This window comes from Kitasatospora sp. NPDC001527 (assembly GCF_040298605.1).
Lineage (GTDB): Bacteria > Actinomycetota > Actinomycetes > Streptomycetales > Streptomycetaceae > Kitasatospora.
In genome coordinates this window covers 1-55,225 of record NZ_JBEPAM010000051.1, presented here as the reverse complement: position 1 = coordinate 55,225, position 55,225 = coordinate 1, and the positions used below count along the sequence as shown (strand labels likewise).

Here is a 55,225-nt window from a genome sequence, read left to right as displayed (position 1 = left end):
ACTGGGCCATGGTCAACTCCATGACCACCCGCCTGACCGCCAGCCCCGACAAAGTCGGGCAATACCTCCGCCCGAAACCGCCTGCGGCGGCCTAAATCAGTATCGAACGCCCTCTGACGGACGGGCCGGCGGCCGACCGGGCCGCCGGCCGCACCGCACCGCACGGCACGACCGGGTGCCCCGGAGGGGCCGTCGGCCCGCCCCGGGGCCGTGCCGGGGCCGGGCGTGCACGGTCGGGTGGAGTTCCGTGATATCCCTGCGGCGCTCTCGGCGTGTCCGCTACCACTGGCCGCATGGACGATGACGCCGTGCAGCTACCCGAGCACCTCACGATCCGGGTCACCCACACCGACGACCCGGTCGCCGCGGTGGCCGGCCTGGAGGCCTGGGCATCCCGCGAGAAGTACCCGAACCTCATGATGATGCCGCCCGTCTTCGGCAGCCTGCAGCGGACCGGGGCGGGCGCCTGGAAGATCCTCGGGTTCCACGCCACCACCCCGCAGGCGGCCCGTGACGAGCTGGGCCACCTCTTCCGGTCCTGGGCCCTGGCCGAACCCGGCACGCCCCTGGCCGCCCCGTGGGACCTCACCGACGAGGAGCGCACCGCCTACTCCGAGGCCTACGAGCGCCTGGAGTGGGAGGCGCTGGACGCGATCACGGTGGCCGGCCGGGACTACCGGGTCTTCCGCGCCGAACAGGTGCTGCGCTCGGGCCCGGACGGCATCGAGCCGCCCCGGCCCACCGACCCCGACCCGGCCGCCGTCGGCGAGGGGCACCGGCTGCCCTCCCGGGTGGAGGGCTTCGTGATCGACCCGGCGGCGGGCGTGACGCTGGTCGACGGGATCCTGCGGCTGGACATGATGGCGCTGGTGCCGACCGGCCGGTTCATCCCGGAGGACGTCCGGGCCGAGGCGCGGCTGGCCTCGCACCTCCACCCCAAGGTGATGGTCCTGCCCGCCCAGTGCGCCGTCGCGGAGCACCGGGAGGGCCGCTGGGGGCCGATGACCGGCGCCTGCGAGACCCCGCAGGGCGCCCGGGACAGCCTGGCCGCCTATCTGCGCGAGTTCGCGCCCCGTCTGGACCCGCACCTCGGGCAGGAGGAGCTGGCCCGGTACGCGGAGGCCGCCGACCGGCTGGACGCCGAGCGGGCCGACGAGGTGCGGGCCGCCGGCCGGCTGTTCCGGCTGGTCCGGGTCGAACCGGTGGTCCGCCTCGGGCCGGACGGGCCGGAGCAGCCCCGCGCCTCGGACTGGGACCCGGACGTGCCGCTGCGGGTGCAGGAGCAGCGCGACCGCGCGGCCGGCATCGTCCACGGCGAGGGCGAGGAGGACGAGGCGTCGGAGGACGAGGGCGGCTGACGGACGGTCGTCCTCGTGCGTCGGCCCGCCTCCCGGACGAACGGGAGACGGGCCGATGTGGTGTCGCGGGCCGGCGGGCCGGGTCGGTCAGTGCGCCGAGGGGGCGGCCGAGGGGGAGAGCGAGGCGCTCGGGGTGGCGGTCTCGGACGGGGTCGTCGTCGGGGTCGTCGTCGGGGCGGTCGGCGTCGGGCAGCCGGGGCCGGTCGGGGTGGCCGTGGCGCTCGGCGTGGCGGTCGGGGTCGCGCTCGCGGACGGGCTCGCGCTCGCGGTCGGCGTGCCGGTGGGGGTACCGGTCGGCGTGGCGCAGCCGGTCGGCGTGTCCGTGGGCGTCGCCGTCGGGGTGGCCGTCGGGGTTCCGCTCGGGGTGCCGGTGGGCGTGGTGGACGGGGTCCCGGTCGGCGTCGCGCTGGGCGTGCCGGTCGGGGTGGCGCTCGGGCTGGGGCTCGCGCTGCCGGTCGGCGTGGTGCCGGGAGTGGTCGGCGTGGTGCTCGGCTGCTCCGAGGGCGAGGCGCTCGCGGAGGGCGAGGGGGAGGGAGCGCCGGACGGCGTCGCGCCCGGCGACGGGGCGCCGGACGGGGTACCGGTCGGGGTGCCGTCGGTGGGCGTCGTGGACGGGGTGCCGGACGGGGTGGTGCCCGGCTGCGGGGCGACCGGGGTGACCGGCGGGACCGGTGCGAGCGGGCTCGGCAGGGTGACCGGGAGGAGCGGGGCGAGCGGGCTCGCCGTGCCCGGGCGGTCCGGGGTGGTGACCGGGCTGCCGCTGCCGAAGTGCGCCATCCAGTTCCGCACCGTGCGCAGGTACTCGGAGGAGTGGTTGTAGCCGAGTACCGCCCGGTCCAGCTGCGCCTGGTCGGACAGGTCGCGGCCGCCCGCGCACAGGTAGCCGCCGGCGGCCTCGGCGGCGTCGAAGATGTTGTTCGGGTCGGCCTTGCCGTCCCCGTTGGCGTCCACGCCCCAGGAGGCCCAGGTGGAGGGGATGAACTGCATCGGCCCGACGGCGCGGTCCCAGCGCGCGTCGCCGTCGTAGCGGCCGCCGTCGGTGTCGGCGATCGCCGCGAAGCCGGCCCCGTTGAGCACCGGGCCGAGGATCGGGCGGAACGTCGTCCCGGCGGCGTCGACCGCGCCCCGGCCGGCCTGGCCGGACTCGACCTCGCCGATCGCGGCGAGCAGTTGCCAGGGCAGGTGGCAGCCGGGCTTGCGCTGCGCGAGCGCGGCCTCGGCCTTGCGGTAGGCGGCGAAGACCGTCTCCGGCAGGGCCGGCCCGGTGCGCTGCGGGTCGGCGAAGGGCGAGGTGGGCGGGGCGAGCGGCGGCTGGAACAGCGGCAGGGTGCCGCCGCCGTCGACCGGCGCGGTGCCGGGGACGCCGGGGATCCCGGTGGTGCCGGGGGCGAACGGCGAGGCGGTGGTGCCGCCGGCCGCGCCGCCCGGGACCGCCGCGGCCGGGTCGGGCAGGTTCGCCGCGGGGCCCGCCGCGGCGACCGGGGTGAAGCCGAGGCCGGTCTGCGAACCGGTCAGCGCCGCGAGGGCGGTGAACACCGCAAGCATCCCGGTCACCCGCTTGCCGAGCCGCAGCCGGCGCCCGGCCGTCCGGCCCTCCCGCCGCCCCCCGGCTCCGGCGGCTTTGCCGCCGTCCCGCGTGGCCTCGCCGTTCCTGCTCACCATGCCGTGCCCCTCCCGTCACCGTCCGGTCCCCCGAGGAACGGACGGGCTGTCACCTTCGTGCCTGCCGGTGCATGACAGTGCTGTTTTCCGGAACGATTAGTATCACGACGATCCGACAGGCCCACGGTGGCGAGGGAGGATACCGGGCGCCACCGTTCGGTGAACGGACGGTGGGCCGCTTCGGCCGGACGCGGTCAGGAGGGCGCTCTCCCGGCACGGGAGGCGGTGCCCGGCACGGGAGGCGGTGCCCGGGAGGGGACGGCGGTCACCCGGGAGGCGACGGCGTCACAGGTCGAGCAGCGTGCCGTCCTCCGCGACGGCCGCGCCCGCCGCCGCCAGCGCCGGGGCCAGGGCGGTGGCCTCCGGTGAACCCCGGTGGGCGAGCGGGTTGGTGTTGTTGAGGTGGGTGTAGAGGTAGCGCGGGCCGGGCCGGCGGGCCAGGTGCGGGAGCGAGTCGGCGACCGCCAGGTGGCCCATGCCGCGCGAGGTGCGGGCGCCGCCGGTGCGTTCGGCGAGTTCGTCGTCGGTGGCGAAGGTGCCGTCCAGGATCACCACGTCGGCGTCGGCCACCGCCCGGTCCAGGGCGGGCGTCCAGGCGGCGAGGCCGGGCGCGTAGACCGCGCGGGCCCGGCCGCCGGCCTCGGTGAACCGGTAGCCGACCACCCAGTCCGCCCGTTCGCCGGACGGATCGCCCGCCGGGCGGCCGGGCAGGTCGGCGGCGTACCGGGGGCGCTTGCCGCCGAGTGCCAGCGGCTCGGCGACCAGCCCCCCGGCCAGCTCGACGGGCTGCCCGGCGGTGACGGTGTGCCAGTGCGCCTTGGTGTAGGGGGCGAGCAGCGGGCCGACCGGGAACGCCTCGTGGAGCGCGGCGCGGACCGGCGCGGTGGCGTGCACCGACAGCTCGGCGGCCTCCCGCAGGGTCACCAGGCCCAGGGTGTGGTCGAGTTCGCCGCTGGTGAGCAGCACCCCGCGCAGCGGGGTGGCCCGGCTGCCCGGCGGGGGCGCGAGCTCGGGCGCGGCGAGCAGCTGGGAGCGCAGGTCGGGGGAGGCGTTGACCAGGTACCAGGCGGCGCCGTCGGCGCTGATCGCCAGGCAGTCCTGGCCGCGGACGGCGCCGGTGCGGCGGGCGGTGGCGCAGCCCGCGCAGCCGCAGTTCCACTGGGGCAGGCCGCCGCCGGCGGCGGTGCCGAGGATCCGGATCTTCAGCGGGTGCTCCTCAGGCCGGGCCGGGGACGGGCGGCACGGCCGCGGTGAACCGGCGCGGCACCGGTCGCGGTGCGGCCTGCGGTGTCTGCGCCCGCACCAGGTGGTGATGGGGGGAGAACCGGCAGGCCGGGTCGGTGACGCCCGGGTCGCCGGTGAACTGGTAGGCCTGGCAGCGGCAGCCGCCGTGGTCCTGCTCGCGCAGCTCGCAGCTGCGGCACGGCTCGGGCATCCAGGCGGTGCCGCGGTACCGGTTGAAGGCGGGCGAGTCGTGCCAGCTCGCCGCCAGCCCGTCGGTGACCGCGTTCGGCAGTTCCATACCCGGCAGCTGGGCGGCGGCCAGACAGGGCAGCACGGCGCCGTCCGGTGCGACGACCAGCTGTTCGCTGCCCCAGCCGTTCATACAGGGCTTCGCGGTGCCACCGTGATGGTCGGCGACCACATGGGTGATCTCGATTCGCCCGCCGTGCCGCGCCCTGGCCTCGGCGACGTCCTGCTCGGCCCGGCGGACCTGCTCGTCGCCGGGGGCGAGGTGGGCCCGGTTGACCCAGGCCCAGCCGTAGAACTGGGTGTGCGCGAGCTCGACCCGGTCGGCGCCCAGCTCGACGGCGAGGTCGGCGATGGCGCCGAGGCGGGCGACGTTGCCGCGGTGCAGCACCGCGTTGACGGTGAGCGGCAGGCCGGCGCCGGTGAGCAGGGCGGCCGAGGCGAGCTTGCGCTCGTGGCCGGTGGGGCCGGTCAGCCGGGTCAGCCCGGCGACGGCGTCGGCCCGCTGAGGATCGGCGTCCTGGACGGAGAGCTGGACGTGGTCCAGGCCCGCCGCGGCGAGTTCGGCGGCGCGCGTGGCGTCCAGCGGCAGTCCGCTGGTGATCAGGTTGGTGTAGAGGCCCAGCTCCCGGGCGTGCGCGACGATGGTGACGAGGTCGCGGCGCAGCAGCGGTTCGCCGCCGGTGAGGTGGACCTGCAGCACGCCCAGGCCGCGCGCCTGGTCGAGCACGCGCAGCCACTGCTCGGTGTCCAACTCGTCGCGCTGCCTGGTCAGTTCGACCGGGTTCGCGCAGTAGGCGCACTGCAGCGGGCAGCGGTGGGTGAGTTCGGCGACCAGGCCGAGCGGGGCGGGCGCGTGTTTCCCGGCGGCGGCGCCGGGCAGTCCGGCGGCCGGACGCGGGTCGGCCGGCGCGCCGGTGCCGTCGAGGGTGAGCAGCCGGCGGTCGGCCAGGTCGGCGAGCAGCGCCAGCACCTGGCCGGCGTCCACGCCCTCGTACTCCTCGGCGAGCCGGGCGGTGATCCCGGTGACGTCGCGCCGCCCGTCGCAGTGCCGCAGCACCGCGGCGGCGGTCGCGTTGAGCAGCAGCACGCCCTCCGGGTAGAGCAGGGCGGCCTGCCGGCGCACCGGGTCGTCGACCAGCCGCACCCCGCGCCGCAGCCCGGGGGCCGCGGCGGCGGGCGCGGCGTTCACCGGGCGGTCCCGGCGGGCACCGCGAGGCCCGCCGGTGCGGCGGTGCCGGCCGTGGCGGCGGTCTCCGGCCCGTAGTCGACGGCGTCGAGCATCGCGCGCAGGACCTCGCACTTGAACGCGAGCGCCTCCACCGCGGCCCGCTGCTGCTCGGCCGTCGCGCAGTGGTCCAGCACCAGGTCGAGGGTCTGCGCGCTGTCCCGGCGGGCGTCGGGGATCCGGTGCTCGAAGTAGGCGTAGCCGGCCGGGTCGATCCAGTCGTAGTGCTTGCGCCAGGCGGTCACCCGCTCGGCCATGTGGTCGGGCGAGAACATCTCGGTCAGCGCCGCGGCCACGCCCTCGGTCCACGGCCGGGTCTGGCAGAAGTGCAGGTAGGCGTCGACGGCGAAGCGCACGCCGCGCGCCACGTGCCGCTCGTCCAGCACCTCGACCCGGTCCAGGCCGACGGCCTCGGCGAGCACCAGCCAGTCGGCCAGCCCGCCCTCGCCCTCGTGCGGGCCGTCCTGGTAGCCGAGCCGCCGGGTCCACTCCCGGCGGACCTCCGGCAGCGGGCAGTTGGCGATGATCGCGGCGTTCTTCCGGGTCAGGACCAGCTGGTAGTACCAGCGGTTGGCGACCCAGCGCCGCAGCTCCGGCGGCGTGCAGCCGCCGGAGTGCAGGCGCAGATGGAACGGGTGGGTGTCCCAGTACCGTCCCCGCAGGCCGTACAGCCTGGCCGCGAACTCCTCGCGGGTCGACGCGGTGGTGGGAGCCTGGGTCACCGAGTGGTCCGCGCGGCGTACGCGGTGACCTCGGCGCCGGTGCGGTGGCATTCCACCGCGGGAGCGGACCAGGCGGGCTTGGCGGGGGCCGCCGGAGCGGCCGGCGCGGCGCCGGCGGTGGTGGCGGGGAGCTGGGGAGTGAGCGTGGACTTCATGGGAGTTGCCCTCCTCGGTGAAGTGGGGTTCGGGGGTTCGGGGCCCGGCGGGCCCCTGGAGCAGGACGCTACGAGCCGCCGGGCCCGCCCGTCGGTCCAACCCGCGCGATCACCGGACAATCGCGCTCGAACGGGTGACGCGACGGGCTTCGCGGCGGGACGGGCCCGCCGCGGGAAACCGGTGTCGAGTGTGCCGGTCGGGCAGTGCCGTGTCGAGTGGGCCCGCCCGGATGTGTCAGGTGGGGCCCGGGTGGGCCCCGGGGGGCGGGGAGGCGTCAGGCCGGGCGGCCGAACGCCAGCAGGTGACCGTCCTTGGTGCCGACGTACACCCGACCGCCGTCCGTCGCGGGCACCGAGAACCTGGTCACCGTGCCGAGCGGGAAGCTGCGCCGCAGCTTGAGCGCGCCGTTGACCGGAAGCGCGTCGTAGACCCGCAGTTCGCCGTTCTGGCCGCCCGCTCCGGTGCCCGAGTAGATCGTCCAGACCAGGGCCGAGCCGCTCGCCGTCCCGTTGGAGGTGACGACGGGGGAGCCGGAGGCGTAGCCGAAGCCCTCGGTGCTGGTCGCGGCGCTGGTCAACTGCGGGTTGCCGGCGCCGTTCACGGAGTACTTGAGGGCGCGCAGCGAGCCGTAGTTCTCGACCAGGTAGACGTAGCCGCCGTCGCCGCCCCAGACGCCCGGGTGGCCCCAGACGCCCTTGAACGGGCCGGTGGTGCCGACCACGCCGTCGGTGCCGTTCGGGCCCTGGCCCGTGCCGCCGAGGCGGTCCCGGTCGAGCAGGAAGATCCGGCCGTCCTTGCCGACCTGCACCATCAGGTGCGGGTGCGCGGCGGTGCCGAAGCCGGACGGCAGGGCGGCCGGGCCGCCGGAGCCGAGGTCCACGTCGCCGTGGTCCATCTCCCGGTTGTTGGTGGGGCTGAAGAAGTCCCGCGCGGCGAGGCTGCCGTCGGCGGTGACGCCCAGCCGGACGACGGACTCGGCGAAGTGGCCGCCGGGCCTGTCGCCGGGGCCCTTCAGCGGGGAGGAGCCCTCGCCGGCGCCGTTGCCGGTCGCCACGAAGATCCGCCCGGAGCCGTCCGAGACCAGACCGCCGCCGCTCATCCAGACGCCCGCGTTCTGCGAGGCGGAGCCGGATTCGGTGGACCAGAGGGTGAGTTTGCGGGTGCTGGTGTTGACGCCCGCGACCGTGCCGACGTAGGTGCCGACCCCGCAGTCCGAGGCGAACCCGAAGTAGACCGCGCCGTCCAGCAGCAGCAGCCCGGCCCGCTGGGCGGAGGTGTTGGGGTTGAACGCCACACCGGGGCTGTTCACCGGCGAGCCCTGGACGGTGACCGGCCAGCCGCTGCGCTCGGCGCCCGAGGTGGCGTCCAGGGCGTGCACCGAGAAGTGCGCGCCCCCCTCGCTGGACTTGGAGACCAGGTAGACCGTCCGGCTCGCCTTGTCGTAGACCGGCGTGGAGACGATGCCGGTGCCGGGGGAGAGGCAGGCGGAGGAGGAGGCCACCGGGGTGCCGAGCGCGCGCTGCCACAGGATCCGCCCGTCGGCCGCGTTGACGCCGTAGACGTGGTTGGTGGCGGTGGCGACGATCACCGTGGAACCGGCCACCAGCGGCTGGGCGTACACCGCGCCGTCCACGGCGGCGGACCAGCGGCGGCCGAAGTCGGAGGCGGAGACCTTGGCCGGGGCCAGATTCGGCTCGGCGGCGTCCCAGGCGGTGCGCAGGCCGTTGCCGGAGACGGTCGGATTGTCGGCCCGGGCGGGTGTCGCCTCGCCGAGGGTGCCGGCGGCGAGGGCCGGCGCGAGCAGCGCGACCCCGGAGAGCAGGGCCGCCGCCGACCGTGAGGGCCGGGCGCGCCGGGCGCGCCGATCGGTGCGGGGGAGCGGGCCGGGGGCGTCCGGGGGTGGTGGGGATATCGGCGCCGGGGCCGGTCCGGTGGGGCGCGCGGGTGGGTGAGATCGGCTCATGCGATCCGCCTTGGCTGTCGGGGGGAGTACGGAGTACGGCGCCGTGGCGTCATTGTGCGAACGCCCGTGCCGCACCCGCATCCGCCCGGAGCCCCCGGGCCCTCCCGTTCACGCCCCGGGGGGAACCGGCTGCGCCGGGCGGCGGCGCGGCCCGTTGGGCGGTCAGGGTGCCTACGGCACCACGGTGGACAGCGGCAGGCCCTCGAAGAACGCCACCGCCTCCGCGCGCCAGTACGGGCGCCAGCCCTCGGCCTCGGCGCGGGCCGCGTCGGCGCAGCGGCGCATGTCGCCGCGGAGCCTGCCGTCCACGCCCAGCCGCCGGGCCAGCTCGCGGACCCGCTCGACCGTCCCGGCGGGGCAGTGCGGGTCGCCGAGCGCGGACTCCACCACGGCCCGCTGCGCCTCGTCCGCGGCGGCGAGCAGGGCGGTCACGGCGTAGCTGCGGCGGCCCGCGCGCAGGTCGGCGCCGGTGGACTTGCCGGTGGCGCCGTCGTCGCCGAACAGGTCGAGGTAGTCGTCGCGCAGCTGGCCGCCGATGCCGACCAGGGTCGCGTACCGGCGCAGCCGCGCGTCGTGGGCGGCGACGTCCTCGCCGGCGGCCAGCAGGCCCAGCCGCAGCGGGGCGAGCACGGAGTACCGGGTGGACTTGTACTCGCAGACGGTGTGCAGGAACTCCTCGTCCGGGAGCGGGCGGAAGTCGCGTTCGAGGTCGACGATCTGGCCGGCGACCGTCTCGGCGCCGGCGTTCAGCTGCACCTCCAGCATCGCCTGGCGCAGTTCGGCCGGGACGTCGGCCTCCAGCAGGACCCGCATCGCGAGGAAGGCGGCGAGGTCCCCGGCCAGGACGGCCAGCCCGAGCGCGGTGCGGTCGGCTCCCGGGAACTCCCGGCGGTAGGCGTAGTAGGTGGAGGGGCCGCCGCGGCGGACGGGCGCGTCGTCGATGATGTCGTCGTGGACGAGCCCGTGCGTCTGGAGCAGTTCGATGCTCAGCGCGGCCTCCGCCAGGCCGGGCACCGGGTCGGTGGTCACCAGCCGGGCGGCCTCGTACAGCAGGGCGACCCGCAGCCGCTTGCCCCCGCGCAGCGAGAGGTCCCGCAGCAGCTCCAGGCAGCGCGGGGTGAAGCGGCTGAGCGGCGGCGTGTCGAGGCGCTCCGGCAGGGCGTCGAAGTAGGCCTCGAAGCGGAGGTCGAACCGGCGCCGGTGGCCGGCGGCCCGTTCGCGGGCGGCTGCCATGATCGTCTCGTTCACGGGGCCACCCTCGCATCCGCGCGGGCACGCCCGCGCGGCGGGGGCGGGGCGGTCCCCGGTGGCCGTCCGCCACCGGGGGCCGCCCCGGATGCTCCCGTTCCGCGATCAGGCGTGCTGCGCCCCGTTGAAGACGGTGTAGGCCTCGTCGCGGTAGTACGAGGTCACCGCCCACCACTTGCCCTGCCAGCTGTACCCCGTGACGAAGTCACCGGTCTGCACGGCCGAACCGTCGTTCTGGTCGTAGTTCACGAAGAACGGTCCGCCGCTGGCGCCGCCGCTCAGGCCGACGCAGTTGTCGATCAGCGCGGTGGACGGCTGCTCGGGGCCGGCCACCGGCCGGCCGCCGCACCAGAGCATGTGCTCGTCCGCGGCGGAACCCCTTCCGGGGATGCCGATGATGTGCGCGTAGTTGTCGAGGGGCTGGTTGAAGCCGATCCCGGTGGCCCCGACGACGTCCGCGACGTGCCGGCCGTTCAGCGTGTCCAGCACGATGAACGCGATGTCGTTCTGGGTGCCGGGGGTGTCCACCCAGCCGGCCGACCGCCAGCTCCACCAGCCGTAGGGGGCGTTGCCCGCGTCGTAGCTGGGCGCGAACTTGAAGTCGTGCCCGCCCTCCACGCAGTGCCGGGCGGTGGCGATGACGTCGTGGTTGGCGCTGGAGACGACGTTGGCGGTGCAGACGCCGCCGCCGGTGAGCAGCCGTCCCGTGGTGCCCCAGACGCTCGCCTTGGCGGCGGCCGGGGCGGCGTCGGCCTTCGCGCCGGCCTTCGGGTCGGCGGCCGGTTCGGTCGCTTGGATGGTCAGCGGCCGGCCGCCGAGGGAACTCTCCTGCCCGGGCTTCCAGTGCGTCCGGCCGGCCTGGGCCGGGTTGATCAGGACGTGGCTCGTGCCGCTGACCAGCTCGATCGGCTTGCCGTTCGTGGCCGGTGCGGCCGACGAGGCCGGCACGGCCACGCCGAGGGCCGCGACCGAGACCACGACGGCCGTGAGGAGATTGCGGATGCGCATGGGTGTCCTTCCTTGCTGCGCTGGGGTGTGCTGTCCCCGTCAGCTTGGAAGCCGTCTGTCGACAACGTGTCGACACCGTGCCTACGGCCGGTTGCCGTGCCGGTGGTCAGACGCTCCTGGAGAGCAGCAGCGCCAGCCCGGTGGCGGCGGCGGCCTCGGCCTCGGCGTTGACGTCGTCGCCCGGGCTGCGGTCCTTCACGACCTCGACCGTGTAGGCGCGGCCGTCGGCGGCGAGGAACTTCACCTCGGGACGCCTGCCGTCCTTGTTCCGGATCAGATAGGCGTCCTGGCCCGCGCCGGGGACCGGGGTGACCTGGTACTGCGGATTGGTCTTCAGCGTGGTGAAGACGGCGGGGTCCATCTCCTGGATGTGGGCGTAGGACTGCCGGGAGCCCCAGGTGCAGCCCCAGACCGGCTTGCTGTCCTTCGGGTCGGGGTGGGTGCCGCTGAACGGGCCGGCGGTGCCGACGGCGGCGATGACCTGGGGGGAGGTCAGCAGACTGCAGGCGTCGGCGGGCCGCTTGCCGGTGCCGGCCGGCGTACCGGCGGGCGTCCCGGCCGTGGTGGCGCTCGGGGCCGCGGTCGGCGCGGTGGTGGCCGGCGGCGTGCCGGTGGGGGCGGCGGGGCTGCCCGTGGTGCCCGTGGTGCCCGCGGGGCTCGTCGGTGCGGTGTCGGCCGCCGTGGAGCCGCCGCCCGAGGAGGAGCAGCCGGCCACCGCGACGGCCGCGAGGGCCAGCGCGGGCAGCCAGGTGTACCGGCGGGCGGACGTGATCGGTGACCTGCGGTCCATGGGATCCCCCTTCGATGGCGTCCACCGGTGCGGCGGACGGCGGCGTGGCACGAGCCTACGGGCCGTCGGGCTTCGTTATTTCCCGTTTGTGATACGAGAGTTGGGCAGTCCGGTCACGGCCGGGAGCAGGGCGCGGGGGGCCGCGGCCGGGTCGTGGACCGGGCGCGCCCGGGGGTCCGGGACGGCGGTCCGGAGCACGGGGGTGGTACGCGCACGTGCGGCCGGGCTCCCGGCGGCGCCGGGGGCGGGCCGAGCTGACCTGGCCGGATGCGGAGGACCCTCATTACCAGCGCGGCCGGGCCGGTGTCGAGCAGCGGATGGCGTCTTCCCCGGACGGGTGACGTTCTGGTGAAAGTGGTCATGCCAGGAACGGCGGCCCGGCATCCTGAGCCCGTGATCATGCGGATCCCGGACGGGGCGGGGCGCGCGACCAAGGGGATGCCAGAGGGACGGAGGCCCTGAGAATGAGCACCAACCTGCCGGAGACCGTGGTGGAGGCCCCGGCCGTCCTGCCCGCGCCGCCCCGGGTGGTCGACGACCTCGCCCGCGACCTGACCAGAGCCGCCGCCGCCGTCCGGTCCGCCTCCCGGGACGGCCGCAGCGGCGGCGACCTCGCGGTGGCCGCGTACACCGCCGTGGTCTGCACCGGGCGGTCGGCGGCCCGCGCCCTGGAGGAGGCCGCCGCCTGGTGCCGGCAGGCCCCCGAGGCGGAGGTGCACTCACTGGCCTGGGCCCGGGTGCCCGGCCACCGCGAGGACGTCGACGAGTACCGGGTCACCCTCGCCGTCAGCTTCCCCGACCGGGAGACCGGCGAGCACGTCGGCGACACCCACCACGCCCGGCGCTGACCCCCGGCACCGGCCCCGCCGATCGGCGGGGCCGCCCCGTCGGGGCCACTGGTTAGACTCCCCGTCATGGACACTCGGGGGACGAACGATCCGGGCGCGACGGAGCGCGAACTGCCCACCGGCGCGGCCGTGGTGGTCACGGTGCTGGCCGGACTCTGCGGCGCCGCCGTGCTGCTGGCCCTGCTCCACGGGCTGGGCTGGACGGTCCCCGGCCTCGGCTGGCTGGTCGCCAAGGGCGCCGTGAAGCTCGGGGCCGGCGGCGCGGTCGGCCTGCTGGCCGCCGTCGCCTGGATCCGTTCCCGCCGCGCGGGCCGGGGACCGGGCGCCTCCTGAGGGAGCGGTGGGCCGGGCTCAGGAGTGCGCGGCCGCGCACTCCACGTGGCCCCAGCTGCCGCCGACCTTGGTGATCTTCTCGCCCTTGGCGTACGGGCGGGAGCACGGGCAGGTGCCGGGGAAGCGCGCCGAGAGCGTCGGCGCTCCGCCGGAGCCGCCGGAGCCGCCGGAGGTCCGGCGCTTGGCGGTGGCCGCGGCGGGGGCGCGGCGGGTCTTCGCCGGGGCGCTCGTGACCGGGTCCGGGACGGGCAGGTCGGCGGCGGTCCCGCCGGCCGCCTCCTGGGTGCGGGCGGCGTCACTGGCGGCCTTGTCGGCGATCGCGTTCAGCGGATCGCCGTCCACCTGGTGGGCGGGCACGTAGACGAACCCGACCTCCCGGCCCTCCAGCAGCCCGTCGATCCGCTGGATCAGCTCCTGGTTGGCCACCGGCTTGCCCGCGGCGGTCTTCCAGCCGTTGCGCTTCCAGCCCTTCAGCCACTTCGTCACCGCGTCACGGGTGTACGTGCTGTCCAGCCGGACCTCCAGCGGCACGGCGGGATCCGTGGCGGCCAGCAGCTGCTCCAGGGCCGTGAGCTCGCCCACGTTGTTGGTGCTGTGCCCGAGCGGGCCGGACTGCCAGCGCTGCGGCGCCCCCGTGCCGTCGGCCACCACGTACGCCCAGGCCGCCGGGCCCGGGTTCCCCTTGGCCGCCCCGTCACAGGCGGCGATGATTCGGTCGTTCATCCTGCGATCATGCCAGGATCCGGGGACGCCCCTCGAACCGCCGGTTCAGGGCAGCAGCACGAGCCGCCCGCGCAGACCGCCCCGGGCCAGCCGGTGGTGCGCGGCCCGCGCCTCCTCCAGCGGCAGGGTGTCCGCCACCGGGAGGGCCAGCTCCCGGCGCGCGGCCAGCTCCGCGAGCCGGGCCAGCGCGCCGCCGTCCGCCGTCACCCAGACGTTGGCGACCCGGATCCCCCGCAGCCCCGGCGGCGCCGCGCCCGCCGACACCGCGACGAACGAACCCCGGTTGCGCACCGCGCCGAGCGCCGTCACCCCGAGCAGCGCCGCGTCCAGCGCGCCGTCCACCCCGCCGGGCACCAGCGCCCGCACCTCGGCGGCCGGATCCGCCGCCCCGCGCGGCACGTGCCACGCCGCGCCCAGCTCCCGCAGCGGCGCGGCGTCCCGCTCGCCCGCCAGCGCGACCACCCGCAGTCCGCGCCGCGCCGCCAGCTGCACGGCGAGGCCGCCGACCCCGCCCGCCGCGCCGGTGACCAGCAGCGTCGCCCCGGCCGGCAGATCCAGCAGGTCCAGGGCCTGGAGGGCGGTGAGGCCGTTCAGCGGCAGCGTCGCCGCCGCGGCGGCCGGCACGCCCGGCGGCGCGGGGGCGAGCGCCGCGGCGTCCAGCACCAGGGCGTCGGCGTAGGCGCCGAGCGGCACGTCCAGCCGGTCGCGCAGCCCGATCACCGCGTCCCCGACCGCGAACCCGGACACGCCCGGCCCGAGCCGCTCCACCGTGCCGGCCACGTCCCAGCCGATCCCGACCGTCTCCCGCGGCGCCATCAGCCCGGCCTCCGCGAGCACCCCGGCGCGGGTCACCGCGTCCACCGGGTTGACCGCGGCGGCCTCGACCCGCACCCGCACCTGGCCGGGGCCGGGCTCGGGGACGGGCACCTCGACCAGCTCCAGGACCTCCGGACCGCCGAACCGGCGGACGACCACGGCACGCATCTCGCTCTCCTTCCGAAAGGGGCTCCGCCGCCGCCCGCTGCAGGACGGGGCTTGCCAACGGCACCCAACCTAGGGAGAGTTGCTCTCCGGCAGGAAGAACGCACTCGCACGTGCGTACCGCACCGGGAGGAGAGCCGATGGCGACCACGACCGCCGCCCAGCGCCGCGCGGCCGAACGGGCCGGCTACGACGCGTACCTCGCCGAGTGCCCCGCCCGGCAACTGCTGGACCGGATCGGCGACAAGTGGGTCAGCCTGATCGTCAACGCCCTCGCCGACGGCCCGCAGCGCTACAGCGACCTGCGCCGCCGCCTCGCCGGGGTCAGCGAGAAGATGCTCACCCAGACCCTGCGCGGCCTGGAGCGCGACGGCCTGCTGACCCGGACGGTCACCGCCTCCGTCCCGGCCCGGGTGGACTACGCGCTCACCCCGCTCGGCACCGGACTGCTCCCGCTGCTGCGCGCGATCAAGGACTGGGCCGAGGAGAACATGCCCGAGGTGCTGGCCCGCCGCGAGGCCTACGACGGGACGGCCGGCGGGCGGTGAGGGGCTGACGCCGTGGACACCGAACAGCTGGGACGCGCGGCTCTCCAGTCTCGCGGCCTGCGCTTCGAGGCCCGGCAGCGTGCCGAGAAAGCCGTCCCGCACGTCACGCGACCATCCGCGAGCCGTGCCGAACGGCGGCATCGGCACATGCTCCGTCCTGGAGCCACGAGCGGGGAGCCGCACCGGACGCCTTCGCACCGCGCACGGCACCCCGGCCCGAACCCGGCCGCGGCGGCCGCCCACCTGCGCTCGGCGGGGTTGGGCGGGGAGTTCCGGGGGGCTCTGACCGGGGCGCCACCAGGAACGCCGAGGCCCGTGGGGCCGCCGCCGTCGGGACGGGGCGGCGGCCGCACGGGCCGGGTGTCAGGGGTGGTCCGGCAGCGCTAGAGGGCGCTGCACTGGCCGCCCTTCGGGCCGTTCACGGTGTTGCCCTGGCCGCCGTTGCCGGGGGCCGGGGTGTTGCCCGCGCAGTCCAGCGGACCGCGCACCGTGGTGCCGGCGACGACGGTGCCGCCGGTGTTGAGCGCCAGGTGGGCCGGGCCTTCGACGGTCGACCCGAGCAGGGCGACCTGCCCGGTGGAGCCGCTCACCGAGACCGGGCCGGACACCCGGGTGTCGGCCAGCACGAAGGCCGCCGCGCCGCGGGCCGAGACCGGGCCCTTGATGGTCGCGCCGTTGGCGACCAGCGCCGCGCCCGGCTGGACCAGCACCGGTCCGGTGACCGTCGCGCCGTCCAGGCAGGTGACGCCGGAGGTGACCGCGAGCTTCTTCTGGGTGCCGCGCAGCGTGGTGGTGCAGGCCGGGACGGAGCCCACGGTGAGCTTGCGCTCCGCCGTCACGCCGCCGACCGTGACGGTCAGCGTGGCACTGCCCGGCCGCAGGCCGGTGAGCGTGCGGGTGGCCGGGTCGTACGCGGCGACGCTGCCGCGCGGGGCCTCGGCGGCCGGTCCGACGTGCACGCCCTGGCCGCCCCACCGGGCGGTGACCGGCCAGGCGACCGGCACCGTCCGCTCGCCGTCCTGGGTGAAGGTCGCGCTGACCGGCGCGGAGTCCAGCAGGCCGAGCGACTCGGGGGCGGTCAGCTGCACCGCGTCGGCGCGGGCCCGCACCTCGGCGCGCAGCCAGGCGGAGGCGTCGTCCGGCACCGCGTAGGGGTCGGTGACCTTGCCGGCGGCCGGGTTGATGCCGAGCATCGTCCAGCCGGTGAAGCCACCGCGGTCCGGCTCGGCGGCCGGGCCCTTGCCGGAGTTGCCGTTGATCAGGTACGGGACGCCGTCGACGCTGCTCGCGTGGAAGGCGCCGACGTGGCCGCTGATCATCGCGGCGGACTTGCCGTTCGCGCGGAAGCCGGCCAGCCACTGCTCGACCAGGGCGGCCTCCTTGCGGTCGCCCAGCTGGCTGCCCTGGTCGGGCAGCGGGTCGCGGGTCGGGTGGTGGTCGAACAGCAGCAGGCCGGTGACCGACGGGTCCTTGGCGGCGTCGTCCAGGGTGGTGCGCAGCTTGGCGATCTGGTCGAAGCCGCCGGCCCGGAAGGAGCCGAGCGCGCTGTTCAGGGTGAGGAAGCGGGTGCCCTTGACGTCGAACACCTCGCTGGTCTCGCCGAAGGCGGCCTTGAAGTTGTCGATGGTGCCGGGGCCCATCACCTCGTGGTTGCCGGGCACGTAGTGCCAGGGGATGCTGCGGCCGGTGAGCTGGTCGAACTCGTCCAGGACCTTCCGGGCGAGGGCGAAGTCGGCCGGGCTCGCCTCGTCGACCAGGTCGCCGGCGATGACCAGCAGGTCGGGCTCGGCGGCGGCGATGTCGCGCAGCGTGCGGCGGGCGGCCTGCACCAGGTCGCTCTCCGGGGCGCGGGCGATGAACTGGGCGTCCGACATCACCGCGACCCGCAGCGGCCTGCCGTCCACGGTGCCGTCGGTGAGCACCACCGGGTCGGTGACCCGGGGGCGCACCGGCAGTTCGACGTCCGGCGCGACCTTGACCCGCAGGTCGGCCAGGGTGAGCGCGCCGGTGTAGGAGCGGGCCGCGCCGGTCTCCATCAGCCGGAACCGCTGGAAGGTCAGCGGGTACTGCACGCCGGCCGGGATCGGGAACTCCACCTTGCGCCAGCCGGTCCAGGTGACCATCGGCGCGTCCAGGTTGGCGGTGACGCCGGCGGCGGTGCGGTACTGGATGCGCGGCCAGGCGCCGTTGCCGTCGCCCTCGATCCACAGCGAGACGGAGCGCGGCTGGCCGGGCAGCACGATGCCCTCGGGGGCGATCGCGTACTGGCCGCGGGTGCCGGTCGACTGGGTGAAGTCGTAGGTCAGCCGCAGGCCCTTGCCGCCGTCGTGGCCGGCGGCCGGGGCGACACCGCCGCCGGGCGCGCGGTCGTTGCCGGACTTCCAGGCGGCCGCGTCGGAGAAGTCGGCGAACGGCTTCTCGGTCATGCCGACGGTGACGGCGACGGCGGTCTCCAGGCCTCCGACGGTCAGCTTGAGCGTCGCGGAGGTGCCGTCGGTGAGCGCCTTGAGGGCGATCGAGCCGTCCTCGGCGGCGGTGGTCTCGACCACGCCGGTGCCGCCGGTGACGGCGATGTCCGCGGCCTCGACCGGGGCGGCGTGGCCTTGGGCGTCGTAGCCGGTCACGGCGATCTTCGCGGTGGCGCCGGCGGTCTCCAGGCCGATCGGGTCGGTGCCGGCGGTGATCCGCACCGGGGCGCCGAGCACGGTGAGCGGCAGGGAGCCTGGCTCGGCGCCGTCGGCCGCGGCGGTGACGGCGGCCGGGCCGGAGGTGCGGCCGGTGACGACGGCGGCGGTGCCCTGGCCGGACACCTCGACGGTGCCGTTGCCGGGCGCCCCGGCCTTGGCGGCCGACCAGCGGACCGGCGGGGTGCCGCCGTTCACCGGGCCGAAGGTCTCGTCGTGCGGCAGCGCGCGGACGGTGCGGTGCAGGCCGGGGAAGACCCGGGTCGCGGTGTCCACGGCCTCCGCCGGGCGGACCCGGAAGCCCTTGACCCGGCCGGAGCCCGGTGCGGAGAACAGGCCGAGCCCGTTGGCGACGGCCCGCTCCCCGCCGTTGTCGGAGGGGCTGCTGACGGTGCCGGCCTGGCCGGTGCCGGGCAGCCGGGCGGCCATCGCGGCCGAGCCGCCGCCGTCCATGTTGAGCGCGTTGCGCGCGCCCATGTCCCGCATCAGCACGGCGAGCTCGGGCAGGCTGATGCCGGGGCTGTCGGCCTGCCGGCCGTCGACGGTGACCAGGTACATCCGCTTGTTGTCGGCGGAGAAGCCCACGGCGGTACGGGCGTTGAGCTCGTTGCCGTCGTTCTCCCCGGGCTTCAGGGCGACGCCGTCGCGGACCAGCACCTGGTAGCCGCCGACCGCCACCGCGACCTCGCCGAAGGAGGCGCGCGGCCGGTAGCCGGTGGTGACCTGGTCGCCGGGCTTGAGCGCCCGCAGCGCGCGGGCGCCGGCCTCCCGGCCGACCAGCACGGTGGCGCCCTCGGGCACGGCGCCGCCCGGCTGGTCGCGGACGGCCGTGACCCGGCCGTCGCGCAGCTCCACCTCGACGACCTCCGGGGAGCCGTCGGCGACCTTGGCGCGCGAGGCCGTGCCCCAGGCGGGGGTGAACAGGCCGACGCCGTCGGCGGGCAGGCCGTAGGTGTTGACGCCGCTGAGCTTCAGTTCGCCGCCGCCGGGCAGGGCGGCGTGGCCCTCCAGGAACACCTCGGCCATCCGGGCCAGGCCGTCGGTGCCGACGGTCACGGCCTGGTTCCATCCCTCGACGGGGGCGTGGACGAGGCCGTCCTCGCGGGAGACGCCGATGCCGAGCGGTGCTTCGGAGGCGTTCATGTCGAAGTAGTCGCCGTTGATGGCGGCGACCGCGCCGGCGCCCCGGGCCATCTCGGTGACGGTCTGGCGGGTCGTCACCTGGCCGGAGGACAGGTAGTCGACGCTCAGGCCCTCGGTGGCGAGGTCGGCGACCAGGACCTTGCCGCGGATCCAGCCGCTCTTGCCGAGCCGGTCGAAGCCGGTCATGGTCAGCCCGGGGGCGATCGGGGTGACCTCGCGCCGGGTGACGACCGACTCGCCGGGGCGGTCGAGCACCAGGCCGGGGTCGGCGGCCGCGCCGTTGGCGCCGGCCGTGGCCGGTCCGCCGGGCGCGGCCCAGGCGGTGGCGGTGGCGAGCGTGGGCAGGCCGGCGGCGACGAGCGCGCAGAGCGCGAGCGCCGCGGTGGGGCGCCGGCGTCGGCGTCCCGTGGAAGGGGGAACGGGGGCGGTCGTCGTGGGGGTGACGGGCGGTGACATCGGTGGTTCAGCTCCTCGTACTGCTACGGGACGTGCGAGCCGCCGGTGCGAGCGCAGGACGCGGTCGGCGGCACGGGGTGCCGTGGAACGGCGTGGCCCGGGCGTGTGATCACCAGGCCGACGGCAGCAAATCGTCCACGAAAGACCGTCACACCACGCGGTGGTGAACCGGCACGTTCGGCCGCGCGAACAAAAGCCCCATTCCTCACGGGAACATGACACAACAGGCCACCGGGGCACGGCGGATGGGGATCGCGGTTTCCCGTCCTGCTGCGGGGTGCGGCGCCCGTGGGCGGCGCACAGTGGGGCGCGCACCACCTCGTCCCCGTCAACGCGCCCCAACCGGAGGGAACACCATGAGCATCCGCACCGCGGCCGCGGCCCTGGCCGCCACCGCCGCCCTCGCCGTCCCCGTCCTCGCCGCCGTCCCGGCCTCCGCCGCGCCCGCCCGGGTGGCGGCCTGTTCGACGTACAGCAACTACGTCAGCTACGGCGCCTCCTGCGACGGCACCCGCAGCTACTACGCGTGGGCCGTCTGCGCCAACAACCAGGTGGTCTACGGGCCCACCCGGTCGGGCGGGGTCTGGTCCTACGCCTACTGCAGCAACGTCGGCTCGACCTTCCGCAGTGGCGGCTACACGCTGATCTGACCGCCGGCCGCAGTCAGCGCGCGGTCCATCCGGTCGCCGAGCGTGGCCCACGGGCGGCAGTCGACCACCGGGAGGGCGTGCCGGCGGGCCTCGGCGGCGAGCCAGTGCGAGTACCGCGCACTGACCTCGGCCCGGTCCGCCTGCACGCCGCCGTCCGGTTCGCGGTCCGCGTAGTTGGCGGTGATCCGGCCGGCGTCGCCCTCGTGCAGGAAGACCGCCCGCACCTCCCGCCCGGCCGCCCGCCCCAGCGCGACCGCGCGGGCGCAGGCGGCCGGGGTGAGGTAGTCGCCCTCGACGACGGCGGGGACCGGGACGGTCAGCCGGTTGCGCACCACACCGAGCAGGGCCGGCTCCAGGGCCTCGGCGGTGGCGATCTGGAGGTCCAGCACGCGCTGGGGCGGCAGTTCCTCCGCCGGGGCGGCGCCGTCGCCGAAGTGGTGCAGGCCGGGGTGCTGCTCGGGGGTGGTGAGCTCCTGGACGGCGGCGACCACGTCGTCGAACTCGACGACGAAGGCGCCCGTGGCCGCCGCGATCCGGGCGGCGGCCAGGCTCTTGCCGACGCCGGAGGCGCCGCCGAGCAGGATGACGTCCCAGGTCCGGTTCGTCAGATTCGTCAGGTTCATAGGGTTCATAGGGTTCATAGGGTTCATCGGGTTCATTGGATTCGTCTGGTTCGTCACCCGGCGACGCTATCGCGCGGGATCCGGGCGGATCATCCGGATTTCGGTGCCTCGCCTCCGGCCGGCCCCCCGTGGTCGAGGCGCTGCTGCCACGTCGTCAGCAGGCCCTCCAGGGCGGCCGCCTCCTCGCGGGTGAGCAGGGCCAGCAGGCGGTGCTCGTTGCGCATGTGGGCGGTGAACGCCTCGTCGATCAGCCGGCGGCCCGCCTCGGTGAGGGCGACCACCCGCCCGCGCCCGTCCGCCTCGCTGCGCCGGCGGGTGACCAGGCCCGCCCGCTCCAGCCGGTCGATCCGCTTGGTCATGGCGCCGGTGGTGACCATGGTGCGGGCGGCCAGTTCCCCGGGGGCCCGCTCGAACGGCGCGCCCGCCCGGCGCAGCGCGGCCAGCACGTCGAACTCGCCCTCGCCCAGCCCGTAGCGGCCGTAGACCAGGCAGAGCTCCTCGGTCAGCCGGCCGGCCAGCCGGTGCAGCCGTCCGATCACCGCCTGCGGGGAGACGTCGAGGTCGGGCCGCTCGCGGCGCCACTCGGCCTGGATGAGGGCGACGTGGTCCGGGGCCGGATCCGTCGCGCCGGTGTCTCGGCTGCGCTGCTGCTCCATGCCGCTCATCGTAGCCGGGTAGCTTCCCGGGAAGTTATATTGTCTTCCATGGAAGCCAGTTTCCGGTGGGTGCTGCTGACCGCCGTCGCGCCGGTGGCCTGGGGTGCCAACTACTACGTCACCCGCGAGTTCCTCCCGGCCGACCGCCCGCTGTGGGGCGCCGCCCTGCGGGCCCTGCCGGCCGGTCTGCTCCTGCTGGCGCTGCGCCCGCGCCGGCCGCGCGGAGCCTGGTGGTGGCGCTCGGCGCTGCTCGGGCTGCTGAACACCGCGGGGTTCTTCGTCCTGCTCTACGTGGCCTCGCAGTCGCTGGCCACCAGCGTCGCCTCCACGGTGATGGCGGCCTCGCCGCTCGCGATGCTGCTGCTCGCCTGGCTGCTGACCGCCGCCCGCCCCGCGCGGGCCCATCTGCTCGGTGCGCTGGTCGGCCTGGGCGGGGTCGGGCTGATGCTGCTGACCAGGGCCGAACCGGTCAGCCTGCCCGGACTGGCCGCCTCGGCGGCGGCGATGCTCGTCTCCTCGCTGGGCTACGTGCTGGCCGGCCGCTGGCGGGACGGCCCCGACGTGCTCGCCACCACCGCCTGGCAGCTGCTGGCCGGCGGGCTGGTCCTGCTGCCCCTGGCGGCGGCCTTCGAGGGCGCGCCCGCCGCGCCCACCGGGCGGGAACTGCTCGCCTTCGGCTATGTCGCGGGGGTGGCGACCGCGCTGGCCTTCGCGGCGTGGTTCGCCGGCCTGCGCCGTCTCCCGGCCGGGACCGTCGGCCTGCTCGGGCTGCTCAACCCGCTGACCGGCGTCCTGCTCGGCACGGCGCTGGCGGGCGAGGGCCTCGGCCCGCTCCAGATCGCGGGCCTGCTGCTGGTCCTCGCCGGAGTCGCCCTCGGCCGCCCCCGCGGGGCACGCGCCGACCGCCCGGCGGCTGCGGCTGCGGCTGCGGCTTCGGCCGGGCCGGGTGCCCGGCCCGAGCCGCGGGGCCCCGCTGGGGCGGCGCGGGTGAGTCCGCCTCCCTAGGCGGAGCCGTTCCGTCGCCTGGCGGCTTCCCTGTCGAGGAGGCCGGTCAGGTGGTGGTCGAGCACCGCGCGTGGCCTCGGGGGTGCGGAGCACGCGTGCGGTGTCCACCGCGAGGCCGGTGGCCGGCGTCCGGCAGATGTCCGCCTCCACGAGGTCCGCCGGCTCGGGCGGGCCCTCGCCTCCGTGGCGCGCGTGCCGGGCGCCGGCGATCGGGTGGGCGGTGAACGACAGGAGTTCCTCGTCGCCCGGTCCCAGGGGGTGGCCATCGCCGGGGCGGACACCGCCCGGCCGAGCACGGCGACCGCGCACCGGATCGGCCGGGCGCCCTCGGTGTCCACCTCGATCAGTGCGGGCAGGAAGGTTCTGAGCAGCGCGGCAGGGCTGTCGCCGACGGCGGCCTCGCCCCGCCGTTCGATCGCCCGGCCGGTCTCCCGCGCCGCCCGGGAGGCCTCGCCGTGGCCCGTCACGACCCCTGACCCGTCATGCCGAGGTCCTCCCGACGAGGCCCGACCGGACCGGGATGTCGCCTCCGGCTGCCACGATGTCGGACATGGTGAGATCACTGCGCATCGAGGCCTTCACCCCGGTCGACCGGCCGGTCGTCACGCCGACCACCAAGTTCGGCGGCCAACCCGTGTGGGTGACGGACCCGCAGTGGCCGGTCAGCGCGGCCTGGGACCGGCCGATGCGGTTCGTCGCCCAGATCGAGCTGGACGCGGTGCTCGGGAGCGCCGGCCGGGGGAAGGTGGCCTATGTCTTCGTGACCCACGCCGATCACGGGGAGGACTTCTTCGACCCCGACATCATCGACCCGGCCGGCGGCGAGAACGCGGTGATCGTCCAGCCGGGCGGGGAGTACGCGGGCCGGCTGCGCCCGCTGGCGACCGGCCCCGGGCTCTACGCCCCCGACGGGTCGGCGGTGGAGTACGCCCTCGACCTGTGCCCGGTCGACGAGGGCCACGGCCGGGACCTGGAGCGGTTCGACGGCGACAAGATCGGCGGCGCACCGGTGTTCGTCCAGGGCGACCAGTGGCCGGACGGCGGCCCCTGGCAGTTGCTGCTGCAACTCGACCCGAACTGGGTGCCGTTCCACCTCGTCCTCGGCGCGGCGCCGAGGCTGTTCGCCTTCGTGTCCGGGGACGGCGCCCGGGGCGGGCTGCTCGTCCAGGACTCCTGAGCCGACCGGGTCCCCGCCGTCGAAGCCCCCCGCCGTCAGGGCTCGACGCCGAGAACGCGTGAAAAGGTTCGGGTGGTAGAGCCGCTGACGGTCGGTGGGGAAAAGCGGGTGACCCGGGGGCGGGCCGGTCCTACACTCGGCACCCAGAGGCGCGCCGCCCGTGGTTCCGGTGGTGGCGCGCGCCGTGACGAGTCGGGGGAGGACCGGTCGTGCGCCACCGCAGCGCTGCCGTCGTCCCCTCGTCCCGGTTCGAGGTGATCCTGGTGTCCTCGTCCCTCCGGTGCCCGCTGCGCGGCCGGCACCGGGTGGTGTGCGTGACGAGCAGCTGACGCCGGGACAGAAGACCCTTTCCTCAACCGCGGACCCGGGACGGGTCCGCGGTTCCCGGCTCCTGACAGCCGGCCCCCGGCTTCCGGCCTCGTCGTCGCCGCCGCAATCGCGCCGCCCCTTTCCTTCCCGCGAGCTTCGAAAGGCACCGGGCCATGCGCACCGACGTCCGAACCACCACCGCTGTCACCACCACCGCCACCACGGCCGCCGCCATCGCCGCCGTCCGCAACCTGGGCATCCTCGCCCACGTGGACGCGGGCAAGACCACCGTCACCGAGCGGGTCCTCTACCTGACCGGCGAGACCCACAAGCGCGGCGAGGTGCACGACGGCACCACCGTCACCGACTGCCACCCGCAGGAGCGCGAGCGGGGCATCACCATCTTCGCGGCGGCGGTCAGCTGTCTGTGGAACGGCCACCGGATCAACCTGATCGACACCCCCGGCCACGTCGACTTCGCCGACGAGGTCGAGCGCTCGCTGCGGGTGCTGGACGGCGCGGTCGCGGTCTTCGACGCCGTCGCGGGGGTCGAACCGCAGAGCGAGAGCGTCTGGCGCCAGGCCGACCGGCACGGCGTGCCGCGGATCGCCTTCGTCAACAAGCTCGACCGGCCCGGCGCCGACCTGGACGCCGCCGTCGCCTCCATCCGCGCGCGGCTGCACCCGGCCCCGCTGGCCGTCCAACTGCCCATCGGACGGGAGGACGGCTTCACCGGCGTCGTGGACCTGCTGACGATGCGGGCCCTGACCTGGGACGACGGCCCCGACGGGGACGGTCTGCGGCAGGGGCCGGTGCCCGACGGGCTCCAGGAGGAGGCCGAGCGGCGCCGCCGCCTGCTGGACGAGGCGGTGGCCGGTCTCCACCCGGCCGCGCTGGAGGAGTACTGCGCACACGCGGCGCTCTCCACGGCCACTCTGGCCACCGCCCTGCGGGACCTCACCCGCGGCGGGGAGGCCGTGGTGGTGCTGTGCGGCTCGGCCTACCGCAACCGGGGGATCGAGCCGCTGCTGGACGCCATGACGGCCTACCTGCCGTCGCCGCTGGACGTTCCGCCGGTGCGCGGCACCGGGGTCGGCCCGGCGCAGGACGAGGAGGTGGAACGGGCCGCCGATCCCGACGGGCCGCTCACCGCGCTGGTGTTCAAGGTGGAGATCAGCGCCTCCGGCCGGCTCACCTACCTGCGGCTGTACACGGGCACCCTGCGCAAGGGGGACACCGTGCTGGACGCCGGCACCGGCCGCACCGAACGGATCGCCCGGATCATGCGGGTGCAGGCCGACAGCCACGTCGAGGCGGACACGGCCGTCGCCGGCGACATCGTCGCGGTGGCGGGCGTCAAGGCCGCGCGCACCGGCGCGACGCTGTGCGCGCCCGGCGCGCCGCTGGTCCTGGAAGCGGCCGTCGTGGCGGAGCCCGTGGTGACGGTGGCCGTCGAGGCGCGGCGCACGGTGGACACCGAGCGGCTGGCCCTCGCGCTCGCCCGGCTCGCCGAGGAGGACCCGTCGCTGGTCGTCCGCACCGATCCGGAGACCGGGCAGCGGGTGCTGTCCGGCATGGGCGAACTGCACCTGGAGGTGGCGGTGGAGAAGGTCCGCCGCGCGCACGGCCTGGAGGTGACCGTCGGCCGTCCGCAGGTCGCCCACCGGGAGACCGTGGAGCGCGGGGTCACCGGCCACGTCCACCGGCACGTCAAACAGGACGGCGGCGCCGGGCAGTTCGCCCACGTGGTGCTCGACGTGGCACCGCTGGACGGCCCGGCCGAGGAGGCGGAAGGAGAGGGGTTCGTGTTCGCGTCCACCGTCACCGGCGGGCGGGTGCCGAAGGAGTACGTCCAGGCGGTCGAGGCGGGCTGCCGGGACGCGCTCGCCGAGGGCCCGCTGGGCGGCCACCCGGTCACCGGCCTGCGGGTCGTCCTGACCGACGGGGCCACCCACCCGAAGGACTCCTCGGACCTCGCGTTCCGCACCGCCGGGCGGCTGGCACTGCGCGAGGCCCTGCGGGCCTGTCGGATGGTGCTCCTGGAACCGGTCGCCGAGGTGACGGTGACCGTGCCGCAGGAGGCGGTGGGCGGTGTCCTCGGTGACCTCGCCGCCCGCCGGGGCCGCGTCCAGGGCTCGGACCCGCGCGGCGGGACGGCGGTGGTGACGGCGATCGTGCCGATCGCCGAACTGTTCGGCTACGCGACCGCCCTGCGCAGCCGCACCCGGGGCCGCGGCACCTTCGCCACTCGCCCGGCCGGGTACGCCCCGGCACCGGCGGGCGCGCGCGGAGCTGTCCGGCCGATCATGTGACCATGCCGAGTGGGAACGGCTGCGGCCGTTCCTGCCGGTCAGCAGGATCCTCTCCGGTACCGGCTCGAACTGCGTGCGGTCCGCCCGCTGCCCCGGCGTGACGACCGGGGACAGCGGGCGGGCGACGAGGCTCTGCCTTTGAGGCCAGGGCCGGCGGCGGATCGGTCCGGGCGCCGGCCGCGTGCTGGTGGGCCCGCACGATCGTTCCCCTGTCCCGTCGGCCGACCGCAGCCGGTGGCGTTCATCGACCGCTTTCCAGGGCCCGAACCGCTCGGGCAGATCACACCAGTGCACACCGGTCCGCACCGGGTGCAGGATCCCGTCGATCACCTGCCGATGGTCCCGCCACCGGCCACAACGCCTGTTCGGCCCGTGCCGCGCCTGCCTGCGCAGGCGCGGCCTCCGGCACACGATCCCGGAGAAGGCGGAAAGTCAGGCCGCCCGCCTGCGCAAAGGCTCACGCGGCGGGTGCCCACCGGCCTTCGACGAGAAGCGGTACAAGAAGCGCGACACCGTCGAACGGGCCGTCAACAAGCTCAAGCACGCGCTCAAGCACGCCCGAGCGGTCGCAACCCGATACGACAAGCGCGGATACGTCTACCCCGGCACCGTCACCGCGGCCGCTCTCGTCATCCGGTTCCGCACATGATCGCCCGGACAGCTCCGCCCGGTACCCCAGTGAGAGTGCTCCATCGGGCCCCGCTCACCAGGTCACGGGCAGTGACCGCATCCCGTAGATGAACGACTCGGTACGGAACTCGCGCTCGCCGGCCGGCCGCAGCCCCGGCAGCCGGCGGAACAGCGTCTCCAGGGCGATCTGGAGTTCGGCGCGGGCCAGCGGCTGGCCCAGGCACTGGTGCACGCCGAAGCCGAACGCCAGTTGCCGCCGGGCGTCCCGGTACAGGTCCAGCTCGTCCGTCGCCCGATGGCCGGCGCCGCCGAACACCGCCTCGTCCCGGTTGGCGGTGGAGAGCATCGCCAACACGCCCTCCCCGGCCCGGACGGTGACGCCGCCCAGCTCCACGTCCTCCAGCGCCACCCGGGGCAGGCCGGTGTGCACGATGGTCAGCAGCCGCAACAGCTCCTCCACCGCGCCCGGCAGGGTGGCCGGGTCGGCCAGGCCGGGGATCTGCTCGGGGTGCTCCAGCAGCAGCGCGGTCGACAGCGCGATCATGTTCGCGGTCGTCTCGTGCCCGGCGATCAGCAGCAGCACGCCCATGCCGGCCACGTCGTCCGGGGTCAGGTCGTCCCGCGCCGCGAGTCGGCTGAGGACGTCGTCCTCCGGCTGTGCGCGCTTGCGGGCCGTCAGGTCGCACAGGTAGTCCCGGACCTCCTCCTGGGCCTCCCGGAGTTGCTCCACGGTGCTCTCCTGGTTGAGCATCGTGCGGCTCAGGCTCTGGAAGCGGTCGTGGTCCTCGTACGGCACGCCGAGCAGCAGGCAGATCACCAGCGAGGGCACCGGCAGCGCGAAGTCGGTGACCAGGTCGGCCGTGGTCCGGCCCGCGGTCATCCGGTCCAGTGCCTCGTCCACGATCCGCTGGATCTCCGGGCGCAGCGCCTCCACCCGCTTGACCAGGAATTCCCCGGTGAGCATGCGGCGCTGGCGGGCGTGCTCGGGGTCGTCGAGCCGCAGGAAGTCCGGATTGTCGGTGATCAGCTCGCGAGCGCCGGCGACCAGCAGCGGGAAGGTCGGGTGGCGTATGTCGGCACTGAACCGGCGGTCGGACAGCACGGTGCGGACCTCGGCGAAGCCGGTGACCAGCCAGCAGAGGTCGCCGTCGGGCAGCTCGGCCCTGGTCACCGGCCCGGTGGCGGCGGCCTCGGCGTACGCGGGCGGCGGGCCGAACGGGCAGCCGCCGGAGTGCCGGGCCGGCAGTGGGAGGACGGGGGTGGTGGTTGCGCTGGTGGTTGCGGTGGTGGTTGCGGTGGTGGTTGCGGTGGTCAAGGCGGGGGTCTCCTCACGTCGCGGGTGTTCTCGTGGGGTTCGGGGCCCGGGAGGGTTTCCGGCGGCCTGCGGGGCCGGCGGCGGGGGTCCGTCAGGCCCCGGTCCGCGCGGGCTCGTCCCCGGTGACGGTGATCGCCCGGCCCGGGCAGAGCTCGGAGGCGAGTCGCACGCCGTCGAACTGCTCGGGCAGCAGGACAGTCTGACGGAGCTTCACGAGACTGTCCCGGTCGTCCTGGTCGAAGACCGCGGGGGCGTTCGTCACGCACATGCCGGAGCTGCAGCAACGGTCCCGGTCGACGCTCACCTGCATGTCGGGCACCTTTCGCCAGGGCGGCGCCGACTGCCCGGCGGCCACCTCTCGTTGTCACGGTCAACCTAGCCATCGCTGGTCCGTTCACGGAGGGGCCCGGTGGCCGGATCGAGAATGGCTGATTCGGCCCCTGTGCCTGAACCCCCGTGCGGCGCAATGTGTTTCAGCCCGTGGTACTTCGCCGGAAGGGTCGGCGGACCCGGCCAGGCGGACGGCCTCACAAACCTTCGGCGTTAGCCAACTCCCTTACGGAGGAAACCATTTCGGACTCGGCGGCGCTCTTGTCCGGCCGGTAGCGCACCACCCGGGCGAACCGCAGGGCCGGCCCGGCGAGGTAGCGGGGACTGCCCGGCGGGGAAACGGGGGCTGCCCCGCAGGGCCGGCCCTGCGGGGCAGCGGGGGCTGCGTTGGAGGCCGTCGTAGGCGACCTCGACCAGTTCCGGCCGGACCAGCACCGTCCGGGCGTCCCGCCCGGTCTCCCGGGCGGGCAACTCGGCGGTCTGCCGGGCGAGCGTTCGGTCGGTCGGCCCCTTGAAGGTCTTGCCGAGCACCACCCACGGGCCGAGCCCCGGCTCGCCCGCCACCCGGGCGGCCGGCGAGGCCCCGGACGGTCCCGAGGCGGTCGCACCACCAAGCTCCCCCTGAGCGCGGAGGGCCGCTGCCGGGCTTTGTCCCTGGTCATCACGCCGGGACAATGCGCCGACCGCACCCGGTTCGAGCCCGTCATGGACAAGCGGCGACCATGACCGTGCCATCTGGCACCGCTCATGATCGCGCGGACAGAACCCAGCCGGCGGGCCGTCGGTCGGCGGGCCACCCCCCGGTGGCCGGCGGGCCACCGGCGCAGCCGTGGTGGTGGCTCAGCTGCGGCGGGGCCTCAGTTGTGGCCGCGGGCCAGGCCGGGGTAGTCGAGGACCAGGCCGTGCAGGTCGACGAGCAGGTCGTGCAGGTCGACGAGCAGGTCGGCGCGGAAACCGCCGGACTCGTACCGGACGGTCGCCGCCGCACCGGCGGCGTCCTCGTTCCCGGTCGGCCCCAGGTGGGTGTACGTCTGGCGCGACGGGTGGACCGTCAGGTCGGGCACCCGGACCCACGCCATCAGGAAGTCGTGCCGCCCCGGCTCCCGGTGGAGCCGGTGGCGGAGCAGCGGCATGGCGTTGGTCAGCGGGGAGAGGCCGAGGTCGCAGTCGAGCGCCCCGTCCAGCTCCGGCCGGTGGTGCCCGTCGACGGTCCACCGTCCGTCGTGGTTCAGCAGCTCCAGCTCCCGCACGCCCTGCGCCGAGGCGGCGCGGACCGCGAGCCGGCGGGTCGTCCAGCCGGGCCCGGTGTCGAGCTCGTAGTCGAGCCAGTAGGGCGCGGGCATCAGGCCGGCCACCCGGCCGTGGGCACGCAGGCGGTCGTTGCCGAGTTCGACCCAGGCCGTCTCGACGCCCCGGCTCTCCGAGACCTCCCAGGTGGGGACCAGATGAGTGATCATGCCCGTCACGGTAGCGGCCCGCGTCGTCGCCCGGGTTGCCGGTCAGGCGGCCGGGTGCCGGGTGCCGGGTGCCGGGGCGCCCGTGCGCCTACAGCGCGCCCGCGTCGCGGGCCGTCCACACCGATGGGTAGAGCGGGCGCCAGCCGAGCTCGCGGCGGATCGCGGCGGTGGAGACCTGGCTCTCCCAGGGGTCGGCGGGCCCGGCCCCCTTCGGCAGGACGACCGCGTCGGCCTGCGGCGTGTCGCCGGGTGCGGCGGTCCAGGACTCCGGGCGGGGCACGTCGTTGATCCCGTGCAGGTCCCAGGCGGTCACCGGTGCGTCGTCCGCCACGTTGTAGCTGCGCCCCTCCACCCCCGGCGTCACCGCCGCGCCCCACAGGGCCCGCGCCACGTCGGCGTGGTGGACCACGGACAGCCGTTGGTGCGAGGGCCAGCGGCCCGCCCAGTGCAGCGAGTCCGCGAGATGCGGGTCGCCCTCGCCGTACACGAAGGCGGGGCGGACCACGACCAGCGGCAGCCGGTCGCCGAACGCGCGCAGCCCGTGCTCCGCCGCGGCCTTGGAGGCGGCGTAGGCGCCCCAGAGGGCGTCCGGGGCCAGCGGATCGTCCTCCACGGCCGGCCGGCCCAGCCTCCGCCCGTACACCAGGTTGGTGCTGGTGTGCACGAACCGCCGGACCCCGGCTCCGGCCGCGTCCCGCCCGAGGGCGACGGTGGCGTCCCGGTTCACCGCGAAGGCCTCCTCGTCCGGCATCCCGCGCCGCCCGGCGGCCAGGTGCACCACCACGTCGGCGCCCTCCAGGGCCCGCGCCCGGTCGGCCGGCTCCCGCAGGTCGCCGACGACCGCCTGGAGTCCCGCGGCGGTCGCCGCCCGCGCCTGCTCCTCGTGCCGCACCAGCACCCGGACCGCGCCGGGCCCGGTCCACTGCGCCAGCCGCGGCACGAACCGGCGGCCGACCTGGCCGGTGGAGCCCGTCACCAGAAACGTCGTCATCGCTGTCTCAACTCCCTTGCGAGGTGGTCGCTCGTGGTCGGGGCGGCGCCCGTTCGCCCGGTTCACCAGGTTCGCCAGTTTCGCCCGGTGCAGCGGGTGCCGCCCTCCCCGTCACCACCGTGGCGGGGAAGCGGTGGCGGCGGCAGAGACCTCCTCAACCAGGGACCGGCGATCCCTGGTTGAGCGCCCCGCCCGGGGCGGAGGATGGGAGGGTGATCGACCGACCGGCCCTCGCCGACTTCCTGACCCGCCGCCGCGCCGCGCTCACTCCCGCCGACGTCGGCCTGCCGCCCGGCGCGCGCCGCCGCACACCCGGCCTGCGCCGCGAGGAGGTGGCCCAGCTCGCCGGGCTCTCGGTGGACTACTACGCGCGCCTGGAGCAGCGGCGCGGTCCGCAGCCCTCGCCGCAGCTGGTCGCGGCCCTCTCCCGGGCGCTGCGGCTGACCGAGGACGAGCGCGACCACCTGTTCCACCTCGCCGGTCACCGGCCGCCGCGCCGGCACACCCCGCTCACCCATGTCCGGCCGGGCCTGCTGCTGATCCTGGACCGCCTGCACGACACCCCGGCCCAGGTGATGTCGGACGTCGGTGACGTCCTCGCCCAGAACGCGATGGCCGCCGCCCTGTTCGGCGACGTCTCCCAGCGGCCGCCGGAGCGGCGCAACGTCGTCCTGCGTTGGTTCGCCGAGCCCGGGTCCCGCGCGCTCTTCCCCGCCGAGCAGCACGAGGAGCTGGCGCGCGGGCACGTCGCCCACCTGCGCGCCGCCCACGCGGCCCGCCCCGGGGACGCGCACCTGGGCCGGCTGGTGGCACGCCTGCTCGCCACCGGTGAGGAGTTCGCCGCCCTCTGGGCGCGGCACGACGTGGCCGTGCGGCGCAGCGGTCGCAAGACCGTCCTGCATCCGCTGGTCGGCCGGCTCGACCTCGACTGCGAGATGCTGGCCGCCGCGGGTCAGGACCAGCTGCTCCTCGTCCACACCGCGCCGCCCGGCAGCGCGACCGCGGAAGCCCTTGAACTCCTGCGGGTGGTCGGCTGTCAGCAGCTCGACGCCGGGGCGGCCGAAGGCGCGGCGCTCCGGTGAGCCGCGCCCGTTCCGCCTCCGGGGCTTGGTCCCGCGCGGCGTCCCGGGCCGGCTCCGCACGGGCGCGCGGCGTCGTCGTCCCCGGTTCGTTGGAGGCGCTTGAGGGCAACCGGTGGCCCGAACCGGGGGCGGACGCCACCCGGCTGGCCGTCACCGCCCACGCCCTGCGCCGTCGTCCGGTCGCCGACCTCGGCGCCGAGGAACTGCGGTTGCTGATCGGCCAGGACATCGGGCTGACCCACCTGCTTCCGCGCGCGGTCGAGCTGCTCTGCCGTGACCCCCTGGCCGGGGGCGACCTCCACCCGGGCGATCTCCTGTCCGCCGTGCTCGGCCGCGCCCCGGAGGTCTGGACGGCCCGGCCCGGTCTCGCCGCCCGGCTTGCCGCCGCCCTCCGGGGGACGGTGTCCGTCCCGGGGCCGGGCCTCCCGGACGAGGTCCGGCGCCGGGCAGAGGCGTTCCTGACGGCCGGGCACGGCACTCCGCCGGTCTCGGGGGCCAGCAGGGTGTGATGCGGCCGCCACCGCCGGTCACCGACCCCGTCCCGTGTCCGGAAGACCCCCTCTGACCTGCGCGTCCTTCGCCGGAAGCGGCGCGCTGAGCGGCTACCGTGGCCGGGCGGCCGGGCGCGGCCGCCCGGCGCCCCGGGGCGCCGGCCGCACACAAGGGACGGACCGGCATGCAGTTCGACGACCAGGGCGACCTCGACACCTCGCAGGTGGACGACCGGCGCGGCATCCCCGGGGGGAAGGTCGCCGTCGGCGGTGGCGCGGCCGGTCTGATCGCCGTTCTGATCGCGGTGCTCTTCGGCGTCGACCCGAGCATCCTCGGGCTCTCCGACGGCGGCGGCTCGGACGCCGGGTCCGGGGGGACCACCACCGCGGGGGAGGTCCAGCAGGTCTGCAGGACCGGTGCCGACGCCAACCGCCGGCAGGACTGCCGGATCGTGGCCGTCACCAACAGCCTCCAGGAGTACTGGGGCGGGCAGTTGCCCCGCTTGGGCGTCGCCTACCGGCCCGCCGAGACGGTCCTGTTCACCGGCCGGGTCTCCACCGCCTGCGGCGCGGCGAGCTCCGCCGTCGGCCCGTTCTACTGCCCGGCCGACCGGCGCGCCTACTTCGACCTCGGCTTCTTCGACGAACTGTCCACCCGCTTCGGGGCCGGCGGCGGCCCGTTCGCCGAGGCCTACGTGGTCGCCCACGAGTACGGTCACCACATCCAGAACCTGACCGGCACCATGCAGAAGGTCGGGCAGGACCGGCAGGGCCGGGACAGCGCCTCGGTGAAGCTGGAACTCCAGGCCGACTGCTACGCCGGCGTCTGGGCCCACCACGCCACCACCACCCCTCAGGCCTCCACCGGACGGCCGCTGATCAGCACCCTCACCGACCAGGACATCGCCCAGGGCCTGGACGCCGCGGCGGCCGTCGGCGACGACCGGATCCAGAAGCAGGCCACCGGCCGGATCGATCCCGACACCTGGACCCACGGCTCCTCCGACCAGCGCAAGGCCTGGTTCACCACCGGCTACCGCACCGGCGACCCGGCCCGCTGCGACACCTTCGCCGCGCAGCGCTGACCGGCGCAGCGCAGACCGGCACCGCGTCGGCCCGCGCCCGGGCCGCCCCGGCACCCTGTCATCCGTCAGGGACCGCTGCGGGCGGCCCCTTCCTACGCTGCTGAGCACCGGCCGGACACGGACCGGACCAGCACCTGAGGGAGAACCACCATGCGCAAGATCCTGCACGCCGCCGCCGCGCTCGCCCTCGCGGCCGCCGCCGTCACCACGATGGGGGCCTCCGGCGCCCAGGCCGTCGACGGTCCCTGGGACGGCTGCCCGTACGGGGCGGTCTGCATCTACCCGCAGGACTCCGACACCAGCAAGCCGCCGACCGACGTCTTCTGGAGCTACGGCGCCCACAACCTCCGCAACCAGAACGGCTGGCACTGGGTGCTCAACAACCAGTCGGGCGGGGCGCACGCCCACCTGTGCACCGGGTACAACGGCACCGGCTGCGGCGAGGACCTCCCCGCCCAGACGGGCGTCTACGCCGACCTGACGCCGATCAACTCGATCACGCTCGACCGTCCCTGACGGCCCGGCGCCCACCCGACGCCGCCAGCGGTGGGGTCCTCCGGGGGGAGGACTCCGCCGCGGGCGGCCGCGTTCAGGAGCACCACGCGCGCTCGGCCTGCTCCCGGACGCCCGGGGGACGCTGTTCACGCCGCCTCCGGTGACGGACAGGTGAGGTCGGCGGGCGGGATCGTCCCGGTGAGCAGGTAGGACTCCACGATGGAGCGCACGCACGGGTTCGGCCCGGGGTACTGGCCGTGGTCGCCGTTCCCGGTGACCGTCACCAGACGCGAGCCGCGCAGGGCCCGGTGCGCGGAGAGCGCGGCCTCGACGGGCGTCGCGGGGTCGTGCACCGAATTGAGCATCAGCGTGGGCGGCAGGCCCGCACCCGTGACCCGCACCGGGGGCGCCGTGGGCGCCGGCCAGGAGGCGCAGACCGCGGAGAAGGCGAGCGTACGGGCCCCGGCCAGCGGCCGGCGGGCGGTGTTCCCGGTGCCCCGGTCCACCCAGACGGACAGGTCGCGGGTCCACGGGGTGTCGGTGCAGGTGACCGCGAAGTACTCGGCGAGGAACTCCGGGTCGAGGTACTCGCCGAAGACCCGCCGGGCGGTGGTGCGGGCGGCCGGTTCGGCGCCCGGCCAGTCGTCGAGCGCGGCCAGCGCGGTGGCCAGTTGGGTGAAGCCCGCGTTCGTGCGGTAGACGTTCGGATCGTGCCGTTGTCCAGTTGGTTGGGCCCGATGGTGAGCGTGCCGTCGACCAGCGGGTGCTCGTGCGGCGCCGCCCGGCGCGCCTCCCAGCGGGCCTTCACCTCGGCGGCGGTCGTGCCGTAGTGGTAGACGGCGTCCCGGGCGGCCAGCCAGGGCAGGAAGTCCTCCTCGAACCGGCGCTGGAAGCTCATCGGCAGCCGCTGCTCGAACCGCTCCCAGGTGCCGTCGAAGCCGATGACGCTGTCCAGCACCATCCGCTCGACCCGCTGTGGGAAGAGCGTCGCGTAGTACGCGCCGATCACGGTGCCGTAGGACGGCCCGTAGTAGCTGACCCGGCGTTCGCCGAGCAGGGCGCGCAGCAGGTCGAGGTCCCGGACGGCCTGCTCGGTGGTGAGGTAGGGCAGCAGGCCGTCGCTGCGCCGCTCGCAGTCGGCGGCGAACCCGCGCGAGGCCGTGATCACCCGGGCCCGGTCGGCCGGCGTGTCGTCGCGGAAGTCCCCGGCGAAGAACGCCCGGAAATCCTCGGGCGTCTGGCAGACGGCCCGGGTGCTGTGGCCGACACCGCGCTGGTCGAAGCCCACGACGTCGTAGGCGGCGCCGAGCGCGGGCGCGTCCCGGACGAAGCCCGCCGGGCGCCGCAGGCCCGTGCCGCCGGGGCCTCCGGCGGCCGTCAGCAGGGTGCCGATCCGTCGGCCCGGGTCGCTCGCGCGGTGCCGGGAGACCGCGACGGTGAGGTCCGGCCCCCGCCCGGGGTGGTGCCAGTCCCGGGGCACGGTCATGGCGGCGCACTCCAGCGCGGCCTCCTCCGCGCAGGGCTGCCAGTCGAGTCGTTGCTGGGAGTAGCGGGCGGGGACACCGGGGGCGGTCGCTCCGGCGGGCGCCGCGACGGCGTTCGCGGTGCCCGCCGTCTGGGCCAGGGCGAGGACGGCGAGCAGGGCCACGGTGCGCCGGCCGAGGGCGGAGAGCCGGGAGCGACGCCCGGTGCGGTTGGTGGTCCATGTGGTCATGCGTCGATCGTGGCCGGTCGACCGGTCGTGGTCGATCCAGTGGGCACCCGTCTTTCCCCTGGCGCCTGAACCACCTCTGAGGGGGCGTCAGGTGCAGCTGATCCCCCGCCGGGGTGAGTCTTCGACGAGATGGTTGACGGCGGCTGCTCCCTTCCGCCGGGTGGGATCCGTCGAGAGGGGTGAGCGGCCGTCGCGGCGGCCGCTCAGGTCGGGGACCACGAGGAGGGAGTGCACGGATGAGGAGCAGCAGGCCGAGGGCGGAGGCCCGGGCGAGAATCGGAACGGGGAACGGGCGCCGGGCCCGAGCCGACCGGCGGGTACCCCGGGCGCCGCCGGTGCGGGGCGGCCGGGCGGGGATTCAGTGGGCTCTACCTTCTGAGCTCTACCTTCTGAGCCGGGTTGGTCTGGTCATTCGTAGGGTTGGATCACCCAGGGGTGCTGGGTGTGGCTATCAGTGGGCTGCCGTCTCATGGCTTCCGTCGCTTCGCCGCCCGGCGCCCCACGACGACTCGGCCGCCGATTAGGAAGTGCGAGCAAGTCGCTGAGTAGAGCAATGCCGGCGAGGTCGTCCGTGGTACGAACAGCACGAACACGCACGTCAGGAGCATGATGAGCCGGATATGGGCGGGGATCGACAGTGGCAAGGGCCACCACCACGGCCTGGCCCTCGACGCGGACGGCAGGAAGGTGCTGTCGCGGCGGGTCGCCAACGACGAGCCCGAGCTGCTGGAACTGATCGCGGACGTCCTGGCCCTCGCCGGCGGCGAGCCGGTGACGTGGGCGATCGACATGACCGGCGGGGAGCCGGCCCTGCTGCTGAGCCTGCTGGTCGCCCACGGCCAGGAGGTCCTGTACATCCCCGGCCGCCTGGTGAACCGGGCCTCCGACGGCTACCGCGGCGAGGGCAAGACCGACGCCCGCGACGCCTACGTGATCGCCGACCAGGCCCGGATGCGCCGCGACCTGCAGCCCGTCCGTCCCGGCGACGAGGCCGCGATCGAGCTCAAGCTGCTGACCGGACGGCGGGCCGACCTGGTCGAGGACCGCACGCGGTCGATCAACCGCCTGCGCGGCACCCTGCTGAGCATGTTCCCAGCCCTGGAACGGGCCCTGGAGGTGACCAACGCCGGCCCGCTCAAGCTCCTGACCGGCTACCAGACCCCCGCGGCGATCCGCCGCACCGGGACCGCGCGGCTGACGAAGTGGCTCGCCAACCGCAAGGTCCGAAACGCGAGAGCCCTCGCGGAGGCGGCTGTTGAGGCTGCTGAACGCCAGCACACCTCCGTCCCCGGGGAGAAGACCACCGCGAAGCTGGTCCACACCCTGGCCGAGGTGGTGATGGCCCTCAACGAGCAGATCGCCGAGATCGACAAGCTCATCGAGGGCCGGTTTCGCGAGCACGAGCTCGCCGCGATAGTCGAGAGCGTCCCCGGTATCGGCACCGTTCTCGGTGCCGAGTTCCTGGCCGGCGTCGGCGGCAGCCTGGACGGCTTTCCCTCCCCGGATGCTCTGGCGGCGTTCGCCGGCATCGCACCGGCGCCCCGCGACTCGGGCAAGGTCAGCGGCAACCTCCATCGGCCGATGGTCTACCACCGCCGGCTCCAACGCGTCTTCTACACCTCCGCGTTGGTCAGCATCCGCTGCGATCCGAACTCGTGGGCCTTCTACGACCGCAAACGCGCGGAAGGCAAGCGGCACGTCCAAGCCGTGATGGCCCTGGCCCGCCGCCGCGTCAACGTCCTGTGGGCGCTGATCCGTGACCGACGGTGCTGCCACGTCACACCTCCAGTGACCACGGCGGCTTGACAACGACATTAAGAAGCGACGGTGAAGCGCAGGCGGCGGTGGGCGGGGTGCTCGGCCTCGTCGAGGAGGGCGACGGCGAGGTCCTCCATGGAGATGGCCGAGGTGCCGTCCGGGTCGACGAGGAGCTCGTCGCGGCCCAGCCGGTAGCGGCCGGTCCGCTCGCCCGGTTCGAGCAGGGCCGGCGGGCTGAGGTAGGTCCAGTCGACCTCGGTGTCCGCGCGGCAGAGGGCGAGCTGCTCGCCGCAGGCATCGGCGATCGGGCGCAGGGCGGCGGGGAAGTCCGGGGCTTCGGCGAGGGTGGTGCCGCTCCCGCCGGGCAGGGCGAGGCTGCCGGCGCCGCCGACGACCAGCAGCCGCACGCCGGTTCCGGCCAGGCCGGCCAGCAGGCCCTTGGTCGCGGTGGCCAGTTCGTCCTCGCGGCCGGGGGCCGGGCGGGTGGCCGTGACCACCAGGTCCTGCCCGGCGGCGAGGCGGTGGACGTCGGCGGGGTCGCGGGCGTCACCGGTGGCAATCCCGACCGTCGGCGCGAGCCTGTGCGGGCGGGAGGGGTCCCGCAGGACGGCGGTGACCTGGTGGCCGCGGGCGGCCGCCTCGGCCACCACCCGGCTGCCGACGTTGCCGCTCGCGCCGAACACGGTGATGCGCATGGGGAGTTCTCCTGGGATTGGGACTGGGGCTGGGACTGGGATGCGATGGAGAGGAGGTGTCCGGGGGCGCGCCGGACGGTCAGGCGGTCAGGCGGTTTGGCGGGTGCGGGTGTCGGCGCGGTCGGCGGCGGCGCCGTCGGAAGGGGCGTCGGAGGAGGCGGCGACCACCTTCGACGGGGTGCGCGGTCGCTGGGTCTGCGCGGCGACGAGCGAGCCGAGCACGATCAGCGCGCCGAGTGCCTGGACGGGCGCGAGGTCCTGGCCGAGCACGAGCCAGCCGAGGGCGGTGGCGACCACGGGGCTGAGCAGACCGAGGAAGGTGACCGAGGTGGGCGGCAGGGCGCGGATGCCGCGGAACCAGAGCGCGTAGGCGACGGCCGCGCCGATCAGGCTCAGGTAGCCGTAGCCGAGCAGGTTGGCGCCGGTGAGGTGGGACGGCGGCGGCCCCTCGACCAGCAGGGCGACCGGAAGGAGCAGCAGACCGCCCGCGGTGAGCTGCCATCCGGTGGTGGCGAGCAGCGGGGCCGGTGAGGTCCAGCGCTTGGAGAGGACGACACCGGTGGCCATCACCACCGCGCCGCCGAGCGCGGCCAGGATGCCGAGGGCGTCCAACTGGGCGTTGGCACGCAGGACGAGCAGGCTGACCCCGGCCACGCCGGCGATGCCGGAGAGGAGGGTGCGCAGCGAGAGGCGGTCGCCCAGGAGGGCGGCCGAGAGGCCGGCGGCGATCAGTGGCTGGACGGCGCCGACGGTGGCGGCGACGCCACCGGGAAGGCGGTAGGCGGCGACGAAGAGGAGGGCGAAGAAGGCGCCGATGTTCAGCGCGCCGAGGACGAGCGAGCGCCACCACCAGCTGCCCTTGGGCAGGCGGCGGGTGAGGGCGATGAGCAGCAGCCCGGCGGGCAGGGCGCGGAGGACCCCGGCGAGCAGCGGGCGCCCGGGCGGCAGCAGCTCGGTGGTGACCAGGTAGGTGGAGCCCCAGATAGCGGGGGCGAGGGCGGTGAGCAGCACGATGGCGAGTCGATTCCTTAGCACTAAGCCAATGTATCTCAGCGCTAAGGAATCTGGGCGGGGTGTTGGGGGTGGGCTGCTGTGAGGTATCTCACCGCTAAGGCATCGTTTAGGCTGGAGGACATGGCAGAACGCGAAGATCATGTGGACCGGGTGGTGCGGCAGTGGGGCGCGGAGCGTCCCGACCTGGATGTCTCGCCGATGGAGGTGCTCGGCCGCCTCAAGCGGCTCACCCGCCTGGTCGACGCCGAGCTGAAGGAGACCTTCGCCCGGCACGACCTCGACTTCGCCTCCTTCGACGTGCTCGCCACCCTCCGCCGCAGTGGCCCGCCGTACCGGCTCACCCCGACCGGCCTGATGCGGTCCGCGATGGTCACGTCCGGCGCGATCAGCCAGCGCCTCGACCGGCTGGAGGCCCGAGGCCTGGTGACCCGCACCGCCAGCGGCTCCGACGGGCGCAGTCGCGACGTCGCGCTCACCGACGAGGGGTACGCCCTGATGGACCGCGCCCTGCCCGACCACCTCGCCACCGAGCGCCGTGTCCTGGCCGGGCTGGACGAGGCGCAGACCGCCGCGTTCATCGACGCCCTGCGCGTCGTGCTCACCACCCTCGGCGACAGCCCGGAGTGACCACGCGCCACCGCCGGCCGGCGCCCTGCCCCCGCCCGCCGTCGGGGGCCGACCGTCGGGGGCCGACCGTCAAGGGTTGACCGCGACCGCCTTGGAGAAGGTGTAGTGGAAGGTCCCGCCCGGCTCCGCCGCACGGCGCAGCTCGGCGAGGCCGCGGTCGAACGCCTCGTCCGTGCTGAGGCCGGCCCCGATGGCCTCGGCCCGCACCGCCTCGACCATCGCGACGAAGGTGCGCCGGGTGAACCCCTCGGCCAGCGCCGGCCGGGTGGTGTCGGCGTACATCGTGCGCAGGCCCACCGCGACGTCCCGGAAGCCGGCGTCGGTGAGCAGCGGCTGCAGCCGCCGCCCGATCAGGGCGTCCCCGCCGCCGTCCGCCTGGAGCCGGACCAGGTGGTCGACGACCCGCTGCGCGGCCTCGCCGCGCGGGTGGAAGCACGCGGTGCCGTGGTCGCCCTCGATCACGGTGATGGTGCCGCCGGGCCTCAGCACCCGGCGCAGCGCGGCCAGCGCCGCCGTCGGGTCGGCGAGGTGTTCCAGGACGAAGCAGACGAAGAGGTGGTCGAAGGAGGCGTCGGGAAAGGGCAGCCGGTGCAGGTCGCCGTGGTGCCAGTCGACCCGCGCGTCGGGTGCGTGCGCGGCGACCCGGGCCCGCGCCAGCGCCAGCGAGTCCGCCGAGATGTCGGCGGCGGTCAGCAGCACGCCGGGGCTGGTGGCCAGCAGGTGCACCGTCTGCGCACCGACGCCGCAGCCGACCTCCAGGACCCGGCTGCCCGGCGGGTAGGCGGTGCCCGCGTGCAGCAGGTCGGCGAGGGTGTCGGCCTGGTCGCCGAGGCGCCGGGCCTCGGTGGGGGAGTAGCCGTGCACATAGGCGTGGCCGGTGCCGGGGACCGGCGCGGGGCGAAGGTCGGTGGGGAGCGGGGTGTTCGTCGTCATGCCCCCACCCTCCCGGCACAATGGACCGGTGCACAGGTCCAATGAACGGCTGGTCGACAGGTCCACAACCGCCGATGCCGACTTCCTCCAGCTCGACCCCGGCGAGGCCCCCGCCGGCGGACTCGCGGACTGGCTGGCCCGGCGGCTGAGGCAGGCGATCGCCGACGGCCGGCTGCCGGTCGGCAGCCGGCTGCCCGCCACCCGCGTGCTCGCCGCCGACCTCCGGGTCTCCCGGGGCGTGGTCACCGACGCCTACCGCCGGCTCACCGAGGAGGGGCGGATCGCGGGGAGGGGCAGGGGCGGCACCATCGTGGTCGACCCGCTCGTCCGGGCCCCGGCGCACCCGGTACGTCCGATACATCCAGCACCCGGGGCAGTCCCCGCCCCCGCCCCCGCCCCCGACCCCGACGCACCCTTCGACGGCACACCCGTCCCGGCCAGCTTCGACGCCCTGCGCAACGCCCCCGCCCGGATCGACCTCTCACCCGGAGTCCCTGACCTCGCCGCCTTCCCCCGCACCGCCTGGCTGCGCGCCGAGCGCGCCGTCCTGCACGACCTCGCCGCCCGGGACTTCGGCTACGGCGACCCGCGCGGCACCCCCGCCCTGCGCCGCGCGGTCGCCGACTGGCTCGGCCGCAACCGCGGCATCCGCGCCGACCCCGAGGACGTCCTCATCGTGGCCGGGGCCGCGCAGGCCCTGGCCCTGGCCGGCGAGGTGCTCCGCGCGACCGGCCTCGACGCGGTCGCCGTCGAGGACCCGGGCTCACTCGGCACCCGCCAGCACCTCGGCCACCGGATCACCGCCACCCCGCCCGTCCCCGTCGACGCCGAGGGCATCCGGGTCGACGCGCTGCGCGCCACCGGCGCCCGCGCCGTCCTGCTCACACCCGCCCACCAGTTCCCGACCGGCGTGGTCCTCGGCGGCGCCCGGCGGCGCGAGCTGCTCCGGTGGGCGGCGGAGGGCGGGCTCGTCATCGAGGACGACTACGACGCCGAACACCGCTACGACCGCCCGCCGGTGCCCGCACTGCGCGGCGTCCACCCCGACCACGTGCTCTACCTCGGCAGCGTCTCCAAGCTGCTCGCCCCCGCCCTGCGTACCGGCTGGATGCTCGCCCCCGCCCGCTACCGGGACCTCCTGGTCGACGCCAAACGGCTCAGCGACCTCGGCAACGCCGCGCTGCCCCAGCTCGTCCTCGCCCGGCTGATGGACTCCGGCGCGCTGGAGCGCCACCTGCGGCTGCTGCGCCCGCGCCACCGGCGCCGCCGCGACGCGATGACCGCCGCGATCGCCGCCCATCTGCCCGGCGCCGTCGTCCACGGGGCGTCGGCCGGACTGCATCTCCTGGTCACCTTCCCCGACGGCCTGGCCTGCACGGACACCGAGCTCGCCACGGCGGCGCTGGCCCACGGCGTCAAGGTGCAGCCGCTCTCCTGGCACGCCCGGCTGCCGCACGCGCCGGGGCTGGTCCTCGGCTACGCCGCCGGAGCGCCCGGCGAGATCGAGGAGGGCGTCGCCGTCCTCGGACGGCTGCTCCGGGAGGCGGGACGACCACAGTTGGGGTGAGGCTGCTGGTGTCACCTCGCGCGCCCCGCCATCCTGGGCCGGGCGCCCCCGGGCGCCCCGGGCACACTCCGGGCGCACCGTCGTTCGCCCGAGCCCCGAGCCCCGAGCCCCGAGCCCCGACCGCCCGGACCCGACCGAGGGAGGCCGGATGCCGATACCCCGCCGAACCGTCCATGTCGCGCTCCTCGCCCTGCTGTTCTCCGCCCTGGCCCCGTCAGCCCCGCTCGCCCGGCTGGACCCGCCCGGCGCGGGAGACGCCGCCCGGCCGCCCCAGCCCGTCGAGCGCTCGGCCGAACCCGGCGCGACGGCCCCGACACCCCCCATCTCCACGGAGAGGACGCCTCTCGTGCCCACCACCGAATCGCTCCAGCTCGCCGGCCGCCGGGTCATCTACTCCTACTCCGGCGACACCCCACCCGCCGCGCTGCTCGACGCCGTCCGGGCGGGCCGCGCCGCCGGCGTCATCTTCTTCAAGGACAACGTCCCCTCGGTGCGCAAACTCCAGGCCAGCGTCGCCGAGTTGCGGCAGGCGGCGGCCGAGGCCCCGTCCGCGTCCCCGCTCCTGCTGATGACCGACCAGGAGGGCGGGAAGGTCCGCCGACTGCCCGGCGCCCCGGACCTCTCCGCCCGGAAGACCGGCCTGGCCGCCGACCCGGCCGGCGAGGCGGCCCGCTCCGGGGCCGGAGCGGCCGGCACGCTGAGCGAGGCGGGCCTGAACGTCAACCTCGCCCCCGTGCTCGACGTCTTCGACACGCCCGACAACTTCATCGACCACTTCGAGCGCTCCTACGGCCAGAAGCCGGACGTGGTGGCCGAGTCGGGATCCGCCTTCCTGGCCGCCCAGCAGCGCCTCGGTGTCGCCGCGACGGCCAAGCACTTCCCGGGCCTCGGCGCCGCCGCCCGCGAGGAGAACACCGACGAGCGTCCCGTCGTCCTCCCGGTCCCGCTCGCCGACCTCAGGGCCCGCGGCGAGGAGCCGTACCGCGCCGCCATCGCCGCCGGGGTCCGGCTGGTCATGACCTCCTGGGCGGTCTACCCGGCCCTCGACGCCTACCGTCCGGCTGGCCTCTCGCGCACCATCGTCCAGGGCGAGTTGCGCGAGCGCCTCGGCTTCCGCGGCGTGACCATCACCGACGCCCTCGAAGCCGGCGCCCTCGCCGCCTTCGGTGACGTGGGCGAGCGGGCCGTCGCCGCCGCCGACGCCGGCATGGACCTCCTGCTCTGCTCGGCCCGCGACGTCCAGCAGGGCGACGCCGCCGTCGAGGCCCTCGCCACCGCCCTCGACAGCGGCCGCCTCGACACCGCCGGCTTCACCGAGGCCGTCCGCCGCGTCGACGCCCTCCGCACCTCCTTCACCGCCTCCTGACGGCCCCCGGTATCTCCCCTCACCGACTCCGGCGTGCTTCCGGCGTGCTCCCCAGCGAGCTCCCGGCGTGCGCCGGAACCCCGGTGGCGTACCTCGCGCGCCCCGCCGACCGGGCACGCGAAGGTCAGCTACAGGTCTATGATCTGACGACCTGCCAGAGGGTGACGTGGGGGATTCATGGCTCATCCGCAAGGCGCGCCGAATACGGGCAGCCTGATCGACCGATGGGAGGAGCGGGGGTTCGCCGTCGCCTGCGCGCTGGTCGTCGTCGGGTCGACCGTCGCGGCGGTGTTCGACGTGCCGCCGACCTGGCTGATGCCGTTCCTCTTCGCGGCGGTCTACGCGATCCTGCGGCTGCTGCTGCCACTGAAGGGGGCGCAGCGGGAGATCGCCGACCTGCGCCTCGAACTGGCATCGCTGCAACGGGAGTTCCGCTCCGCAGCGTTCTCCCGGGTGGAGCACTACCCGGACGCCGCCGAGTTCTACCGGGCGGCCACCGACTACCTGCGGAAACACAATCCCAGCCATCTCGACACCTGGTACATGAGGATCGGGACCCCGGACACCTTCAGCGACTCGACGCCGGCCTTCGCCGCGTACTTCGAGGCCGTGCTCGACTGGGCGCGGCAGGGCGGGTCCGTCCGTCGACTGTTCTGCTCGGGCCCGTCACCGGAGTACGCGCGCTGGACGGCGCAGCACCGGCAGGACACCCGGGACCTGAGCAGGTATCACATCCGCGAGGTGAGCTGGCCGATCGAGGCGGACCTGATGAGCATGGCCATCATGGGTGACGGGGTGTTCCTCGCCTTCACCACCGACGACCGGGTGGCCGGCATGCGCATCGAGGGCGGCGAGGCGGCGGCCTACTTCCGCTCGTACTTCGACCGGCACTGGGACAAGGGCGCGGACGTGCCGCGCTGAAGCCTGTTGCAGAAGCCCGGGCGTGGGCAGGTCGGTGTGTGGTCCGGCCTGCTGGCTTCATGCGGTTCGGGCGAGGTCGTGCGGGTGGGCGACGGCCTGTGCCTCGTGGTGCGGGCCGAGGCGCTTCGCGATGCGGCCCGCCGTCGCCGTCGAGATCCCGAACAGTGGCGCGAGCCGCCGCGACCGCAGCCCCGTGAACGCCTCCTAGAGGTGGCCCTTGGGGGCGGTGAGGCGGGTGGACCACTCGTGTTCGGCGAGGGCGAGGCCGCGTTCCAGTGTGTCGAGGACGGCCGGGCGGCTCACCGACGCCACCGTCGGCTCGTGGCGGGCCTCGGTGCCCCAGGCGGGGCCGCCTCCGTCGCGTACCCGGCAGACGAGGTGCAGGCGGTCGCCGTCGGGGAAGGCGAAGGCCGTCACCTCGTCGGTGCACTCGCCCCACTCCAGGAAGGCACACCGTGCGAGTGCCTCCTCGGTTCCGGACGAGGTCCCGGTGCGGGAGCCGTCGTACATCCACCTCTCGGCGGTGAGAAAGGACTCGGACGGCGAGGTGAACCCCGTCGGCAGCGCGGCCGGCGTGCGGAAGCGGCCGAGCTCGTCCTTGAGCTTCTTGACCAGCAGTGGTGGGTAGAACGCGTTGTCCCACGTGTTCACGTGGAGCCCGCCGACGAAGACGTCGACGCACAGCAGTCCCGGGTCCTGTTCGATGGGGAACTCCAGACCGAATCCGGTCCGCGATCCGACCAACACGTCAACCTCCCCGGCCCCGGCCCCGGCGGGACACCCGTCGCGGGCCGACCCTACTGGACCGGCCCCACTGATCCGCGTTCGGTGCGGGGTGGCGCGGGAGTGGCGCGAAAAGGGGTGAGGGTGGCGTGAAGAGGGTGCACGGGTGGCCAACACGCGCCGATGCTTAGCGGAAACGAGCGGACACGGAGGGTCAGCAAGATGGCAGGCTTTTCGCCGTGACTGTGCACCCTCTCGTACACGAGATCGCCGATGCCTATCTGTCCCTGGTCGACGCCGCCGCGCCCGGACTGGTCGAGGGCCTGTACGTGGTCGGCTCGACGGCCCTGGGCGACTTCCACCCGGCGCGGAGCGACATCGACTTCGTGGCCGTGACCGCCGACCCGGTGACGGGGGAGCAGCTCGCCGGACTGGAGCGTGCGCACGCCCGGCTCGCGGTCCGCTACCCGCGCCCCGCGTTCGACGGCCCCTACCTCACCTGGCACGAGCTGGCGGGCTCGCCGGCGCAGGCGGCGCCGGGGCCGCACGTGTTCGGCGGGACGCTCCGGCGCCGGGTGCGGTCCGACCGCACACCGGTGCTCTGGCACACGCTGGCACGCCAGGGTGTCACGCTGTGCGGGCCGCGGGCCCAGGAACTGATGATCGACACGGATCCGCGGGAGCTGGCCGCCTGGACGGTCGGCAACCTGGAGGAGTACTGGCGCCCGTGGTGGCGGCGCTCCTCGCGGCTGGTGTCGGGGCCGGGGCTGGCCTGCCTGAACGGGCGGGGGCCGGCCTGGGGTGTGCTGGGGGTGAGCCGGCTGCACTACACGCTGGCCACCGGGCGGATCGCCTCCAAGCGCGGGGCGGGCGAGTACGCCAGGGTGGTGTTCGACGAGCGGTGGCGCCGGATCGTGGACGAGTGCCTGCGGGTCCGTGAGGACGGGCGGCAGCGCTCGCTCTACCCGAACCCGTTCGTCCGGCGGGCCGACGCGCTCGCGTTCATGGACATGGCGATCGAGAGTGCCCGGCGGCTGGGGGCGGATCGCCTGCCCCTGGGGGAGTGACCGGCCGCCCAAGCCGAAGCCCAGGCCGAAGCCCAAGCCCAAATCCAAGCCCAAATCCAAACCCAGGCCCAGGTCCGGGCCCGGACGCCGACCAAGATCGTTATTGCGCCATCGAAGGCCGGTTTCCAGTCTGATCATCGACTGTTTGGATCTTGGTCCTTTTCGGCATTCGATTCCCCTGTCAGAGTTCTGCCGTGCCACATGTGACATGTCACATGTGGCACTCAGAAGCCCTTGTCAACGAAGAGAAGAAACGAAGAGGAGCGGGATCATGCGGATGAACCGACTCACCCTGACGGCCGCCGGGATCGCCGGAGCGGCGGCGCTGCTGGCGGTTCCGGCCCAGGCGAACGCCGCGCAGGCGACCACCACCGGCACCACCGTGACCTGCGGCGCGTCCGGCCTGCAGGCCGGCCTGTCCACCAAGGTCTGTGCCGAGGTGACCGGCGACAGCGTCCAGCTGTACGGCCAGATCAGCCTGGCGGGCCCGCCGACCCCGGGCACCACGCCGCAGACCGTCGAGCTGCTGACCGGCCTCTCCGGCCAGGTCGTCGGCGGCGCGTCGCTCGGTTCGGTCAGCGGCCGGACCCTGTTCACCGCCAGCACGGTGAAGGTGCCGGGCGTCGGCGGGACCGTGCCGTGCGGCTCCACCGTGCACGGCAGCTTCAGCGTCGCCACCTTCCCGTGGTCGCCGGCCCCGGTGACCGTCGACGTCGTGGTGCCCTGCTGATGACGCGGTCGCTGTAGACCGGTGGCAAATGGGGCGGGCCCGGGGTGCTGGTGACCCCGGGCCCGCCCTGCTCCCTTCCCGCTCGTGCGCGGGCGGACGACCGTGACGACTTGAAGAAATCTTCATCTGCAACGATGATGCTTCCCGCCGAACGGGCCGAACCAGGCCCCATCCAGAGACGTGCAGGGAGAGACGGACGATGCCGGTCCCGCTGTACCAGGCGAAGGCGGAGTTCTTCCGCACGCTCGGGCACCCGGTGCGCATCCGCGTACTGGAACTGCTCCAGGACGGGCCGCGGCCGGTGCGCGAGCTGCTGGCCTCGATCGAGATCGAGCCCTCGAACCTCTCCCAGCAGCTCGCGGTGCTGCGCCGCACCCAGCTGGTCACCGCGACCCGCGAGGGCAACACCGTCGTGTACGCCCTGAGCACGCCGGACGTCGCCGAGCTGCTGCGGGCCGCGCGGCGGATCCTGACCGAGCTGATCACCGACCAGGGGGCGCTGCTCACCGAGCTGCGGGCGCCGGAAGCCGGTGCCGCCGGTGCCGCCGGTGCCGCCGGTGCCGCCGGCGCCGCGCCCGAGGCGAGCGATGACCGGCCCGTCGACCGAAGGAGTGCCCGGGCATGAGCGAGAACACCGGCGGGGCGGAGAACGAGGCCACGCGGGAGGAGAAGGCGCGGCGCAAGGCGATGCTGATCCGGGCGGGCATCTACATCTTCGCCACGCACCTGTTCGCGGGGTTCGTCCTGCTGCTGTTCGCCCTCGGCGACCGGAAGTGACCGGACCGGAGGCGAACGGACTGGAAGCGACCGGACCGGGGGCGAACGGGCCCGGCCGGACCCGGTAGCACGGGACAGGCAGGACAGGACGGGGCGGGACACGACGACCGGTCCCGGCCGGGGAGCGGCCGGGACCGGTTCGCCGCGGTGCGCCGGCCGCCGGGCCGGGATCAGCGCGGGGCGTCCTCCCCGGTGTAGCGGCGGCTGGTGCTGGTCCACGCGTAGACGCCCTCGACCAGTTCCCGGGTGCCGTCGAGGTACCAGCGGCCCGCGGGGTGCCGGAGCAGCAGGCTGCGGCGCAGCGTCTCGCTCTCCACCGTCAGCCCGGCGATCCGGGCCCCGACCGCCCTGGCGGCCCGGCTGCGGGTGCAGCCGCGGATCCGTTGCAGGGTGAGCACGGTGTTGAAGGCCGCGACGTTCTGGCGTTCCTCGCGGTCGGCCGAGTAGAGGTCGTTGATCAGAGTGGCCGCGTCGGCGGTGTTCGCGCGCAGGCGGTGCAGGGCGGGGTCGGCGTGCAGCCCGGCCGGTGCCTCGCCGCCGTGGACGTGCTCCAGTATGTCCATGAACGGGTAGAGACAGCTGGCATGGCGCCGCAGCCGAACGGTCTCGGCCAGGTCGGGCTGGGTGCGGGCGGCCCGGTGGGCGGTCTCCGCGAGGAAGGTCTCCAGACAGGAGCGCCACTCGGCGGCGGCGCGCCGCCGCCAGCCCGGCGGCATGGGGGCGCTCTGGCGTTGCCACAGCTCCCGCCAGGCGTCGAGCAGGTGGGGTTGCGACGTACCCGTGGGAACGGGCCGGCCGTCCAGCACGGCGAGCAGCGGCTCGACGATGGCGCGGGCCTCGGCGGGGTCGCGGCCGGGCGGGCCGTCGAAGCGGTCGTCGAGGATGGTGAACCAGCCGAGGATGTCGATCAGCAGGTCCAGCTCGGTGCCGCGGGCGCGCGGGTAGGAGTGGCCGATCAGCTCGGGCAGCGCGTAGGTGTGGTACCGCGCGAGGTCCTCGGGGGCGAGCAGACCGTGGGCGAGGGCCCAGTCGCTGTGCCGTGCCGCGGCGGCGCGCAGCTCGCGGGGGGCACGCAGCTCGCCGGGGGCGCGTGGCTCGCCCAGCGGGCGCAGGACGTCGGGCACGCGCCGGGCGGCCGGGCGGGCCGCCGGGGCGGTCGGTGTCTCGGGACGGAGCGGCAGCGCGGTCCGGGGGACGGCGGTGATCTGCCGGACCGCGGTGACCCGGCGGGCCGTGGCGATCTGCCGCACGGTGGTGACCGGCCCGAGGGTGGTGACCGGTCCGAGCGTCGTGAGCGGTCCGAGGTAGGTGACCGGGCGTACGGCGAGGGCCGGGTCGACCGTGATGCTGCGCGTGGTCGTGCCGGTCCGGGGGCCGCCGGTGCGCGCCACCGTGCGGGCCGAGGTCCGCAGCGCGCTCGCCTGCGGATGCTCGGTGGCGGCGGACCGGCGGTTGGCGAGGGAGGACTGGGCGGGGAGCACGGTCGACCGGCGCGGCCCCGCCGGACCGGCCGGCGCGGCGGGGCCGGTGGACCCGGTGGACCCGGGAGCGCCCGCCGGACCCGTCTCACCCGGCCGCGGACCGCGCGGACCGGATTCGGGCCGGCGCGGGCCGATGATCGGGACGCACTGGGCGGGCGCGTCGTCATGGCCGGCCGACGGCGTGCGGCGCGGGCCGACGGCGTGCGGGGCGCGGCCGCCGCGCGGCGTGAGCCGCACGCGCAGGCCCTGGGCCTGGACGGTCGTCCACACCACCTCGCGGGCCCGGGACCCGGGCAGGGCCGTCGGGCGCCAGCGGCGCAGGATGGCGGCGGCCGCCACCGTCAGCTCGGCCCAGGCGAAGGCCTCGCCGATGCACTTGTGCTTGCCGGCGCCGAACGGCAGGAACGCCTGCCGGGCGACGCCCCCGCCGCCCTGGCCCCGTGCCTGGCCCGTGCCGTACCAGCGGCCGGGGTGGAAGCGGAGCGGCTCGGGGTACAGCGCGGGGTCGCGGTGGATCGCGGTGAGGCTGTAGAGCAGCTCGGTGCCGGCCGGGACGAGGTACCGGCCCAGTTCGACCGGCACGGTGGCGGTGCGCATCAGGAAGGCGTTCGGCGCGTGCAGCCGGACCACCTCCTGGGTGACCGCGCGGGTGTAGGTGAGGCGGGCGAGCGCCTCCGGGGTGGGCACGGTGCCGGCCGGGAGGTGCTCGTCCAGCTCGGCCAGGACGCGCGCCTCGATCCGCGGGTGGCGGACCAGCTCGTCGATCAGCCAGGTGAGCGTGGTGGAGACGGTCTCGGTGCCGGCACCGAACATGGTGATCGCCTCGGAGCGGACGTCCGCCTCGGTGAGCGGCCGGCCGGTGGCGGGGTCGACGGCGGCGCGCAGCAGCGCGGGCAGGGTGGTCCCGCGCCGTCCGGCCGCGCCGGTCACCGGGCACCCGCCGCCGAACGGCGAGTGCGCCGCGGCGCCGGCCGCGGTCCCGCACGTGCTTCCGGTCGCCGTGCCGCCCACGGTCCCGGCGGAGGTGCCGTTGACGGCCTGGTCGACGACCTGGTTGAGCACCCGGACCGCCGCGTCGAAGCGCCGGTTGACCGGCAGCGGCAGCCGGGCGAAGGCCCGGTGCGGGTAGAGCGACTGGACGATCTGGCCCTTCACCATGTCGGGCAGGGCCCGGTGGAAGGCGAGTGTGGCGTCCTCGCTCAGCCGGGCGTCGAACAGCGCCCGGGTGACGATCTCCAGTGCGAGGTGGTTCATCTCCTTGGCCACGTCGAGGACCTCGCCGGGCTGCCAGCGCGCGGCGCGCTCCTCGGTCACCTGGTGCATGACGGCGAGGTACTCGGCCATCCGGTCCGGCCCGAAGGAGGGCTGGATGATCCGGCGGCGGTCGCGGTGGGCGCGGCCCTCGGACATCAGCAGGCCGTCCCCGAAGGCGGTCTTGAGGGTGTCCTGGACGGCGCCGCGCGGGCAGTCGTGGGCGAGGGCCACCAGCAGGGTGTGGACCAGCCCGGCGTCGGTGACCACGCAGACCGTGCGCGGTCCGAGCCGGATCCGGACCACCTCGCCGTGCTGGGCGAGCGAGCCGAGGAAGCCGAGCGGGTCGCGCAGCAGCGCGGGGGCGTGGCCGAGGCCGGGGACGGCGCCCGGGGCGAACGGGGGGAGGGCCGGGCGGCGACCCGCCGAGGCGGTTCTGGGCGGGGCGGACGGTCTGTGGGTCTCGTTCGTCAGGATCATGACATCACCTCTCACCAGATGGACCGGGGGGACGGACCGGTGGGACGGCCCGGCGTGACCGGCCGGGTGTCGGACCGGTCGGCCGGCCCGGCGCTGCGGTACCACCGGAGCCGCCGCCGCGACAGCCGGGATTCGGGGGCCTGTGGACGCAGAACCCCGCGCGCGCCTTGGACAGAGGGCGCACGCCATGGGAAACGCGCCGGTCCCGCGAGCGTTGCGCCGTACTCGGATGGATCACTCCATTGGTGGAGTGTCCTCAAGGTCTGTGCGGCGTGTCCCGATGATGGCGCCCCGGCGGACGCGGGCCGCGCACCGGGTCGCGCGCCGGTCGGCACACCCGTCCGCGCCCCCCTCGGGAAACTCATCGCGAAACCCCTCGGACACCTCCTCGGACACCTCTTCGGGCACTCGCCGGGGCCGTCCTGCCTGGCAGGCAGGGCCTTTCGGCCCTCGGCGGGACGGTGCACACAGGTCCAGCATGGTGCGGAACCAAGGAGGACCCTCTGATGACCCGTCTGCGCCACCGGCCCGCCCTCGACGTCCGTCTGGAGATCCGGGGCGAACTGCCCCGCGAGGACGCCGAGTACGCCCGGGCCCGGTCGCTGGCGCTGATCACGGACCTCGGGCCGGACGCGCACGCCGTCCGGCTGCGGCTCACCCGGCCGCGCGACCGGTCGGTCACCAGGCCCGCCGTCGCCCAGGCCTCGGTGGACCTCGACGGTGCCGGCCGGGTGCGGGTGGAACTGGCCACCGTCACGGTGCGCGAGGCGGTCGACCTGGCGCTCGGCACCCTGGCCGGGCGCGCGGTACGGCTGCGCGAGCTGGGAGACGTAGGCCTGGCCTCGGCGTTCGAGAGCTCCTACCGGCCGCAGTACGCGCGGCGCCCGCTCGCCGAACGGCGGATCGTCCGGCACAAGTCCGTGCGACTGGCCCGCCGCACGCCCGAGCAGGCGGTGCGCGAGATGCTGGCGCTGGACTACCGGTTCCACCTCTTCTCGGACGCGCTGACCGGCCAGGACAGCGTGGTCCACCGCAGGCCGGGTGGTGGCGGGTTCCGGCTGGTCCGGGCGCACTCCACGGTCCGGCTCGGCGGCTCGGGGCTGCCGCTCACCGAGAGCCCGCACCCGGCGCCGCGGCTGGAGCCGGCCGAGGCCGCCCGCCAACTCTGGCTCACCTGCTGGCCGTTCGTGTTCCACACCGATCCCCGTGACGGCCGCGGCCGGGTGCTCTACCGCCGCTACGACGGTCACTATGGCTTGATCACGCCGATAGCCGGAGCCCGCTGACGGGCAGGTAATGATCGGCACGGGCTGACCGGTACACGACCGACAACGGACGAGCACACCCTCAAGCTCTGGACGGGAACTGGGACCATGGACTGCGAAGAAGTCATGCTGACCGTCAGGATCACGGCTGCCGAGCGGGCCCTGCTGCGCGAACTCGCGCGCGGCCACGGCACCGACGTGTCGGACGTGGTCGTGGACGGTCTGCTCGACGTCATCCCCGGCCTGCACGTCCTGCCCACGCTGCCGGCCGGAGCGGTGCTGCCCGGCGCCGCCGGGGACCTGGGCATGTCGCGGCTGCTGCGGGTGCTGCACCGGCCCGCCCCGTGCGCGGTGACCCTCTGGCTGCCGGCGCCGGTGGCCGACCTGCTCCCGCTGGTCGGCGAGCGGATCGCCGCCGTCAGCGGGCTGCGGATCGGCCCGGCGAGCGCGGCGCTGGCCGCCGCCCTGCGGTTCTGGCTGACCGGGGACCCGCAGCGGCTCGCCGCGGGCCTCGCCGGCCTGCACCGGCACGGCGCCCCCCGCCTCGCCGTGCAGCGGCTCGACGTCGCGGCCTGACGGCGCGGGCGGGCGCACCCCGGTGGGTCCGGTGGGTCCGGCGGAACCGGGTGGAACGAACGGAGCGGGCCCGGCGGACCGTCCGGTTCCGGCCGGTCGGCGCACGCCGCGACCGGAGGGCGGCTGGGTGATCGAGGGCGCGTACGGAGGCGTGCCGGGGGCGGCCGGGCGCTCGTGACGCCTCGTCGGTCCGCCGCCCGGTGCGGGCCGGACGGACACCCGCCCGATGGTCGACGGACCGTCGGGCCGGGCGGGGCCGGAGCGGTTCCTGGGGGTCAAGTGGCATGTCCTGGACGGGAAATTAGCTGGTCAGAGCTCTGGTCACGACCTGCGCGCAGGTCTAGCATTCCGGTCACGGCAACCGGCGTCCGGACCTCCGGACGACCGGTGCGGTGGCCGCCACCACCCCCTGCCGGGGAGCGTACACCCCCCGAGTACGCTCCCCGGCGCCGCTGTGTGCGCGGTGCCCGCCTTCCCGCGCCCGTTCCCGGCGCTGCCGCGGTTCGTCCGCCCCGCGCTCGGTCGCTGCATCGCCCGGCGCGCACCCCCGCCGCCCTCGGTGCGCGCCCCCAGCGGGGCGCGCGCGCTCGCCGCGCGCCCTGGGGTGCGCCGAGGCTGGGCGCCGGACGGTCCACCGTTCGGGGGAACCGGCGCATGCGAACCGGTCGTCCACCACCCCGACGGGCATCACCGGGTGCCCGACCGAGGGAAAGGAGCGTCCGGTCATGCGCAAGGTTCTGATCACCGGCGGGGCGGGCTACATCGGAAGCACCGTGGCGTCGGCCCTGCTGGACGCCGGCATCACCCCCGTCGTCCTCGACGACCTCTCCAAGGGCCGGCCCGAGTTCGTCGAGGGCCGGGTGTTCTACCGGGGCGACATCGCGGACGCGGAACTGGTCGACCGGATCTTCGCCGAGCACCCCGAGATCGACGCGACGCTGCACTGCGCCGCCCGGATCGTCGTCCCCGAGTCGGTCTCCCGGCCGCTGTTCTACTACCGCGAGAACGTCGGCAAGACCGTCGACCTGCTGGAGTCGCTCCAGCGCAACGGCTGCACCCGGGTGGTCTTCAGCAGCTCGGCCTCGATCTACCGGCCCACCCCGACCGGCCGCGTCGACGAGTCCTGCCCGGTCGAGGCGAACAGCCCGTACGCGCGCACCAAGCAGATGATGGAGCAGGTGCTCCAGGACTGGACGCGCGGCGAGGGGGCCGGCGGGACGCGGGTCATCGCGCTGCGGTACTTCAATCCGATCGGCGCCGACCCGCAGCTGCGCACCGGGCTGCAGGACCTCGCACCGACGCACGCGCTGGGCAAGTTGATCGAGGCGCACACCAACGGCACGCCGTTCACCATCACCGGGACCGAGTGGGAGACCCGGGACGGTTCGGGCATCCGCGACTACATCCACGTCCAGGACGTCGCCGAGGCCCATGTCGCCGCGCTGGTCCGGTTCGACCGGGTGATCGCCCCCGGGGCCGCCGAGCGCTACCGGGTCGTCAACGTCGGTACGGGCGACGGCACCACCGTCCGCGAGCTGGTCGCCGCCTTCGAGCAGGCGATCGGCGCGAAGCTGGACGTCCGGGAGGCCGAGCCTCGGCCGGGCGACGTGCTCGGCTGCTACAGCGATGTGACGGCCGCGCGCGACCTGCTCGGCTGGACGGCGCGCCGGACCATCGCCGAGGGGGTCGAGGACGCGCTCGCCTGGCGGTCGCACTGGGCGTCCCGCCTGGCCGCCACCGTCTGAGCGATCCTTCGGGACACCGACCGGCGCCGCCCCCGGACCGCGTCCGGCCGGGGGCGGGGTGCCGCTACTTGGACTCGTCGAGACCGTTGATGAAGCCCTTGGCCTTGTCGGCGGCGGTGTCGATCTGGCCGCTGTACTTGCCGTCGGTCTTGTCGTCGATGACGTCGGCGACCTTGTCCAGGCCCTGGGTGATGGCGCCGCTGTGCTCACGGGCGAGGTCGGTGGCCTTGTCGGCGAGGCTCTTGAGGTTCTCGAACATGATGGTCCTTCTGTTCGTCCGGCGCGGTTCGTGGCCATCCTAGCCGCCGCTGACCTGGTGTTTCTCCGGTGCGGAGGCCCGGCGGGATGACTTCGCGGGGGTGGGTTTGTATGCTCCTGGCTTGCTCTACAGGATTGTAGAAATTTGCTGGCGGCACTCGGAAGGGGTGTGGGGCATGACCGGGCGACGAGCGAGAACCTCGGACCGGGAGGCGGAACCGCGCCCCGGCGCGTCACCCCTGCCCGGCCCGCGCCGTGCCGGCCCGCGCAGTGCGGGCGAGCGCCGTGGCGCCGGGCGCCGGTAGGGCGTGCAGGGGGGGGCGCAGCGGGGCCACGGGCGGGGCCGGC

General features: G+C 75.3%; 50 protein-coding genes and 1 pseudogene. 24 read left to right on the top strand and 27 right to left on the bottom strand.

Annotated features, from left to right (window positions below):
• The first annotated feature begins 293 nt into the window (after positions 1-293).
• On the top strand, positions 294-1,358 hold the full coding sequence (locus ABT238_RS32310; protein ID WP_350571991.1) for a DUF5954 family protein: 1,065 nt from the start codon (positions 294-296) through the stop codon (positions 1,356-1,358).
• A gap of 87 nt (positions 1,359-1,445) precedes the next feature.
• Here ABT238_RS32310 and ABT238_RS32305 read toward each other — a convergent pair whose 3' ends face one another.
• The 9 genes from ABT238_RS32305 to ABT238_RS32265 all read right to left on the bottom strand — a co-directional run bounded on the left by ABT238_RS32305 (position 1,446) and on the right by ABT238_RS32265 (position 11,605).
• Entirely contained in the window at positions 1,446-3,020 is a 1,575-nt protein-coding gene (locus ABT238_RS32305; RefSeq protein ID WP_350802263.1) for a lytic transglycosylase domain-containing protein, read from the bottom strand.
• A 285-nt stretch (positions 3,021-3,305) separates the two neighbouring features.
• The gene (gene pqqB, locus ABT238_RS32300) at positions 3,306-4,214 is read right to left on the bottom strand and encodes a pyrroloquinoline quinone biosynthesis protein PqqB (RefSeq protein ID WP_502891483.1); all 909 of its coding nucleotides are present in this window, start codon (positions 4,212-4,214) and stop codon (positions 3,306-3,308) included.
• Between the two features lie 22 nt (positions 4,215-4,236).
• Entirely contained in the window at positions 4,237-5,682 is a 1,446-nt protein-coding gene (pqqE, locus tag ABT238_RS32295) for a pyrroloquinoline quinone biosynthesis protein PqqE (protein WP_350571989.1), read from the bottom strand.
• Positions 5,679-6,440 (bottom strand): pyrroloquinoline-quinone synthase PqqC, encoded by a 762-nt coding sequence (gene pqqC, locus ABT238_RS32290; protein WP_350571988.1) that lies wholly within the window; start codon positions 6,438-6,440, stop codon positions 5,679-5,681. The genes pqqE and pqqC overlap by 4 nt, the downstream gene beginning before the upstream one ends.
• Positions 6,437-6,595 (bottom strand): pyrroloquinoline quinone precursor peptide PqqA, encoded by a 159-nt coding sequence (gene pqqA / locus ABT238_RS32285; RefSeq protein WP_350571987.1) that lies wholly within the window; start codon positions 6,593-6,595, stop codon positions 6,437-6,439. The genes pqqC and pqqA overlap by 4 nt, the downstream gene beginning before the upstream one ends.
• Positions 6,596-6,870: 275 nt before the next feature.
• On the bottom strand, positions 6,871-8,559 hold the full coding sequence (locus tag ABT238_RS32280; protein ID WP_350571986.1) for an outer membrane protein assembly factor BamB family protein: 1,689 nt from the start codon (positions 8,557-8,559) through the stop codon (positions 6,871-6,873).
• Positions 8,560-8,730: 171 nt separating this feature from the next.
• Positions 8,731-9,792 (bottom strand): polyprenyl synthetase family protein, encoded by a 1,062-nt coding sequence (locus ABT238_RS32275; RefSeq protein ID WP_350802266.1) that lies wholly within the window; start codon positions 9,790-9,792, stop codon positions 8,731-8,733.
• Positions 9,793-9,912: 120 nt separating this feature from the next.
• Positions 9,913-10,815, bottom strand: coding sequence for a trypsin-like serine peptidase (locus ABT238_RS32270; protein WP_350802262.1), 903 nt, complete (start codon positions 10,813-10,815; stop codon positions 9,913-9,915).
• A gap of 106 nt (positions 10,816-10,921) precedes the next feature.
• On the bottom strand, positions 10,922-11,605 hold the full coding sequence (locus tag ABT238_RS32265; protein ID WP_350802261.1) for a hypothetical protein: 684 nt from the start codon (positions 11,603-11,605) through the stop codon (positions 10,922-10,924).
• A 464-nt stretch (positions 11,606-12,069) separates the two neighbouring features.
• On the opposite strand from ABT238_RS32265, the gene ABT238_RS32260 reads away from it, so the two are divergent.
• Together ABT238_RS32260 and ABT238_RS32255 are read left to right on the top strand one after the other, a co-directional pair.
• A complete protein-coding gene (locus ABT238_RS32260) occupies positions 12,070-12,453 on the top strand; it encodes a hypothetical protein (RefSeq protein WP_350571983.1) in 384 nt (127 codons plus the stop codon).
• A 66-nt stretch (positions 12,454-12,519) separates the two neighbouring features.
• The gene (locus ABT238_RS32255) at positions 12,520-12,786 is read left to right on the top strand and encodes a hypothetical protein (protein WP_350571982.1); all 267 of its coding nucleotides are present in this window, start codon (positions 12,520-12,522) and stop codon (positions 12,784-12,786) included.
• 18 nt (positions 12,787-12,804) lie between these two features.
• Here ABT238_RS32255 and ABT238_RS32250 read toward each other — a convergent pair whose 3' ends face one another.
• Positions 12,805-13,509 (bottom strand): ribonuclease H family protein, encoded by a 705-nt coding sequence (locus ABT238_RS32250; RefSeq protein WP_350571981.1) that lies wholly within the window; start codon positions 13,507-13,509, stop codon positions 12,805-12,807.
• 45 nt (positions 13,510-13,554) lie between these two features.
• A complete protein-coding gene (locus tag ABT238_RS32245; RefSeq protein WP_350571980.1) occupies positions 13,555-14,493 on the bottom strand; it encodes an alcohol dehydrogenase catalytic domain-containing protein in 939 nt (312 codons plus the stop codon).
• Positions 14,494-14,630: 137 nt separating this feature from the next.
• Between ABT238_RS32245 and ABT238_RS32240 the strand changes: the two genes are divergently transcribed.
• The gene (locus ABT238_RS32240) at positions 14,631-15,038 is read left to right on the top strand and encodes a winged helix-turn-helix transcriptional regulator (protein WP_350571979.1); all 408 of its coding nucleotides are present in this window, start codon (positions 14,631-14,633) and stop codon (positions 15,036-15,038) included.
• A gap of 383 nt (positions 15,039-15,421) precedes the next feature.
• On the opposite strand, the gene ABT238_RS32235 is transcribed toward ABT238_RS32240, so the two are convergent.
• A complete protein-coding gene (locus ABT238_RS32235) occupies positions 15,422-19,321 on the bottom strand; it encodes a phosphodiester glycosidase family protein (protein WP_350802260.1) in 3,900 nt (1,299 codons plus the stop codon).
• Between the two features lie 356 nt (positions 19,322-19,677).
• Between ABT238_RS32235 and ABT238_RS32230 the strand changes: the two genes are divergently transcribed.
• Complete coding sequence (locus ABT238_RS32230) at positions 19,678-19,971, top strand: hypothetical protein (protein ID WP_350571977.1); 294 nt, start codon at positions 19,678-19,680, stop codon at positions 19,969-19,971.
• Here ABT238_RS32230 and ABT238_RS32225 read toward each other — a convergent pair.
• Both ABT238_RS32225 and ABT238_RS32220 read right to left on the bottom strand, forming a co-directional pair.
• Complete coding sequence (locus ABT238_RS32225) at positions 19,956-20,594, bottom strand: AAA family ATPase (protein WP_350571976.1); 639 nt, start codon at positions 20,592-20,594, stop codon at positions 19,956-19,958. The genes ABT238_RS32230 and ABT238_RS32225 overlap by 16 nt on opposite strands.
• 89 nt (positions 20,595-20,683) lie before the next feature.
• Positions 20,684-21,250: a MarR family winged helix-turn-helix transcriptional regulator gene (locus tag ABT238_RS32220; RefSeq protein WP_350802259.1), complete on the bottom strand. Its 567-nt coding sequence runs from the start codon at positions 21,248-21,250 to the stop codon at positions 20,684-20,686.
• A gap of 48 nt (positions 21,251-21,298) precedes the next feature.
• Here ABT238_RS32220 and ABT238_RS32215 point away from each other — a divergent pair, with 48 nt between their 5' ends.
• The 3 genes from ABT238_RS32215 to fusA all read left to right on the top strand — a co-directional run bounded on the left by ABT238_RS32215 (position 21,299) and on the right by fusA (position 26,053).
• The gene (locus ABT238_RS32215) at positions 21,299-22,255 is read left to right on the top strand and encodes an EamA family transporter (protein ID WP_350802258.1); all 957 of its coding nucleotides are present in this window, start codon (positions 21,299-21,301) and stop codon (positions 22,253-22,255) included.
• 550 nt (positions 22,256-22,805) lie between these two features.
• On the top strand, positions 22,806-23,432 hold the full coding sequence (locus tag ABT238_RS32210; RefSeq protein ID WP_350571637.1) for a DUF1963 domain-containing protein: 627 nt from the start codon (positions 22,806-22,808) through the stop codon (positions 23,430-23,432).
• Positions 23,433-23,914: 482 nt separating this feature from the next.
• A complete protein-coding gene (gene fusA / locus ABT238_RS32205) occupies positions 23,915-26,053 on the top strand; it encodes an elongation factor G (RefSeq protein WP_350802257.1) in 2,139 nt (712 codons plus the stop codon).
• A 216-nt stretch (positions 26,054-26,269) separates the two neighbouring features.
• On the opposite strand, the pseudogene ABT238_RS32200 reads toward fusA, so the two are convergent.
• From ABT238_RS32200 to ABT238_RS32165, 5 genes and pseudogenes are all read right to left on the bottom strand, one after another.
• Positions 26,270-26,464: pseudogene (locus ABT238_RS32200) on the bottom strand (transposase); the annotation flags it as partial.
• Positions 26,465-26,756: 292 nt separating this feature from the next.
• A complete protein-coding gene (locus tag ABT238_RS32190) occupies positions 26,757-27,998 on the bottom strand; it encodes a cytochrome P450 (RefSeq protein WP_350802256.1) in 1,242 nt (413 codons plus the stop codon).
• Positions 27,999-28,089: 91 nt separating this feature from the next.
• On the bottom strand, positions 28,090-28,308 hold the full coding sequence (locus ABT238_RS32185) for a ferredoxin (protein ID WP_350802255.1): 219 nt from the start codon (positions 28,306-28,308) through the stop codon (positions 28,090-28,092).
• A gap of 877 nt (positions 28,309-29,185) precedes the next feature.
• Positions 29,186-29,785, bottom strand: coding sequence for a putative glycolipid-binding domain-containing protein (locus tag ABT238_RS32170; protein ID WP_350802254.1), 600 nt, complete (start codon positions 29,783-29,785; stop codon positions 29,186-29,188).
• Positions 29,786-29,873: 88 nt separating this feature from the next.
• Positions 29,874-30,776, bottom strand: a complete 903-nt coding sequence (locus ABT238_RS32165; RefSeq protein WP_350802253.1) for an NAD-dependent epimerase/dehydratase family protein — start codon at positions 30,774-30,776, stop codon at positions 29,874-29,876.
• A 215-nt stretch (positions 30,777-30,991) separates the two neighbouring features.
• On the opposite strand from ABT238_RS32165, the gene ABT238_RS32160 reads away from it, so the two are divergent.
• The 4 genes from ABT238_RS32160 (at position 30,992) to ABT238_RS32145 (ending at position 33,950) form a co-directional block, all read left to right on the top strand.
• Positions 30,992-31,858 (top strand): helix-turn-helix transcriptional regulator, encoded by an 867-nt coding sequence (locus ABT238_RS32160; protein WP_350802265.1) that lies wholly within the window; start codon positions 30,992-30,994, stop codon positions 31,856-31,858.
• The gene (locus ABT238_RS32155) at positions 31,855-32,367 is read left to right on the top strand and encodes a contact-dependent growth inhibition system immunity protein (protein WP_350802252.1); all 513 of its coding nucleotides are present in this window, start codon (positions 31,855-31,857) and stop codon (positions 32,365-32,367) included. Before ABT238_RS32160 ends, ABT238_RS32155 begins: the two co-directional genes overlap by 4 nt.
• Positions 32,368-32,534: 167 nt before the next feature.
• Positions 32,535-33,434, top strand: coding sequence for a KPN_02809 family neutral zinc metallopeptidase (gene ypfJ / locus ABT238_RS32150; protein ID WP_350571649.1), 900 nt, complete (start codon positions 32,535-32,537; stop codon positions 33,432-33,434).
• A 150-nt stretch (positions 33,435-33,584) separates the two neighbouring features.
• A complete protein-coding gene (locus tag ABT238_RS32145; RefSeq protein WP_350802251.1) occupies positions 33,585-33,950 on the top strand; it encodes a hypothetical protein in 366 nt (121 codons plus the stop codon).
• Between the two features lie 125 nt (positions 33,951-34,075).
• Here the strand turns inward: ABT238_RS32145 and ABT238_RS32140 are convergent, their stop codons facing one another.
• Together ABT238_RS32140 and ABT238_RS32135 are read right to left on the bottom strand one after the other, a co-directional pair.
• Positions 34,076-34,399, bottom strand: coding sequence for an alpha/beta hydrolase (locus tag ABT238_RS32140; RefSeq protein WP_350802264.1), 324 nt, complete (start codon positions 34,397-34,399; stop codon positions 34,076-34,078).
• Positions 34,294-35,643, bottom strand: a complete 1,350-nt coding sequence (locus ABT238_RS32135) for an alpha/beta fold hydrolase (RefSeq protein WP_350802250.1) — start codon at positions 35,641-35,643, stop codon at positions 34,294-34,296. The genes ABT238_RS32140 and ABT238_RS32135 overlap by 106 nt, the downstream gene beginning before the upstream one ends.
• Positions 35,644-36,252: 609 nt before the next feature.
• Here ABT238_RS32135 and ABT238_RS32130 point away from each other — a divergent pair.
• Entirely contained in the window at positions 36,253-37,449 is a 1,197-nt protein-coding gene (locus tag ABT238_RS32130) for an IS110 family RNA-guided transposase (protein ID WP_502891482.1), read from the top strand.
• Positions 37,450-37,457: 8 nt separating this feature from the next.
• On the opposite strand, the gene ABT238_RS32125 is transcribed toward ABT238_RS32130, so the two are convergent.
• Together ABT238_RS32125 and ABT238_RS32120 are read right to left on the bottom strand one after the other, a co-directional pair.
• Positions 37,458-38,096, bottom strand: coding sequence for an NAD(P)-dependent oxidoreductase (locus tag ABT238_RS32125; RefSeq protein ID WP_350571657.1), 639 nt, complete (start codon positions 38,094-38,096; stop codon positions 37,458-37,460).
• Positions 38,097-38,183: 87 nt separating this feature from the next.
• Positions 38,184-39,131 carry an EamA family transporter gene (locus ABT238_RS32120; RefSeq protein ID WP_350802248.1) on the bottom strand — a complete coding sequence of 316 codons (948 nt, stop codon included), beginning with the start codon at positions 39,129-39,131 and terminating at the stop codon, positions 38,184-38,186.
• A 99-nt stretch (positions 39,132-39,230) separates the two neighbouring features.
• Here ABT238_RS32120 and ABT238_RS32115 point away from each other — a divergent pair, with 99 nt between their 5' ends.
• The gene (locus ABT238_RS32115; protein WP_350571661.1) at positions 39,231-39,737 is read left to right on the top strand and encodes a MarR family winged helix-turn-helix transcriptional regulator; all 507 of its coding nucleotides are present in this window, start codon (positions 39,231-39,233) and stop codon (positions 39,735-39,737) included.
• A gap of 69 nt (positions 39,738-39,806) precedes the next feature.
• Here ABT238_RS32115 and ABT238_RS32110 read toward each other — a convergent pair whose 3' ends face one another.
• On the bottom strand, positions 39,807-40,670 hold the full coding sequence (locus ABT238_RS32110; protein WP_350571663.1) for a methyltransferase domain-containing protein: 864 nt from the start codon (positions 40,668-40,670) through the stop codon (positions 39,807-39,809).
• Here ABT238_RS32110 and pdxR point away from each other — a divergent pair.
• The 3 genes from pdxR (at position 40,669) to ABT238_RS32095 (ending at position 44,524) form a co-directional block, all read left to right on the top strand.
• Positions 40,669-42,237: a MocR-like pyridoxine biosynthesis transcription factor PdxR gene (gene pdxR / locus ABT238_RS32105; protein WP_502891481.1), complete on the top strand. Its 1,569-nt coding sequence runs from the start codon at positions 40,669-40,671 to the stop codon at positions 42,235-42,237. The genes ABT238_RS32110 and pdxR overlap by 2 nt on opposite strands.
• A gap of 148 nt (positions 42,238-42,385) precedes the next feature.
• On the top strand, positions 42,386-43,603 hold the full coding sequence (locus tag ABT238_RS32100; protein WP_350571667.1) for a glycoside hydrolase family 3 N-terminal domain-containing protein: 1,218 nt from the start codon (positions 42,386-42,388) through the stop codon (positions 43,601-43,603).
• 177 nt (positions 43,604-43,780) lie between these two features.
• Positions 43,781-44,524: a hypothetical protein gene (locus ABT238_RS32095; RefSeq protein ID WP_350802246.1), complete on the top strand. Its 744-nt coding sequence runs from the start codon at positions 43,781-43,783 to the stop codon at positions 44,522-44,524.
• A 204-nt stretch (positions 44,525-44,728) separates the two neighbouring features.
• Here ABT238_RS32095 and ABT238_RS32090 read toward each other — a convergent pair whose 3' ends face one another.
• On the bottom strand, positions 44,729-45,271 hold the full coding sequence (locus ABT238_RS32090; RefSeq protein WP_350802245.1) for a hypothetical protein: 543 nt from the start codon (positions 45,269-45,271) through the stop codon (positions 44,729-44,731).
• A gap of 215 nt (positions 45,272-45,486) precedes the next feature.
• Between ABT238_RS32090 and ABT238_RS32085 the strand changes: the two genes are divergently transcribed.
• The 4 genes from ABT238_RS32085 to ABT238_RS32070 all read left to right on the top strand — a co-directional run bounded on the left by ABT238_RS32085 (position 45,487) and on the right by ABT238_RS32070 (position 47,821).
• The gene (locus tag ABT238_RS32085; RefSeq protein WP_350571672.1) at positions 45,487-46,314 is read left to right on the top strand and encodes a nucleotidyltransferase domain-containing protein; all 828 of its coding nucleotides are present in this window, start codon (positions 45,487-45,489) and stop codon (positions 46,312-46,314) included.
• A gap of 271 nt (positions 46,315-46,585) precedes the next feature.
• The gene (locus ABT238_RS32080; RefSeq protein ID WP_350571674.1) at positions 46,586-47,044 is read left to right on the top strand and encodes a hypothetical protein; all 459 of its coding nucleotides are present in this window, start codon (positions 46,586-46,588) and stop codon (positions 47,042-47,044) included.
• A gap of 199 nt (positions 47,045-47,243) precedes the next feature.
• Positions 47,244-47,669 carry an ArsR/SmtB family transcription factor gene (locus ABT238_RS32075; protein ID WP_350802244.1) on the top strand — a complete coding sequence of 142 codons (426 nt, stop codon included), beginning with the start codon at positions 47,244-47,246 and terminating at the stop codon, positions 47,667-47,669.
• Positions 47,666-47,821, top strand: coding sequence for a DUF6126 family protein (locus ABT238_RS32070; RefSeq protein ID WP_350571676.1), 156 nt, complete (start codon positions 47,666-47,668; stop codon positions 47,819-47,821). The genes ABT238_RS32075 and ABT238_RS32070 overlap by 4 nt, the downstream gene beginning before the upstream one ends.
• Before the next feature lie 170 nt (positions 47,822-47,991).
• On the opposite strand, the gene ABT238_RS32065 is transcribed toward ABT238_RS32070, so the two are convergent.
• A complete protein-coding gene (locus ABT238_RS32065) occupies positions 47,992-51,033 on the bottom strand; it encodes a cytochrome P450 (protein WP_350802243.1) in 3,042 nt (1,013 codons plus the stop codon).
• Between the two features lie 506 nt (positions 51,034-51,539).
• Between ABT238_RS32065 and ABT238_RS32060 the strand changes: the two genes are divergently transcribed.
• The 3 genes from ABT238_RS32060 to galE all read left to right on the top strand — a co-directional run bounded on the left by ABT238_RS32060 (position 51,540) and on the right by galE (position 54,619).
• Positions 51,540-52,319 carry a sigma 54 modulation/S30EA ribosomal C-terminal domain-containing protein gene (locus ABT238_RS32060; protein WP_350802242.1) on the top strand — a complete coding sequence of 260 codons (780 nt, stop codon included), beginning with the start codon at positions 51,540-51,542 and terminating at the stop codon, positions 52,317-52,319.
• Positions 52,320-52,406: 87 nt separating this feature from the next.
• Complete coding sequence (locus tag ABT238_RS32055) at positions 52,407-52,874, top strand: hypothetical protein (RefSeq protein ID WP_350571681.1); 468 nt, start codon at positions 52,407-52,409, stop codon at positions 52,872-52,874.
• A gap of 725 nt (positions 52,875-53,599) precedes the next feature.
• Entirely contained in the window at positions 53,600-54,619 is a 1,020-nt protein-coding gene (galE, locus tag ABT238_RS32050) for a UDP-glucose 4-epimerase GalE (RefSeq protein WP_350571682.1), read from the top strand.
• A 64-nt stretch (positions 54,620-54,683) separates the two neighbouring features.
• On the opposite strand, the gene ABT238_RS32045 is transcribed toward galE, so the two are convergent.
• A complete protein-coding gene (locus ABT238_RS32045) occupies positions 54,684-54,878 on the bottom strand; it encodes an antitoxin (protein ID WP_350571684.1) in 195 nt (64 codons plus the stop codon).
• Positions 54,879-55,225 lie beyond the last annotated feature (347 nt).

Coding starts and splice junctions, on each gene's coding strand:
- ABT238_RS32310 (WP_350571991.1), top strand. CDS start 294: ATGGACGATGACGCCGTGCAGCTACCCGAGCACCTCACGATCCGGGTC.
- ABT238_RS32305 (WP_350802263.1), bottom strand. CDS start 3,020: ATGGTGAGCAGGAACGGCGAGGCCACGCGGGACGGCGGCAAAGCCGCC.
- pqqA (WP_350571987.1), bottom strand. CDS start 6,595: ATGAAGTCCACGCTCACTCCCCAGCTCCCCGCCACCACCGCCGGCGCC.
- ABT238_RS32280 (WP_350571986.1), bottom strand. CDS start 8,559: ATGAGCCGATCTCACCCACCCGCGCGCCCCACCGGACCGGCCCCGGCG.
- ABT238_RS32275 (WP_350802266.1), bottom strand. CDS start 9,792: ATGGCAGCCGCCCGCGAACGGGCCGCCGGCCACCGGCGCCGGTTCGAC.
- ABT238_RS32270 (WP_350802262.1), bottom strand. CDS start 10,815: ATGCGCATCCGCAATCTCCTCACGGCCGTCGTGGTCTCGGTCGCGGCC.
- ABT238_RS32265 (WP_350802261.1), bottom strand. CDS start 11,605: ATGGACCGCAGGTCACCGATCACGTCCGCCCGCCGGTACACCTGGCTG.
- ABT238_RS32260 (WP_350571983.1), top strand. CDS start 12,070: ATGAGCACCAACCTGCCGGAGACCGTGGTGGAGGCCCCGGCCGTCCTG.
- ABT238_RS32255 (WP_350571982.1), top strand. CDS start 12,520: ATGGACACTCGGGGGACGAACGATCCGGGCGCGACGGAGCGCGAACTG.
- ABT238_RS32250 (WP_350571981.1), bottom strand. CDS start 13,509: ATGAACGACCGAATCATCGCCGCCTGTGACGGGGCGGCCAAGGGGAAC.
- ABT238_RS32245 (WP_350571980.1), bottom strand. CDS start 14,493: ATGCGTGCCGTGGTCGTCCGCCGGTTCGGCGGTCCGGAGGTCCTGGAG.
- ABT238_RS32240 (WP_350571979.1), top strand. CDS start 14,631: ATGGCGACCACGACCGCCGCCCAGCGCCGCGCGGCCGAACGGGCCGGC.
- ABT238_RS32235 (WP_350802260.1), bottom strand. CDS start 19,321: ATGTCACCGCCCGTCACCCCCACGACGACCGCCCCCGTTCCCCCTTCC.
- ABT238_RS32230 (WP_350571977.1), top strand. CDS start 19,678: ATGAGCATCCGCACCGCGGCCGCGGCCCTGGCCGCCACCGCCGCCCTC.
- ABT238_RS32225 (WP_350571976.1), bottom strand. CDS start 20,594: ATGAACCTGACGAATCTGACGAACCGGACCTGGGACGTCATCCTGCTC.
- ABT238_RS32220 (WP_350802259.1), bottom strand. CDS start 21,250: ATGGAGCAGCAGCGCAGCCGAGACACCGGCGCGACGGATCCGGCCCCG.
- ABT238_RS32215 (WP_350802258.1), top strand. CDS start 21,299: ATGGAAGCCAGTTTCCGGTGGGTGCTGCTGACCGCCGTCGCGCCGGTG.
- ABT238_RS32210 (WP_350571637.1), top strand. CDS start 22,806: ATGGTGAGATCACTGCGCATCGAGGCCTTCACCCCGGTCGACCGGCCG.
- fusA (WP_350802257.1), top strand. CDS start 23,915: ATGCGCACCGACGTCCGAACCACCACCGCTGTCACCACCACCGCCACC.
- ABT238_RS32185 (WP_350802255.1), bottom strand. CDS start 28,308: ATGCAGGTGAGCGTCGACCGGGACCGTTGCTGCAGCTCCGGCATGTGC.
- ABT238_RS32170 (WP_350802254.1), bottom strand. CDS start 29,785: ATGATCACTCATCTGGTCCCCACCTGGGAGGTCTCGGAGAGCCGGGGC.
- ABT238_RS32165 (WP_350802253.1), bottom strand. CDS start 30,776: ATGACGACGTTTCTGGTGACGGGCTCCACCGGCCAGGTCGGCCGCCGG.
- ypfJ (WP_350571649.1), top strand. CDS start 32,535: ATGCAGTTCGACGACCAGGGCGACCTCGACACCTCGCAGGTGGACGAC.
- ABT238_RS32145 (WP_350802251.1), top strand. CDS start 33,585: ATGCGCAAGATCCTGCACGCCGCCGCCGCGCTCGCCCTCGCGGCCGCC.
- ABT238_RS32135 (WP_350802250.1), bottom strand. CDS start 35,643: ATGACCACATGGACCACCAACCGCACCGGGCGTCGCTCCCGGCTCTCC.
- ABT238_RS32130 (WP_502891482.1), top strand. CDS start 36,253: ATGAGCCGGATATGGGCGGGGATCGACAGTGGCAAGGGCCACCACCAC.
- ABT238_RS32125 (WP_350571657.1), bottom strand. CDS start 38,096: ATGCGCATCACCGTGTTCGGCGCGAGCGGCAACGTCGGCAGCCGGGTG.
- ABT238_RS32115 (WP_350571661.1), top strand. CDS start 39,231: ATGGCAGAACGCGAAGATCATGTGGACCGGGTGGTGCGGCAGTGGGGC.
- pdxR (WP_502891481.1), top strand. CDS start 40,669: ATGCCCCCACCCTCCCGGCACAATGGACCGGTGCACAGGTCCAATGAA.
- ABT238_RS32110 (WP_350571663.1), bottom strand. CDS start 40,670: ATGACGACGAACACCCCGCTCCCCACCGACCTTCGCCCCGCGCCGGTC.
- ABT238_RS32100 (WP_350571667.1), top strand. CDS start 42,386: ATGCCGATACCCCGCCGAACCGTCCATGTCGCGCTCCTCGCCCTGCTG.
- ABT238_RS32095 (WP_350802246.1), top strand. CDS start 43,781: ATGGCTCATCCGCAAGGCGCGCCGAATACGGGCAGCCTGATCGACCGA.
- ABT238_RS32080 (WP_350571674.1), top strand. CDS start 46,586: ATGCGGATGAACCGACTCACCCTGACGGCCGCCGGGATCGCCGGAGCG.
- ABT238_RS32075 (WP_350802244.1), top strand. CDS start 47,244: ATGCCGGTCCCGCTGTACCAGGCGAAGGCGGAGTTCTTCCGCACGCTC.
- ABT238_RS32070 (WP_350571676.1), top strand. CDS start 47,666: ATGAGCGAGAACACCGGCGGGGCGGAGAACGAGGCCACGCGGGAGGAG.
- ABT238_RS32065 (WP_350802243.1), bottom strand. CDS start 51,033: ATGATCCTGACGAACGAGACCCACAGACCGTCCGCCCCGCCCAGAACC.
- ABT238_RS32060 (WP_350802242.1), top strand. CDS start 51,540: ATGACCCGTCTGCGCCACCGGCCCGCCCTCGACGTCCGTCTGGAGATC.
- ABT238_RS32055 (WP_350571681.1), top strand. CDS start 52,407: ATGGACTGCGAAGAAGTCATGCTGACCGTCAGGATCACGGCTGCCGAG.
- galE (WP_350571682.1), top strand. CDS start 53,600: ATGCGCAAGGTTCTGATCACCGGCGGGGCGGGCTACATCGGAAGCACC.
- ABT238_RS32045 (WP_350571684.1), bottom strand. CDS start 54,878: ATGTTCGAGAACCTCAAGAGCCTCGCCGACAAGGCCACCGACCTCGCC.